Origin of the sequence: Kitasatospora sp. NPDC089913 (genome assembly GCF_044748625.1) — a bacterium.
Classification (GTDB): Bacteria; Actinomycetota; Actinomycetes; order Streptomycetales; family Streptomycetaceae; genus Kitasatospora.
This window is the reverse complement of record NZ_JBIVGI010000021.1, coordinates 113172-168859: the sequence shown is the minus strand read 5'-3', so window position 1 is coordinate 168859 and position 55688 is coordinate 113172. Positions and strand designations below refer to the sequence as shown.

41 protein-coding genes and 1 pseudogene (1 of these 42 only partly in view) are annotated in these 55688 nt (G+C 74.9%); 28 read left to right on the top strand and 14 right to left on the bottom strand.

From position 1 onward, the window contains the following. Positions 1 to 232: 232 nt before the first annotated feature. From ACIPYS_RS28035 to ACIPYS_RS28025, 3 genes are all read left to right on the top strand, one after another. A complete protein-coding gene (locus tag ACIPYS_RS28035) occupies positions 233 to 1690 on the top strand; it encodes a glyceraldehyde-3-phosphate dehydrogenase (protein ID WP_400751048.1) in 1458 nt (485 codons plus the stop codon). Between the two features lie 428 nt (positions 1691 to 2118). Next, positions 2119 to 3897 carry a glycosyltransferase family 2 protein gene (locus ACIPYS_RS28030; RefSeq protein ID WP_400751045.1) on the top strand — a complete coding sequence of 593 codons (1779 nt, stop codon included), beginning with the start codon at positions 2119 to 2121 and terminating at the stop codon, positions 3895 to 3897. Between the two features lie 16 nt (positions 3898 to 3913). Beyond that, positions 3914 to 7039, top strand: a complete 3126-nt coding sequence (locus ACIPYS_RS28025) for an acyltransferase family protein (protein ID WP_400751042.1) — start codon at positions 3914 to 3916, stop codon at positions 7037 to 7039. Positions 7040 to 7185: 146 nt separating this feature from the next. Here the strand turns inward: ACIPYS_RS28025 and ACIPYS_RS28020 are convergent, their stop codons facing one another. Then, positions 7186 to 8073 carry an SDR family NAD(P)-dependent oxidoreductase gene (locus ACIPYS_RS28020; protein WP_400751039.1) on the bottom strand — a complete coding sequence of 296 codons (888 nt, stop codon included), beginning with the start codon at positions 8071 to 8073 and terminating at the stop codon, positions 7186 to 7188. A 58-nt stretch (positions 8074 to 8131) separates the two neighbouring features. On the opposite strand from ACIPYS_RS28020, the gene ACIPYS_RS28015 reads away from it, so the two are divergent. The 9 genes and pseudogenes from ACIPYS_RS28015 to ACIPYS_RS27975 all read left to right on the top strand — a co-directional run bounded on the left by ACIPYS_RS28015 (position 8132) and on the right by ACIPYS_RS27975 (position 21200). After that, the gene (locus tag ACIPYS_RS28015) at positions 8132 to 8806 is read left to right on the top strand and encodes a TetR/AcrR family transcriptional regulator (protein WP_400751036.1); all 675 of its coding nucleotides are present in this window, start codon (positions 8132 to 8134) and stop codon (positions 8804 to 8806) included. A 220-nt stretch (positions 8807 to 9026) separates the two neighbouring features. Then, entirely contained in the window at positions 9027 to 9803 is a 777-nt protein-coding gene (locus ACIPYS_RS28010; RefSeq protein ID WP_400751033.1) for a DUF5995 family protein, read from the top strand. A gap of 153 nt (positions 9804 to 9956) precedes the next feature. Beyond that, positions 9957 to 10673, top strand: a complete 717-nt coding sequence (locus ACIPYS_RS28005) for a flavodoxin family protein (RefSeq protein WP_093859860.1) — start codon at positions 9957 to 9959, stop codon at positions 10671 to 10673. A 105-nt stretch (positions 10674 to 10778) separates the two neighbouring features. Further along, positions 10779 to 12359 (top strand): APC family permease, encoded by a 1581-nt coding sequence (locus ACIPYS_RS28000; protein ID WP_400751029.1) that lies wholly within the window; start codon positions 10779 to 10781, stop codon positions 12357 to 12359. Positions 12360 to 12666: 307 nt separating this feature from the next. Next, positions 12667 to 13851: pseudogene (locus ACIPYS_RS27995) on the top strand (family 2 encapsulin nanocompartment cargo protein terpene cyclase); the annotation flags it as partial. Positions 13852 to 13866: 15 nt separating this feature from the next. Further along, positions 13867 to 14748 (top strand): geranyl diphosphate 2-C-methyltransferase, encoded by an 882-nt coding sequence (locus tag ACIPYS_RS27990; RefSeq protein ID WP_093859859.1) that lies wholly within the window; start codon positions 13867 to 13869, stop codon positions 14746 to 14748. 409 nt (positions 14749 to 15157) lie between these two features. Beyond that, positions 15158 to 16072 (top strand): hypothetical protein, encoded by a 915-nt coding sequence (locus ACIPYS_RS27985; protein WP_400751026.1) that lies wholly within the window; start codon positions 15158 to 15160, stop codon positions 16070 to 16072. Positions 16073 to 16173: 101 nt separating this feature from the next. Then, a complete protein-coding gene (locus tag ACIPYS_RS27980) occupies positions 16174 to 18147 on the top strand; it encodes an HSP90 family protein (protein ID WP_400751063.1) in 1974 nt (657 codons plus the stop codon). Next, positions 18147 to 21200, top strand: coding sequence for a hypothetical protein (locus ACIPYS_RS27975; RefSeq protein WP_400751023.1), 3054 nt, complete (start codon positions 18147 to 18149; stop codon positions 21198 to 21200). Before ACIPYS_RS27980 ends, ACIPYS_RS27975 begins: the two co-directional genes overlap by 1 nt. Before the next feature lie 54 nt (positions 21201 to 21254). On the opposite strand, the gene ACIPYS_RS27970 is transcribed toward ACIPYS_RS27975, so the two are convergent. Both ACIPYS_RS27970 and ACIPYS_RS27965 read right to left on the bottom strand, forming a co-directional pair. After that, complete coding sequence (locus ACIPYS_RS27970; RefSeq protein WP_400751061.1) at positions 21255 to 22454, bottom strand: carbohydrate-binding protein; 1200 nt, start codon at positions 22452 to 22454, stop codon at positions 21255 to 21257. Between the two features lie 331 nt (positions 22455 to 22785). Then, positions 22786 to 23679 carry a LysR family transcriptional regulator gene (locus tag ACIPYS_RS27965; protein ID WP_093859854.1) on the bottom strand — a complete coding sequence of 298 codons (894 nt, stop codon included), beginning with the start codon at positions 23677 to 23679 and terminating at the stop codon, positions 22786 to 22788. A 216-nt stretch (positions 23680 to 23895) separates the two neighbouring features. Here ACIPYS_RS27965 and ACIPYS_RS27960 point away from each other — a divergent pair, with 216 nt between their 5' ends. The 3 genes from ACIPYS_RS27960 to ACIPYS_RS27950 are packed head-to-tail and all read left to right on the top strand — an operon-like array spanning position 23896 to position 27044. Further along, entirely contained in the window at positions 23896 to 24891 is a 996-nt protein-coding gene (locus tag ACIPYS_RS27960; protein ID WP_400751019.1) for a DMT family transporter, read from the top strand. Positions 24892 to 24900: 9 nt separating this feature from the next. Continuing rightward, positions 24901 to 26391, top strand: a complete 1491-nt coding sequence (locus tag ACIPYS_RS27955; RefSeq protein ID WP_400751016.1) for a sensor histidine kinase — start codon at positions 24901 to 24903, stop codon at positions 26389 to 26391. Beyond that, positions 26379 to 27044 carry a response regulator gene (locus ACIPYS_RS27950; protein WP_400751013.1) on the top strand — a complete coding sequence of 222 codons (666 nt, stop codon included), beginning with the start codon at positions 26379 to 26381 and terminating at the stop codon, positions 27042 to 27044. The genes ACIPYS_RS27955 and ACIPYS_RS27950 overlap by 13 nt, the downstream gene beginning before the upstream one ends. A gap of 129 nt (positions 27045 to 27173) precedes the next feature. Here the strand turns inward: ACIPYS_RS27950 and ACIPYS_RS27945 are convergent, their stop codons facing one another. The 3 genes from ACIPYS_RS27945 to ACIPYS_RS27935 all read right to left on the bottom strand — a co-directional run bounded on the left by ACIPYS_RS27945 (position 27174) and on the right by ACIPYS_RS27935 (position 30928). After that, on the bottom strand, positions 27174 to 28190 hold the full coding sequence (locus tag ACIPYS_RS27945; protein WP_400751010.1) for an ArsR/SmtB family transcription factor: 1017 nt from the start codon (positions 28188 to 28190) through the stop codon (positions 27174 to 27176). A gap of 270 nt (positions 28191 to 28460) precedes the next feature. Beyond that, positions 28461 to 29639 (bottom strand): glycosyltransferase family 4 protein, encoded by a 1179-nt coding sequence (locus ACIPYS_RS27940; RefSeq protein ID WP_400751007.1) that lies wholly within the window; start codon positions 29637 to 29639, stop codon positions 28461 to 28463. Further along, positions 29636 to 30928, bottom strand: coding sequence for a hypothetical protein (locus ACIPYS_RS27935; RefSeq protein WP_400751004.1), 1293 nt, complete (start codon positions 30926 to 30928; stop codon positions 29636 to 29638). The genes ACIPYS_RS27940 and ACIPYS_RS27935 overlap by 4 nt, the downstream gene beginning before the upstream one ends. 565 nt (positions 30929 to 31493) lie before the next feature. On the opposite strand from ACIPYS_RS27935, the gene ACIPYS_RS27930 reads away from it, so the two are divergent. The 8 genes from ACIPYS_RS27930 to ACIPYS_RS27895 all read left to right on the top strand — a co-directional run bounded on the left by ACIPYS_RS27930 (position 31494) and on the right by ACIPYS_RS27895 (position 42964). Further along, positions 31494 to 32609 carry a GNAT family N-acetyltransferase gene (locus ACIPYS_RS27930; RefSeq protein WP_400751001.1) on the top strand — a complete coding sequence of 372 codons (1116 nt, stop codon included), beginning with the start codon at positions 31494 to 31496 and terminating at the stop codon, positions 32607 to 32609. Between the two features lie 58 nt (positions 32610 to 32667). Next, on the top strand, positions 32668 to 33459 hold the full coding sequence (locus ACIPYS_RS27925; RefSeq protein ID WP_400750998.1) for an aminotransferase class IV: 792 nt from the start codon (positions 32668 to 32670) through the stop codon (positions 33457 to 33459). Positions 33460 to 33698: 239 nt separating this feature from the next. Next, positions 33699 to 34523, top strand: a complete 825-nt coding sequence (locus ACIPYS_RS27920; protein WP_093859846.1) for an ABC transporter ATP-binding protein — start codon at positions 33699 to 33701, stop codon at positions 34521 to 34523. Beyond that, positions 34520 to 37153 (top strand): FtsX-like permease family protein, encoded by a 2634-nt coding sequence (locus ACIPYS_RS27915; RefSeq protein WP_400750993.1) that lies wholly within the window; start codon positions 34520 to 34522, stop codon positions 37151 to 37153. Before ACIPYS_RS27920 ends, ACIPYS_RS27915 begins: the two co-directional genes overlap by 4 nt. Before the next feature lie 510 nt (positions 37154 to 37663). After that, on the top strand, positions 37664 to 38332 hold the full coding sequence (locus tag ACIPYS_RS27910; RefSeq protein ID WP_400750990.1) for a hypothetical protein: 669 nt from the start codon (positions 37664 to 37666) through the stop codon (positions 38330 to 38332). Continuing rightward, positions 38329 to 39960 carry a multicopper oxidase family protein gene (locus ACIPYS_RS27905; protein ID WP_400750987.1) on the top strand — a complete coding sequence of 544 codons (1632 nt, stop codon included), beginning with the start codon at positions 38329 to 38331 and terminating at the stop codon, positions 39958 to 39960. Before ACIPYS_RS27910 ends, ACIPYS_RS27905 begins: the two co-directional genes overlap by 4 nt. A 451-nt stretch (positions 39961 to 40411) precedes the next feature. Beyond that, entirely contained in the window at positions 40412 to 41773 is a 1362-nt protein-coding gene (locus ACIPYS_RS27900; RefSeq protein WP_400750984.1) for a DUF2252 domain-containing protein, read from the top strand. A gap of 411 nt (positions 41774 to 42184) precedes the next feature. Further along, positions 42185 to 42964 (top strand): helix-turn-helix domain-containing protein, encoded by a 780-nt coding sequence (locus ACIPYS_RS27895; protein WP_400750981.1) that lies wholly within the window; start codon positions 42185 to 42187, stop codon positions 42962 to 42964. On the opposite strand, the gene ACIPYS_RS27890 is transcribed toward ACIPYS_RS27895, so the two are convergent. Further along, positions 42943 to 43425 carry a hypothetical protein gene (locus ACIPYS_RS27890; RefSeq protein ID WP_400750978.1) on the bottom strand — a complete coding sequence of 161 codons (483 nt, stop codon included), beginning with the start codon at positions 43423 to 43425 and terminating at the stop codon, positions 42943 to 42945. The two genes, ACIPYS_RS27895 and ACIPYS_RS27890, sit on opposite strands and share 22 nt — an antisense overlap. 423 nt (positions 43426 to 43848) lie before the next feature. On the opposite strand from ACIPYS_RS27890, the gene ACIPYS_RS27885 reads away from it, so the two are divergent. After that, complete coding sequence (locus ACIPYS_RS27885; RefSeq protein ID WP_400750975.1) at positions 43849 to 45495, top strand: hypothetical protein; 1647 nt, start codon at positions 43849 to 43851, stop codon at positions 45493 to 45495. 229 nt (positions 45496 to 45724) lie between these two features. Further along, positions 45725 to 46054 carry a hypothetical protein gene (locus ACIPYS_RS27880; RefSeq protein WP_400750972.1) on the top strand — a complete coding sequence of 110 codons (330 nt, stop codon included), beginning with the start codon at positions 45725 to 45727 and terminating at the stop codon, positions 46052 to 46054. A gap of 47 nt (positions 46055 to 46101) precedes the next feature. Here the strand turns inward: ACIPYS_RS27880 and ACIPYS_RS27875 are convergent, their stop codons facing one another. From ACIPYS_RS27875 to ACIPYS_RS27850, 6 genes are all read right to left on the bottom strand, one after another. Next, positions 46102 to 46839: a hypothetical protein gene (locus ACIPYS_RS27875; protein ID WP_400750969.1), complete on the bottom strand. Its 738-nt coding sequence runs from the start codon at positions 46837 to 46839 to the stop codon at positions 46102 to 46104. A 71-nt stretch (positions 46840 to 46910) separates the two neighbouring features. Continuing rightward, positions 46911 to 48218 carry a Clp protease N-terminal domain-containing protein gene (locus ACIPYS_RS27870; RefSeq protein ID WP_400750966.1) on the bottom strand — a complete coding sequence of 436 codons (1308 nt, stop codon included), beginning with the start codon at positions 48216 to 48218 and terminating at the stop codon, positions 46911 to 46913. Then, positions 48211 to 49527: a tetratricopeptide repeat protein gene (locus ACIPYS_RS27865; RefSeq protein ID WP_400750963.1), complete on the bottom strand. Its 1317-nt coding sequence runs from the start codon at positions 49525 to 49527 to the stop codon at positions 48211 to 48213. The genes ACIPYS_RS27870 and ACIPYS_RS27865 overlap by 8 nt, the downstream gene beginning before the upstream one ends. A 1-nt stretch (position 49528) precedes the next feature. Beyond that, the gene (locus ACIPYS_RS27860) at positions 49529 to 49954 is read right to left on the bottom strand and encodes a hypothetical protein (protein WP_159424849.1); all 426 of its coding nucleotides are present in this window, start codon (positions 49952 to 49954) and stop codon (positions 49529 to 49531) included. A 100-nt stretch (positions 49955 to 50054) separates the two neighbouring features. Next, on the bottom strand, positions 50055 to 50984 hold the full coding sequence (locus ACIPYS_RS27855) for a diacylglycerol kinase (RefSeq protein WP_400750959.1): 930 nt from the start codon (positions 50982 to 50984) through the stop codon (positions 50055 to 50057). Beyond that, positions 50981 to 52549, bottom strand: coding sequence for an FAD-binding oxidoreductase (locus ACIPYS_RS27850; RefSeq protein ID WP_400751059.1), 1569 nt, complete (start codon positions 52547 to 52549; stop codon positions 50981 to 50983). Before ACIPYS_RS27850 ends, ACIPYS_RS27855 begins: the two co-directional genes overlap by 4 nt. A gap of 86 nt (positions 52550 to 52635) precedes the next feature. On the opposite strand from ACIPYS_RS27850, the gene ACIPYS_RS27845 reads away from it, so the two are divergent. Together ACIPYS_RS27845 and ACIPYS_RS27840 are read left to right on the top strand one after the other, a co-directional pair. After that, positions 52636 to 53244, top strand: coding sequence for a TetR/AcrR family transcriptional regulator (locus ACIPYS_RS27845; RefSeq protein WP_400750956.1), 609 nt, complete (start codon positions 52636 to 52638; stop codon positions 53242 to 53244). Between the two features lie 108 nt (positions 53245 to 53352). Further along, the gene (locus ACIPYS_RS27840) at positions 53353 to 54927 is read left to right on the top strand and encodes a glycerol-3-phosphate dehydrogenase/oxidase (protein WP_400750953.1); all 1575 of its coding nucleotides are present in this window, start codon (positions 53353 to 53355) and stop codon (positions 54925 to 54927) included. A gap of 48 nt (positions 54928 to 54975) precedes the next feature. Here the strand turns inward: ACIPYS_RS27840 and ACIPYS_RS27835 are convergent, their stop codons facing one another. Beyond that, the gene (locus ACIPYS_RS27835) at positions 54976 to 55269 is read right to left on the bottom strand and encodes a hypothetical protein (RefSeq protein WP_093859832.1); all 294 of its coding nucleotides are present in this window, start codon (positions 55267 to 55269) and stop codon (positions 54976 to 54978) included. Positions 55270 to 55457: 188 nt separating this feature from the next. On the opposite strand from ACIPYS_RS27835, the gene ACIPYS_RS27830 reads away from it, so the two are divergent. Next, on the top strand, positions 55458 to 55688 hold the beginning of the coding sequence (locus tag ACIPYS_RS27830; RefSeq protein WP_400750950.1) for a hypothetical protein. The gene runs 246 nt beyond the window's last position; 231 of the gene's 477 nt are visible here — the first part of the coding sequence; its start codon is at positions 55458 to 55460; the stop codon falls past the right edge of the window.

Here is a 55688-nt window from a genome sequence, read left to right as displayed (position 1 = left end):
AAGCCTCACAGCGCCGATGGTACTGCAGGGGGGACCCTGTGGGAGAGTAGGACGCCGCCGAACAATCATTGTGAAGAACCCCCGTCGGGAAACCGACGGGGGTTCTTTGCGTTCCGCCCCTTTTGTCACCCTGTGTGATTCTTGTCATGCGGGCCAGGGGGGGACCCGTTTCGGCTGGTGGGGTGGGTCGCAGTTAGCATGTGAACACCCTCCTAGCTCGAAAGATGGACTTGTGACTGTCAACGACGACGTGTTCACGGACTGGAAGAACCGCGAGGAGATCGCGGAGTCGATGATCCCGATCATCGGCCGACTGCACCGGGAGCGGGACGTCACTGTCCTGCTGTACAGCCGTTCCCTGGTGAACAAGTCGGTGGTCAGTATCCTGAAGACCCACCGGTTCGCCCGCCAGATCGCCGGCGAGGAGCTCTCGGTCACCGAGACGCTGCCCTTCCTGCAGGCACTGACCACCCTGGATCTCGGCCCTTCCCAGATCGACCTCGGCATGCTTGCCGCCACCTACCGCGCCGACAGCCGCGGTCTCTCGGTGGAGGAGTTCACGGCGGAGGCCGTCGCCGGCGCCACCGGTGCCAACAAGTTCGAGCGCCGCGAGTCGGGCCGTGACGTCGTGCTCTACGGCTTCGGCCGGATCGGCCGCCTGGTCGCCCGTCTGCTGATCGAGAAGGCCGGCTCCGGCAACGGCCTCCGGCTGCGGGCCATCGTCGTCCGCGGCGGTGGGGACCAGGACCTCGTGAAGCGCGCCTCGCTGCTTCGCCGTGACTCCATCCACGGGCAGTTCCAGGGCACGATCACGGTCGACGAGGCGAACAGCACGATCGTCGCCAACGGCACCGCGATCAAGGTCATCTACGCCAACGACCCGTCCGAGATCGACTACACGGTCCACGGCATCCGGGACGCCATCCTGATCGACAACACGGGCAAGTGGCGGGACCGCGAGGGCCTGTCGAACCACCTGCGCCCGGGCATCGAGAAGGTCGTCCTGACGGCCCCCGGCAAGGGCGACGTGCCCAACATCGTGCACGGCGTCAACCACGACACCATCAAGCCGGACGAGCAGATCCTCTCCTGCGCCTCCTGCACCACCAACGCGATCGTTCCGCCGCTGAAGGCGATGGACGACGAGTTCGGCGTGCTGCGCGGCCACGTGGAGACCGTCCACTCGTTCACCAACGACCAGAACCTCCTGGACAACTACCACAAGGCCGACCGTCGTGGCCGCTCGGCACCGCTGAACATGGTGATCACCGAGACCGGTGCCGCCTCGGCCGTCGCCAAGGCGCTGCCCGACCTCAAGGCCAAGATTACGGGCAGCTCGATCCGCGTCCCGGTGCCGGACGTCTCGATCGCCATCCTGAACCTCCAGCTGTCCCGCGAGACCGACCGCGACGAGGTGCTGGACTACCTCCGCAACGTCTCGCTGACCTCGTCGCTGAAGCGCCAGATCGACTTCACCACCGCCCCCGACGCGGTGTCGAACGACTTCATCGGCTCGCGCCACGCGTCGATCGTGGACGCGGGTGCCACCAAGGTCGAGGGCGACAACGCGATCCTCTACCTGTGGTACGACAACGAGTTCGGCTACTCCTGCCAGGTGATCCGGGTCGTCCAGCACGTCTCGGGCGTCGAGTACCCGACCTACCCCGTCCCGGCGGTCCCGTCGGTCTGACCGGGGTGGTCCGGAGGTCCGGACGGATCGGCGCCGGCGGCCCCTCGTAGGGGCGCGGGCATGAGGCGCGGACATGAACAGTGGGGGGGGGACCCCGGGTACGGTTTGCGCCCCCCCCGCGTTTCCGGGGGTGTGGGGGGGGGGGGGGGGGGGGGGGGGGGGGGGGGGGGGGGGCCGCCCCCGCCCCCCCCCCGGGGGCCCCCCCCCGGGGCCCCCCCCCCCCCCCCCCACTGGCGTTCCCGGGTGTCGGGAGGGTCGGGTGGAGCGGATGTTGGAGGAGTGTTAACGCCCGTGTGACCTGCTGCTTCTCGGGAGGGGGTGAGGTGGCCCCGAGGTGACGTCCGGCCGCCGGACGATGGAACCAATGGTCTATACCAATGCGGTACTGTGGCCATTGGAGCTGTCAGAAACACGGCTGTGGGGGCCATATGACTGTCCGACAAGTTACGTCCATTTCATCTATTTCATCCTCTTCCTCCTCTCCTCCGGCGCATCTGCCGCAACCGCCGGACGACCAGGAGCTCTACTGGTACTTCGGGCCGCAGCGGCGGTGGGTTCTGGTCGCCAGTTCGGCGGCGTTCGTCTTCACCGCCGGGACGATGTTCACGTTCGCGCTGCGGACGCCCGCGCTGTGGGTGTTCCTCGCCGTGCTGGGACTCAATGTCGTCGCGCTGGCGCTGTCCTCGGTCAACAGCCTTCGGCAGCGGCGGCTGACCCGGCAGTCCCACGAGGTGCTGGTGCACGCGTGGGCGCCGGAGGAACTGCCGACCGTCGACCTGTACCTGCCGACCTGCGGCGAGCCGCTGGACATCCTGGACAACGCCTACCGGGCGGTGTCGAAGGTCGACTGGCCCGGTGCGCTGACCGTCTGGGTGCTCGACGACGGCGACCGGACCGAGGTCGCCGACCTGGCGGCCGCGTACGGGTACCGGTACGTGGTGCGGCCCGACCGGGGGCACCTCAAGAAGGCCGGAAACCTCAACCACGCGCTCACGCTCAGCACCGGCGAGCTCATCGCCATCCTCGACGCGGACTTCGCGCCCCGGCCCGACTTCCTGCGCCACCTCGTCCCGTACTTCTCGGACCCGCGGATCGGCATCGTCCAGAGCCCGCAGTGCTTCGACACGGACGAGTCGATGAGCTGGATCGAGCGTGCCGCCGGTGCCGCGCAGGAGTGGTTCTTCCGCTGGATCCAGCCCTCCCGGGACGCCAGTGACGCCGCCATCTGCTGCGGCAGCAACGCCGTCTACCGGCGGGTCGCGGTCGACGCGGCCGGCGGTTTCGCCCGGCTCGACCACAGCGAGGACCTCTTCACCGGCCTCGGCCTGTACGCCAAGGGCTACCGGACGCTGTACGTCCCGGTGCTGGTGGCCAAGGGCACCTCGCCCGACAACCTCGCCTCGTACGTCAACCAGCAGTACCGCTGGGCGATGGGCAACCTGCACCTGCTCGGCTCGCCCGAGCTCAAGCGGATCGGTGCTCCCTGGCGGATGCGGCTCTGCTTCTACGAGGGCATCGTCGGCTACCTGGCCGCCGCCGTGAACATCTTCGTCGCGCCACTGCCGCCGCTGGTGATGATGTTCTGGTACCCGGAGCAGATCCGGCCCTGGCACGTGTTGCCGATGCTCGCGCCGCTCTGGCTCTGGCACGTGCTGCTGCCCAGGGTCAGCCGCACCCGCTGGCGGATCGAGGTGATCCGCTCCAACGTGCTGATGAGTGTCGCCGCCGGGGTCGCCTTCTGGCACACCCTGCGCGGGCGCAGCGCGGCCTGGGTGCCGACCGGCGCCGCCGGTGCGGCCGGTGCGGACACCGAGGGGTCCGGCGCGCCCGCGGCGCGGAGCAAGTCCCGCTCCGGCGGTATGGCGCGCAAGGTCGTGCTGGTCTCGCTGGCCTGGCTCTGCGGCTCGCTCGGAGCCGCCGCCGTCGGCCTCGGCCTGGCCGTCGCCCAGTACGGATGGGCCCCGAACTGGGGTCTCGGGCTCTACCTCGCGGTGCAGGCGCAGATCGGCCTGCCGCTGATCCGCGACCTCGTCGGCGAGGTGCGCGGCACCGCCCGCCGCGACGACGTCATCACCGGGTCGAAGGCGCCCCGGTCCGGCATGCTGCCCCGCCGCTGGCCGGAGGGGCTGGCCGCCACCGCCACGCTCGTGCTCACCGCGCTGCTCGCGTCCGGCTGGGTCCGTCCGATGCTGCCCTGGCTGGGTTGAAAGGTCGCCTTCGTCCATGTCGTCACCTCCCGAGTCCTCCTTGTCCGTACCGTCCTCCGCACCACCTTCTTCGTCACCACAGTCCGTGGTGACCGAGCTGGCGCCCGAGGCCTTCACCATCCCCGGCCCGCGGACCTCCGCCGGTCAGGCCGGTCGCGGCGGCCGCTTCGGCCGCGTCCTCTCCCGGGGTTCCGATGCCCCGGGCCGGGCGCGCCACTCGGCCGGGTTCCGTCCTGACATCGAGGGTCTGCGCGCACTCGCCGTGCTCGCCGTCCTCGCCTTCCACGCCGCCGTCCCCGGCCTGGCGGGGGGCTTCGTCGGCGTCGACGTGTTCCTCGTCGTCTCCGGCTACCTGATCACCGGCCTGCTGCTGCGCGAGGCCACCACCACCGGCCGGATCCGGCTCGGCGAGTTCTTCTCCCGCCGGGCCCGCCGGCTGCTGCCCTCGGCCGCGATCGTGCTCGGTACGATGGCGCTGTTCGGCGCCTGGCTGACGGTGCCGCTGCGCCGGGCCGACCTGGAGTACGACGTGCTCGCGGCCGCGTTCTCGGTCGGCAACTGGCGCTTCGTCGCCCAGCAGACCGACTACCTCGCCGCCGGGCGGGACGAGAGCCCGCTGCTGCACTTCTGGTCGCTCGCCGTGGAGGAGCAGTTCTACCTGGTGTGGGGCCCGCTGCTGGCCCTGACCGCCTACCTGGTGCTGCGGTTGGTGCGGCGCGGCCGGGCGGACGGGCGCGGGCGGGCACTGCGGCCGGTCGCGACGGCGCTCGCCGCCGTGCTGACCCTCGGCTCCTTCGCGCTCTCGCTGCACTGGACGCACGACAACGTCTCGCTCGCCTACCTCGGAACCCCCTCCAGGGTCTGGCAGTTCGGGGTCGGCGCGCTGCTGGCCCTGCTGCCCTGGCACCTGCTGCGCGGGCCGCGCCCGCTGCGGGCGGCAGTGGGCTGGGGCGGTGCGGCGGCCGTGGTCTGGTGCGTGCTGGCGTACGACAGCAGCACCCCGTACCCGGGCTGGGCGGCACTGGTGCCGACCCTGGGCACGGCGGCCGTCATCCTGGCCGGTACGCCGGGGCGGGAGGGGAGCGCGGCAGCCGGCTACGGTGTGGACCGCGTCCTCGGCCTGCGGGTCCCGCGCGCGATCGGGCGGCTCTCCTACAACCTCTACCTGTGGCACTGGCCGGTGCTGGTGCTCGTCGGCGCGAAGTTCGGCCCGCTGGACTGGCCGGTGAAGGTGGCGCTGACCGCCGCCGCGGCGCTGCCCGCCGCGGCCGTCATGCGGTGGGTCGAGCAGCCGCTGCGGCACAGCCGCACCGTCTCCGAACTCCCGCGCCGGGGGCTGTCCCTGGGGCTCGCCTCGGTGATCGTCCCGGTGGTGCTGGCGCTGGTCGTCGGCACCGGGACGCTCCGGCTGCTCGGCCCGGCGGCGCCGGTCGACCTCCAGGGGCTGCCGCCCGGTTCGCCGGACGGCACCTCGCTGCTGGTCCGCACCGCGGCCCCGGCCAAGGGCGGTCCGGCGGTGGTGCCGGACGCCGTCCAGGCGCGCAAGGACTTCCCGCCGGACGGCGAGTGCGAGGTCGACCCGGCGGCCACCACCAGCCCCGACTGCCGCTTCGGCGTGGTCGGCAGCCCGGACCGGATCGTGCTGCTCGGCGACTCGCACGCCGGTCAGTGGTTCTCCTCGCTGCTCGCCCTCGCGGCCGAACGGAGCTGGGAACTGGAGGAGTTGGTCAAGCAGGGCTGTCCGCTGCCGGAACTCTCGGTGGTGAACCCGCAGTTGGGCCGGACCTACCGGGAGTGCGACACCTGGCGGGCGAACGCCCTGACCCGGCTGGCCGAGGGGCCCAAGCCCCGGCTGATCGTGGTCTCCACCCTCAACCGGTACACCGACGACCGCGAGGCGGTGCTCCAGGGCTGGGCGAAGACGCTCACCCCGCTGCGGGAACTCGGCGTCCCGATCGTCTACTTGCGCGACACCCCGATTCCCGGCACGGACGTGCCGGCCTGCGTCTCCGGCCACACCGACGACCCGGCGGCCTGCGAGTTCCCGCGCGACAAGGCGCTCTGGGCCGACCCGCTCGCCGACGAGATCGCGGCCGGCCGGATGCCGGGTGTGCGCTCGGTGTCGGTCAACGACGTCATCTGCCCCGGCAACGGCCGGAGTTGCCCGGCCGTGCTGGAACGCATCCTGCTCTACCGCGACGACACGCACCTGACCAATGTCGCCGCCGTCGTTCTGACCCCGCGCCTGGAGCGGGTGCTGACGGACGCGGGCGCCCTGCCCCCGCGTGCCGGTGCCTCCGGTGTCGCTCCGGTGCCCGACGCGTCCGGCTGGACCCAGCTGCTGCGCGACGACTTCGACGGACCGGCCGGCAGCCGCCCGTCCGCCGCGAACTGGCAGTACGACCTCGGCACCTGCTACCCGGGCTGCCCGGCCGCGCAGTGGGGGACCGGCGAGATCGAGACCATGACCGACTCGACCGACAACGTCCGGCTCGACGGCCGGGGAGCGCTGGAGATCGTGCCCACCCGGGCCGCGGACGGCCGCTGGTCCTCCGGCCGGATCGAGTCCCGCCGCGCCGACCTGGCCCCGCCGCCCGGCGGTGTGCTGCGGATCGAGGCCGGGATCGCGCTGCCCGACGTCACCGGTCCGGCCGCCGCCGGCTACTGGCCCGCCTTCTGGACCCTGGGCGGCGAGCTGCGCAACGGGTACACCGGCTGGCCGGCCATCGGCGAGCTGGACATCATGGAGCAGGTCAACGGCCGGGACGCGGTCTTCGGCACGATGCACTGCGGCGTGCTGGACGGCGGCCCGTGCCAGGAGCCGCGCGGTCTCGGCTCCGGCGACCAGCCCTGCGGCGCCGAGTGCCGCACCGGCTTCCACCGCTACGCGGTCGAGGTCGACCTGAAGCCGGGCGCCGAGGAGGTCCGCTGGTACCTCGACGGCCGGGTGCACCACCGGGTCACGGCCGCGCAGATGGACCGCGCGACCTGGGACCGGGCCGTCGGCCGCGGTCTGTTCCTGATCCTCAACGTCGCCGTCGGCGGCAACCTCCCGGCGGCCTTCGGCGGCTCCGTCACCCCGGCCACCGAGCCGGGGCACCCGATGCGGGTGGACTACGTGTCGGTGGCCACGAAGCAGTAGCCGAGGCCGGGAACGAACAGGCCCCGGGCCGGGGAGCGCGCTGCTCCCCGGCCCGGGGCCTGCCGTCGTTCGCGCCCGTCGTTCGGGCCCGTCGGCCCCGGGTGCCGCCGACCGGCCGCTCCGGCCGCTCCGGCCGGTCGGGCCGGTCAGGCCGCAGCGGCGTCCGGCGGGAAGGCGACCGGGTAGGGCTCGGCGAAGTCGGCCGAGCGGGCGACCTCGCGCCACGCGGTGTCCTCGGCGAGGAGCCGGCGGTCCTGGGCGAGGGAGTACTCGACCGCGTTGACCCCGAGCGGCAGGTGGTCCGGGACGTCGTGGCGGTCGGCCATCCGGACCAGGATCCCGGCCGCGCGGACCGGGTCGCCCGCGGCGCCGTCGCCGCCCTGCCGCAGCCGGGCATTGACGGCGCCGACCGTCTCCTCGTAGGCGGCCGGGACGTCGTGGACGGTCATCGAGGAGCCGGCCCAGTCGGTGCGGAACCCGCTGGGTTCGACCACCAGGACCTTCACCCCGAACGGCGCGGTCTCGGCGCGCAGGACGCGGCTGAACCCGTCGATGGCGAACTTGGCGGCCTGGTAGGAGGCGATGCCGGGGGACCCGCCGACCCGTCCGCCGACGGAGGAGAACTGGATCACCAGCCCGCTCCGCTGCTCCCGGAGCAGCGGGACCGCGGCCTTGGTGACGTGGTAGACGCCCCAGAAGTTGGTCTCGAACTGGGCGCGGAAGTCGGCGTCCTCGGTGGTCTCGATCGGCGAGACGTTGGCGTAGCCGGCGTTGTTGACCAGCACGTCGATCCGGCCGAAGCGGGTGCGGGCCTCGGCGAGCGCCGCCCGGGCCGCCGCCGGGTCGGTGACGTCGAGGGCGATCGGGCGGACCCGGTCGTCGCCGAACTCCTCGACGAGGTCGGCGAGCTGTTCGGGGCGGCGGGCGGTGGCGGCCACCCGGTGGCCGGCCTCCAGGGCCGCGCGGGTGAGGGTGCGGCCGAAGCCGCGGGAGCTGCCGGTGATGAACCAGACCTTGCTGTCCTTGCTGTCCATGCCGTTAGTAAAACACCGTTGCGCTAATAGTGCAACGGCGTTGCGCTACGATGGGCGGGTGACTGCACCGGAGTTCCAGCGCGCCCGCTCTCCCGAGGCCAAGCGGCAGCGCGAGGCCGCGATCCTGGAGGCGGCCCGCGCCCTCGGTCGCGAGCGCGGCATCAGGGAGGTCTCGCTGACGGACATCGCCGCCGCGGTGGGGATGCACAAGTCCGCGCTGCTGCGCTACTTCGAGACGCGCGAGGAGATCTTCCTGCGCCTGACGGCGGAGGGCTGGGACGAGTGGTCCCGCGCGCTGTCCGCCCGCCTGCGCGACACCACCGACCCGGGCCCGGCCGCGGTGGCGCGGGCCTTCGCCGCCACCCTCGCCGCCCGCGGGCCGTTCTGCGACCTGCTCGCGCACGCCCCGCTCAACCTCGAGCGCAATGTCTCCCTCGACGCCGTCCGCGACTTCAAGCTCGCCACCCTCGCCGCCCGGGGGCCGATCACCGCGGCCGTCCGCGAGCTGCTGCCGGCCCTGGACGAGCAGGACGTCACCGACCTCGTCGCCACCGCCGTCTCGCTCGCCGGCGCGCTCTGGCAGATCGCCAACCCCGGCCCCGAGGTCGCCGCGCTCTACCGCGGCGACCCCCGTCTCGCCCACGCCGTCGTCGAGGTCGAACCCCGCCTGGCCCGCGTCCTGACCGCGACCGTCACGGGCCTGGTCGCGGCGGCGGACGAACCGGCAGGCTGACCGGGCGGCCGTTCCGGCGGCCAGGGCCGTGACGGCGCCCGGGGCCGGGGCGGGATCGGGTCCGGGCCGGGGGCGGCAGGACGACGGCAGGGTCCCGGCCCGGACGGTCGACTCACCGGAACGGGTGACGGTGCTGGGGCGTCCACCGGGGCGGCGGATCCGGGGCGGTGACGGTGTGTATAGGTGGCAGCCGGAGAACCGCGACGGAAGGACCGCCCCCATGGCTCAGTCACACGCCAGCCCCGCGCAGAGCGCCGACGAGGTCGTCGAGCGGATGCGGGCGATCGGGGCGCGGCTGGACCCGGCGGACGGGATCGCCTGCTTCAACCGGATGCACCTGAGGGTGGCGGCGCTGGTGGAGCGGCGGATCGCGGCCGGTGAGGTCCGGGACCCGGCGTTCGTCGAGCGGCTCGGGGTCCTGCTCGCCAACCAGTACTTCGACGTGCTGGACGCCGCGGAGGCGGAGCGGCCGGTCGGGGACGCCTGGCAGCCGCTGGTGGACGCCCGGCACGACCGGAGGGTGTGGCCGGTGCAGTTCGCGTTCGCCGGGACCAACGCCCACCTCTGCCACGACCTGCCGCTCGCCGTCGTCGAGACCTGCATCGAACGCCGCACCACCCCCGACACCCCGCCGGTGCAGGAGGACTACGCCGTGGTCGGCGAGCTGCTGGTGCGGGCCGAGGCGGAGGAGCGGGCCGGGTTCGAGCAGCGGATCGCCGGGGTCACCGCCGGGGCGGCCGAGCCGCTGCGCCACCTGGTGGGGGCGTTCTCGACCGCCCGGGCCAGGGAGGCCGCGTGGGCCGCCACCCTGTCGCTCTGGCACCAGCGCAACATCCGGCCGCTGTTCGACGCGACCCTCGCCGCCGTCACGGCGGGCACCGCGCTGGCCGGGCGGATGCTGGTCACCCCGGTCCCGGTGGCGGCACCGGAGCCGGTGCCGGGGCCGGCCGCGAGCCCGGTGGCGGACGCGGCCGAGGGTCCGGCCGGGCAGGGCTGACGGGAAGGGTCGAGGCCGGTCCGGCCGACGGGCCCGGTCGGCGGATCCCGGCGGGCGGTCGGTGCGGGCCCGGGGTGGAGTGGTGGGAGACCCGACCCCGGTGGGCGCCCCGGCCTGCCGAAGGACCCGCCGAAGGACCTGGAGAGGCCGCCGATGTCCCCCTCGCCCGCCCGGTACGACGACCTGACCGCCATGGTGATCAACTGCACGCTCAAGCGCTCGCCCGAGCGCAGCCACACCCAGGGGCTGATCGACGTCAGCACCGGGATCCTGGAGCGCCGTGGCGTGCGGGTGGACGTGGTCCGCGCGGTCGACCACGACCTCGCCACCGGGGTCTGGCCGGACATGACCGAGCACGGCTGGGAGACCGACGACTGGCCGGTGCTCTACAGCCGGGTGATGGCCGCCGACATCCTGGTGCTGGCCGGGCCGATCTGGCTCGGCGACAACTCCTCGGTGATGAAGCAGGTGATCGAGCGGCTGTACTCCTGCTCGTCGATCCTGAACGAGCACGGCCAGTACGCCTACTACGGCCGGGTCGGCGGCTGCCTGATCACCGGGAACGAGGACGGCGCCAAGCACTGCGCGATGAACGTGCTCTACAGCCTCCAGCACCTCGGGTACGTGATCCCGCCGCAGGCCGACGCGGGGTGGGTGGGCGAGGCCGGGCCGGGGCCGTCGTACCTGGACGCGGGGTCGGGCGGGCCGGAGAACGACTTCACCAACCGCAACGCCACCTTCATGACCTGGAACCTGCTCCACCTGGCCCGGATGATCAAGGACGCGGGCGGGATCCCGGCCCACGGCAACCAGCGTTCCGAGTGGGACGCGGGCTGCCGCTTCGACTTCGAGAACCCCGAGCACCGCTGACCGTGACCGGGCGGTCACCTGCCAGGAACGCAACGGCTCCCGGGCGTACGCTGATCTCATCGACCCCGTCAGTACCTCCGCGTGCAGGATCAGGGGGTGGGAACCGTGCCGGAACCCCACGGCGGACACACTCCGCCGCCGCCCGCCGCGCCCACTGTCGTCAGCTCCCGTGCCGGTGAGAAGGGCCTGAAGACCGGAGCCCTCGGCCTGGTCTCCTCGGTCGCCATCGGCATCGCCAGCACCGCCCCGGCCTACAGCCTGGCCGCGACGCTCGGCATCATCGTGGTCGGGGTCGGTCTGCAGGCGCCGATCATCACCGTCCTGGCCTTCATCCCGATGCTGCTGATCGCGTACGCCTACAAGGAGCTCAACGCCTCCGACCCGGACTGCGGCACCACCTTCACCTGGGGAGCGCGGGCCTTCGGGCCGCGCACGGGGTGGATGGGCGGCTGGGGCATCGTGATCGCGGACATCATCGTGATGGCGAACCTCGCCCAGATCGCTGGCGTCTACGGCTTCCGGCTGTTCGGCTTCGACGGGCTGGCCGAGAGCACCGCCTGGACCACGGTGGCCGGCGTGGTCTGGATCATCGTGATGACGGCGATCTGCTACGTGGGAATCGAGATCTCGGCCGCCCTGCAGCGCTGGTTGCTGTGCATCGAGGTCGTGATGCTGGTGCTGCTCTCGGTCACGGCCCTGGTCAAGGTGTACGGGGACCACCCGCCGGACACGGCGGTCCACATCAGCGGATCGTGGTTCAACCCGTTCGAGGTGTCCTCCACGACGGCCTTCACCGCGGGCATCCTGGCCGCCGTCTTCATCTACTGGGGCTGGGACACCGCCGTGTCCGTGAACGAGGAGACCGAGGACGCGGCGCGCACCCCGGGACGGGCCGCCGTCATCTCCACCGTCCTGCTGCTGCTCATCTACGCCCTGGTCTCCACCTCGGCGCAGGCCTTCGCGGGCATCGGGACGGAGGGCATCGGACTGGGCAACGAGAACAACGCCGGGGACGTGCTGTCCTCGCTCGGCGGCGCGGTGTTCGGCAGTGCGGGCCTCGGCTGGTTCCTGACCAAGCTCCTGATCTTCATGGTGCTCACCTCCTCCGCGGCCTCGACCCAGACCACCATCCTGCCGACCGCCAGGACCACCTTCTCGATGGCCGCGCACCGGGCCGTCCCGCGCCAGTTCGCCCGGGTGCACCCGCGCCACCGCACCCCGACCTGGTCCACGGTCGCGATGGGCCTGGCCTCGATCGCGTTCTACGTGCTGCTCACCGCGATCAGCGGGAACGTGCTCGCCGACTCGATCGCCTCGGTCGGCCTGGCCATCGCCTTCTACTACGGCCTGACCGGCTTCGCCTGCGTCTGGTACTACCGCAGGGTGCTCACCCGGAGTGTGCGGGACTTCGTCTTCAAGGGCCTGATGCCGCTGCTCGGCGGCCTGCTGCTGCTGTACTTCTTCTGCTACGGGGCCTTCGACGTCTACGCCGACCCGGACTACGGCTCCACCTCGATCGACCTGCCGCTGTTCGGGGAGACCGGCGGGGTGACCGTGATCGGCATCGGGGCGCTGCTGCTCGGCGTGGTGCTGATGCTGGTCCAGTGGGCGGTCGACGGCTCCTGGTTCCGGCACCCGGACGTGCCGGTGGAGGCGGCGGACCCGGCCGACGCCCCGCGGGGCTGAGGCCCCGGGCGCTCCCGGTCCCGGTCCGGGGGCACTCGGCGGGGCCGGTCCGAACCGATCATCGGATGCGCCGTTTCAAACGCAACACACGTGAACGTTCACCCTTTCGAGTGCACAGGATCATGCGAAGCGGCTCAGATCGTTCCGCCCCGCCTACGGTTGGCAACAAGCGAGACGGGGCCCACCGGATGTGGAGATCCCCTTCTTCGGACGAGGCGACGGCCCGTCATGACGTGTCCCCCTTCACAGAGGAAGGTTCTCCCATGCCCGTGGCCACGAGCAGCGAGACACCGCAGACGTCGCACCACCCGCACCCCGGCCGCAGGGCGGCGGTGCGGTCATGAGCGGTACGGCGCTGGAGCAGATCCTCCGCGGACCGAGCGGAATCGGTACTGCAGGGCTGAGGTTGACGCCACGTCAGCTTCCCCCCGAAGGGGCGGCCGAGGCCGGGGCGGCACCCGACGCGGCGGGCGCGGCCGACGAAACCGGCGCGGGACAGGCCGGTCCGAGGAGCGGGGACCCGATCCCGGGGCTGTACTTCCACCCGGTGGGCGAGCCGGACGCGGAGCGGGTCGCCGAGGTGAGCCGGCGGATCAAGCTGTGGGCCGAGGAGGAGGTCCAGCTCTACCCGCCGGACTACGCCGAGGAGTTCGACGGCTTCTCGGTCAGCCGCTACATGGTCGGCTGCCACCCCGACGCGCCCAGCGTCGACCACGTCATGATCGCCACCCGACTGATGGTCGCCGAGAACGCCGTCGACGACTACTACTGCGAGGACCACGGCGGTTCCCCGGTCGGCCTCGGCAGCCGGCTGCTGCTCGCCCACACCGCGCTCGACCCGCTGCACACCACCGCCGAGTACCAGGGCGCCTGGGCGGAGTCCCTGGCGGCCGACGCGCCCCGGCGCGCCTACCGCTCGGCGATGGACCACTTCGACCGCGGTGCCACCGCCGCCCAGTCGGACCGGTTCCGGCACGACATGGCGCGGCTGCACCTCGGCTACCTCGCCGAGGGCGCCTGGGCCCAGGAGGACCACGTGCCGGAGGTGTGGGAGTACCTGGCGATGCGCCAGTTCAACAACTTCCGCCCCTGCCCGACCATCACGGACACCGTCGGCGGTTACGAGCTGCCCGCCGACCTGCACGCCCGCCCCGCCATGCAACGGGTCATCGCGCTCGCCTCGAACGCCACCACCATCGTGAACGACCTGTACTCGTACACCAAGGAGCTGTCGAGTCCGGGCACCCACCTGAACCTGCCGGTGGTGATCTCCGAGCGCGAGGGGGTCAGCGACCGCGACGGCTACCTCAAGGCCGTCGAGGTGCACAACGAACTCATGCACGCCTTCGAGGCGGAGGCGGCCGCACTCGCCGCCACCTGCCCCGTCCCGGTGGTGGTGCGCTTCCTGCGCGGAGTCGCCGCGTGGGTCGACGGCAACCACAACTGGCATCAGACCAACACTTTCCGTTACAGCCTGCCCGACTTCTGGTAACCAAGGAGCTGAACCGTGTCCGTCACCGACACCACCCCCGTGAACCGCACCGCCGTCCCTGGTCCGGCCACCCCGTACCAGGGCGACATCGCCCGTTACTGGGACCACGAGGCCCGGCCGGTGAACCTCCGCCTCGGCGACGTCGACGGCCTCTACCACCACCACTACGGCATCGGCGCGGTCGACCACGCCGCGCTGGGCTCGCCGGACGACAGCGAGCGGGAGAAGAAGCTCGTCGCCGAGCTGCACCGGCTGGAGTCCGCCCAGACCGACGTACTGCTGGACAACCTCGGCGACATCCGCCCCGAGCACACCCTGGTCGACGCGGGCTGCGGCCGCGGCGGCTCGATGGTGATGGCCCACCAGCGCTTCGGCTGCAAGGTCGAGGGCGTCACGCTGTCCGCCAAGCAGGCCGAGTTCGGCAACCGGCGGGCCAAGGAGCTCGGCATCGACGGCTCGGTGCACGCCCAGGTCCGCAACATGCTGGACATGCCGTTCGCGTCCGGCAGCGTGCGGGCGTCCTGGAACAACGAGTCCAGCATGTACGTCGACCTGGAGGACCTGCTCGGCGAGCACTCCCGGATCCTGTCGGCCGGCGGCCGTTACGTCACCATCACCGGCTGCTGGAACCCGACCTACGGCCAGCCCTCGAAGTGGGTCTCCCAGATCAACGCCCACTTCGAGTGCAACATCCACTCCCGCCGCGAGTACTTCAAGGCGATGGCCGACAACCGCCTGGTGCCGAACGCGGTCATCGACCTCACCGCGGCCACCCTCCCGTACTGGGAGCTGCGCGCCACCGTGCCGTCGCTGGTGACCGGCATCGAGGAGGCGTTCATCAACTCCTACAAGGACGGCTCCTTCCAGTACCTGCTGATCGCCGCCGACCGGGTCTGACCCCGCGTCGCCGCACGGCGAGGACCCGGCCCGGCCGCACGGCGGCGGGCCGGGTCCCGTGCGTCCGGGGTCGTTCGGGGTCGTTCGGGCGAGCCCCGGGGAGCGACCGGGGTCGTTCGGCATCGTTCGGGGTCGTTCGGGGGAGTCCCTGAGAGCGCCCGGGGAACGTCCTGGCGCGTTCGGGAACAGGGCTGGTCGACGGGACGTCGGAGGCGCGTGATATGCAGTGCATCCGGGTGGCCACTGCGAGGCCATACGAACGAATCCGCCGACCGTCCCGGTCGACGAGGTCTCAGGGGGCCGCACCATGTCCTTTTTCCGACGCCGATCAGCCGATGACGCCCCGCCGGGGCCGGCCGGCCGTCGGAGCCGCGGCCTCGGGCGGAAGGCGCCGCGCGGCCTCACCCCGGTGCTCGACCTCTCGCACGGCGACGAGGAACTGCGCCGGCTGCGCGCCCTCGCCGACGCCGGCGACTGGAACGCGGTCGGCTCCGTTCTCACCGAGATCGAGGACGCAGCCGAACTGACCTGGCTGCTCCACCGGCTCTCCTCCGTCGAGGGCACCGAACGCTGGCTGGCCGCCGCCGTCGCCGAGCACCCCGAGGACACCCTGCTGCTGCTGTTCTCCGGCGCCCGGCACATCGCCTGGGGCTGGGAGGCCCGCACCGGTCAGCGCGCCCAGCAGGTCACCGAGGAGCAGTGGCGGCTCTTCCACGAGCGGCTCGGCACCGCCGAGGAACAGCTGCTCGAGGTGGCCGAGCGCGAACCGTCCTGGCTCGCCCCCTGGTTCTTCCTGCAGATCGGCGCCCGCGGTGCCTCGCTCGGCCGCGGCATCGCCACCGCGCGCTTCGACGCCGCGCTGCGCCGCGACCCGGAGCACCTCGCCTCCCACCAGCAGCGGTTGCAGCAGCTCTGCGCCAAGTGGGGCGGATCGCACGAGGAGATGCACGCCTTCGCCCGCCGGGCGATGCTCGACGCCCCCGAGGGCAGCCCGCTCGGCGAGATCGTCGCCCTCGCGCACCTGGAGCACTGGCTCGACCTTCCCGGGGGCGAGGACCACGCCTACCTGACCGATCCGGCCGTCCGGGCCGCGCTGCGCGAGGCGGCACTGCGCTCCGTGCTGCACCCCGCCTACCGGCGCCGACGCGACTGGCGGGCCACCCACAACGTCTTCGCGATGGTCCTCTCGCTCGCCGACGAGCGCGAACTCGCCCACGCGGTGTTCGCCACCCTCGACGACGTCGTCACCGACTGGCCCTGGTACTACCTGGGCGGCGACGAGGCCGAGAACTTCCGCACCCACCGCGACCGCTGCGCACCCTAGGGGTCCGGCCGGCCTCCGGTCCCGGCCTCCCGGTCCCGCGGCGCCCGGTCCCCGCGACCCGGCCGCGGCTGCCGCCGGGAGCCGTCGTGCCGCCCCTCCCCATGCCCGAACCGCCCTTGCGATCGAAAGAGCCACCGGTGTCCCCATCCGAGAACCCGACGAGCGCGCACACCTTCCAGGTCGACCTGCGCGGCCTGGTCGACCTGCTCTCCCACCACCTCTACTCCAGCCCCCGCGTCTATCTGCGCGAACTCCTGCAGAATGCGGTCGACGCCATCTCCGCCCGGCAGGCCCTCGACCCGTCGGCGCCCGCCGCGATCACCGTCCGCACCGACCACGGGCTGACCGTCACGGACACCGGCATCGGCCTGACCGAGCAGGACGTCCACACCTTCCTCGCCACCATCGGCCGCAGCTCCAAGCGCGACGCCGACGGCCGCCTCGACGGTGACGGACTCGCCCGCGCCCGGGGCGACTTCATCGGCCAGTTCGGCATCGGCCTGCTGGCCTGCTTCGTCGTCGCCGACGAGATCACCGTCGTCACCCGCTCCGCCGCCACCCCCGACGCCCCCGTCATCGAGTGGCGCGGCGGTTCGGACGGCCGCTACACCATCCGCACCCTGCCGGCCGAGGCCAAGCCCGAGCCGGGCACCACCGTCCGGCTCGCCCCGCGCGCCGACGCCGCCGAGTGGACCCGCACCGACCGGGTGGTCTCGCTGGCCCGCGACTTCGGCAGCCTGCTGCGCCACGAGGTCACCGTGGTCGACGGCCGGGGCGGGACCACCAGGATCAACCACACCCCGCCGTGGGCCGAGCGGCACGGCTCCCCGCTGGCCCGCCGCGAGGCGCTGGCCGCGTACTGCCGCTCGACCTTCGACTTCACCCCGCTCGACACCATCGAGCTGGACCTGCCGCTGGTCGGCCTGCGCGGTGTCGCCTATGTGCTGCCCGACGCCGTCCCGCCGTCCCGCCGGGCCGGCCACCGGGTCCACCTCAAGGGCATGCTGCTCTCCGACCACGCCGACGAACTCCTGCCCGACTGGGCGTTCTTCGTCCGGTGCGTGGTCGACACCGACGGCCTGCGGCCGACCGCCTCCCGCGAGGGCCTGTACGCCGACGAGATGCTCGCCGCCGTCCGCGACGCGCTCGGGGCCCGGATCCGCGACTGGCTCACCGGCCTGTCCGCCAGCGACCCGGCGCTGCTGCACCGCTTCATCTCGGTGCACCACCTGGCCGTCAAGGAACTCGCGCGCTACGACGACGAGTTGCTGCGGATGCTGCTGCCCTGGCTGCCGTTCGAGACCACCGACGGCAATGTCACCCTGGACGAGTTCGCCCGCACCCACCCGGTCGTCCTGGTCACCCGTACCGTCGAGGAGTTCCGCCAGGTCGCCCCGATCGCCGGCGCCGCCGGGCTCGGTGTCGTCAACGGCGGCTACACCTACGACCGCGACCTCGTCCACCGGCTGCCCGAGATCCGGCCCGGCACCTCCGTCGCCGACCTCGATCCCAGCACCGTCACCGCGCACCTGGACACCGTCGACCCGGCCGCCGAACTCGCCGCCTCGGCCTTCCTCGCCGTGGCCCGCGAGGTGGTCGGCCGGTTCGACTGCGACGTCGCCCTGCGCAGTTTCCACCCGACCAGCGCGCCCGCGCTGCTGCTCGACAACCGGGAGGCCAGGCACGAGCGAGGTCGCGCACAACTCGCCGAGGAGGCCGACGGGTTGTGGGCCGACATCCTCGGCTCGCTGCGCGCCGAGGTGCCCCGGGCGCAGCTGGTCCTCAACCACCTCAACCCGCTGGTGCGCCGGGCCGCCTCGATCGTGGACCGCGAACTCGCCGTCACCGCCGTCGAGACGCTCTACGGGCAGGCCGTGCTGCTCACCCGCCGACCGCTCACCTCCAGCGAGAGCGCCCTGCTCAACCGCTCGTTCATCAGCCTGCTGGACCACGCGATGCTCGGCCACGAGGCCGCCGCTCGGTCCGGCGGGAGCGGCGGGAGTGGTGGGAGCAGCGGGGGCGGCGGGGGTGCGCTGGGCCCGCAGGACCCGCACGGCCGGCAGGAGGAGGCGTGATGCTGGACACCATCGACGCGGTGATGGCCGCGCTGCGCGACAACGACGCTCGCCCCTACGGCCGGCAGCGGACCGTCACGGCCGAGGAACTCGTCGACGCCGCCTGCCAGTTCGACGACACCGCGGTGCGCGCCATGGCCCTGCTGGAACTCATGGAGGCCTACGAGTACGACGGCGAGCGGACCAAGGCCCCGGTCGTCTTCGCCCGCGTCCTCAAGCTCTGGGACACCGACCCGGACAGCTTCGGCGAGTGGGCGACGCAGCAGGTGTTCTGGCGCTTCAAGTGGGTCGCCACCTCGCTGCTCGGCACCCCCGACGTACCGCTCGCCTCGGTCCGTCGCTGGCACGGCGAGATGCGCGACCGCTACCGCGCCGCCGGCCACGGCCTCCAGCCCTACTACGCCCAGCGCTTCCACCTCGCCGCCCACATCGGCGAGGACGTCCAGGACGCCTACGAGCTGTGGGCGGCCCGGCCGCGCACCGAGCTGAGCGACTGCCACGCCTGCGAGGTCCGCGCCGCGGCCACCCACCTGGTGCGCCAGGGCGACGACGCGGCCGCGCTGGAGGCCTGGCGGCCGGTGCTCAGCGGTGAGAGCACCTGCGCGGAGGAGCCCCACGTCAGCCACGCCCAGGCGCTGCTTCCGCTGCTGCGCCAGGGCCGGCTGGACGAGGCCCGCTCCAGCCACCTGGTCGGCTACCGCTTCGCGCGCGGCAAGAGCGGTCTGGTCCGCTCGGTCGGCCAGCACATCGAGTTCTGCGCGTTGTCCGGCAACGAGCCGCGCGGGCTGGAGATCCTGGCCGAGAACCGCGACCTGTTCGGCGTCACCGGCGATCCGAGCGGCCGGCTGGACTTCCTCACCGGCGTCGAGGTGCTGATCGCCGGCCTGGAGCGGGCCGGGCACGGCGCGCTCACCGTCAGCGGTCCGCCCGGCCGGAGCTGGACGGTCGACACCCTGCTCGCCCATCTGCGCACCGAGGCCGACGCGCTGGCCGCCCGTTTCGACGCCCGCAACGGCACCGGGGCGGTGGGCTCCCGCCGCCGCGACCGGCTCGCCCGTCGGCCGCTGCTCGCCGAGCCGCTGGCGCTCGGCGTGCGGGCCCCGGCCGCGCCGGAACTGGCCGCCGTCCCGATGGTGCCGGCGGTGCCGGTCCGGGAGGTGGAGCCGGAGCCGGAGGACTTCGCCGCACTGGTGCTCCGCGCCCGGGAGCTGCAACTGCTCGGGCACCCCGACGCGGACCGGCTATGGCGGCGGATCGACGAGCGGTTCACCGCCGAGGGCGAGGCCGCGGTCACGGGCGCGGCCGACGCGGACCGCCTGGGTACGGTCGGCCGGCTGCGCGCCGAACTCGCCGAGCGGCGGGCGCACGCGGCGCTCGACCGGGAGGACTGGGAGGAGGGCGCCGCCGAACTGCGGGGCGCCGGTGACCTCTTCGACCGGGAGGGGCTGGCCGGGCGGGCCCTGGCGGCCCGGACCCGGGCCCTGGTCGCCGTCCTCGTCGGGGACGGTTCCGGGGACGGCTCCGGGAACGAGGCCGGGAACGAGGCCGGGGGTGACTCCGGCAACGAGGCCGGGGGTGACTCCGGCAACGAGGCCGAGGGTGCCGGCGCCTCGGGGCCCGCCCCGGCCGTGGACTGGGCGGCCCTGGACGCCGCACTGGCCCGGGCCGAGGAGCTGGCCGCCGCGCCCGGCGGCCCCGCCCTCAGCGACGACGACTACCTGGTCGTCCTCCAGTGCCGCGCCTACGCCGCGCACCACGAACTCGTCCTGGCGCTGCCCGAGCCGCCCGAGGAGCCGCCCGCCGAGCAGGCCGGGCGCTTCGCCCTCACCGTCACCGCCTACCGCGAGGCGGCCGCCACCCGGGGCTCCGTGCGCCGGCTGACGGTGGCCCGCCAGTACGCCGCCGACGTCGCCGCCCGGCAGGGCCGGATCGTCGAGGCGGCCGAGGAACTGCGCACCGTCATAGCCGAGTTGGAGCAGGCCGGGCAGCCCTGGCACACGCCCCGCGCGTACGGCCTGCTGGGGCAGGCGCTGCTGCAGAACGGCGAGCAGGCCGAGGCCGTCGAGGTGCTCCACCGGGCCCTGGCCGCGGCCGCCCGCTGGGCCGACGAGTCCTACCCGTTCGCCGCCACCTACCTGATGGTGGGACACGCCAGCGCCCATCTCGGGGACACCGGTGCCGCGATCCGGGCGCTCTCCGAGGCCGCCGGACGCTTCGACCGCAAGGGCCCGGCGGCCGCGGGTGACGCCGCCAGGACCAGGCTGCAGCTCGCCGACCTGCTGACCGCCGCCGACCGGACCGCCGACGCGGTGGCCGTCCTGGAGTCGGTGCTGGCCGACGCGGCCGCCGCCGGACCGGACGACCGGCTGTTCGCCCAGGCCAGGCTGGACCTGGCGCGCGGTCTGTACACGCTGGACGAGTACCGGGACTCCGCCGAGGAGTACCTGCGGCTGGCCGCTCTGCTGGAAGGCTGGACCGAGGACCTGCATCTGCGCACCATGGTCGCCGCGGAGGCGGCCGTCGCCCTCGCCCTCGCCGACCGCTGGGAGGCCGCGCACGCCGCGAGGTCCCGGGCGCTCGCCGCACAGGAGCAGTGGCCGCAGACCGGTCCCGTCTCCGCGATGCTGCGGCAGTTCGCCCGGCTCGTCGTGCAGCGGGAGGGGGCGGACGGGCTGGAGCAGGCACTGGCCCGGCTGGCCGAGGCGGACGCCGTGCGCGAGCGGGCCGAGCGGGCGGAGCCCGAGGCGGACGCCTGGTACCTGCGGGCGTCCGTCCACTACGAGCGGGCCCGCGCCCTGGCGGTGGCGGACCGCTACGAGGAGGCGCTGACCGAGGCGGACCGCGCGATCACCGCCTACGAGGCGGGCGGCGAGCGGGCCGAGACCCCGCGCGCCGAGGCGGTCCGGCTGGCCGCGCTGATCGAGGGCACCGACCTCGGTCGGCGCACGGCGGCCCGGGCGCGGCTCGCGGCCGCCGTCGAGCGCTGCCGCGGGTACGGGCTGGAGGACGCCGCCGAGATCCTGGCGAACCTGCGCGAGCGGCTGGCGGACTGACGGGCCGTCGGGCGAGTGGGGCGGGCCGTAGCGGCCCGCCCCACCGTCACCGGCTCAGCAGGGGCCGTCGTCCCCCCAGACGCCCCACTGGCCGCTCGCGGTCGGCACTTCGTTCAGCGTCCACCACTTGGCGTGGTACTTGTGGCCCTGGTACGAGACCTTGGCGCCGCCGGTGTACACGGTGGCGCTGTCCCAGGGCTGGTCGAGGCAGCTGCCCGGGCTCGTCGGCGGCGTGGTGGGCGGGGTCGTGGGCGGCGTCGTCGGCGGGGTGGTGGGCGGGGTCGCCCCGGCGAAGCGGACCGTGAACTTGGTGAAGTCCCAGTCGTTCTGCGCCACGCTGGAGCAGGAGCCGGACAGCCCCGGGTCGACCGGTCCCGGGCACTGCCGGTCCCGGTTGACCGACCAGTAGGTGTAGCGGGCCAGCTTGTGCGCGAGCGCGAAGTCCAGCACCGCCTGGAAGTCCGCCTGCCGGAAGTACTCGGCCGCGTCGGTGCGCCCGTTCATCAGCGAGACGCCCTCGTGCGCGTAGGCGTCCGCCTCCGACCAGCCGAAGGTGGTGCGCAGCAGCTGGTTGAACTTCACCAGCGCGTCGGTCTGCGCGGCCGCGCCGCTGAAGCCGCCGTCGAACGGCATGATCGAGTAGTTGTCCGGGGTGAAGCCCTGGGCCTTGGCCTCGTTCAGCATCTGCTGGCCGAACCAGCCGGTGCCCGCCGCCGTGGTGCCGGCCGTGGTGATCGAGATGTACAGCCCCGGGTTGTTGCGCTGCAGGATGCGGGCCGCGCCGATCTCGTTGCGGATCGCGGCGGCGTTCTCGTACTCGGGTTCCTCCAGGTCGAAGTCGATCGCCTTCAACTGGTACTTGTCGACGACCTTCTGGTACCCGGCGGCGGTCGCCTCCGGCGTCCCGCAGGTCTGGCCGAGCTTGGTGCCGCCGTAGCCGCCGATCGAGACGGAGACGTCGCCGCCCTTGGCCCGGACGGTCCGGATAACGGCGGGCATGGTGGTGTCGGTGTCGATCGGGGACGTTCCGCCCCAGGCCGGGACGCAGCCGCCCTTGTCCAGGATGAACGCGAGCTGGAAGGCCTTCTGGCCGGTGGCGTCCATCACCGTCGAGACGTCCGGCGGGCTGTTGTCCTCGGGCATCAGGTAGGGCGCGGAGGCGTACCAGTTGCTGCCGATGCCACCCGCGGCGACCGCGGGCCCGCTGTCGGCGGCGGCGACCAGGCCGCCGCCGACCAGCGCGCCGGCCACCAGGCCGAGCACCCCGGCGACGGCGAGGACGCCGCGGGGGGAACGCAGGCGGGGCCTGCGGCCGGACGGGTGCGGGGGCTGGGGCGGGTTCGGCTTTCGGTCCGGTTGTGGGGGAAGTGCACGTTCCATCGGGATCTGCCTCTCCAGGAAACGGCGGACTACGGCCCACCCGCGCCAACAGTGGGGGCGGCGCGCCGGGCCGACGGCGCCCCGCGTCGGGGCCGGGCCGCCGCGAGGCCCTCACTGGTATAGACCTGTCCTGAGGAGCCGTCAACCGCCCCGGCCGCTGCTCCGCGTGCGATCGGGCCCGGGGTCGCGCGCGCCGGCCGGGCGCTCAGCGCGGCCCGGCGGGCCCGGCGTGGCCGGGGTGCAGCGCCGCCAGCAGGCCCGTCACTGCCGGGGACCACGGCCGCCCGGCCGGGCCGGTGAGGGTCAGGGTGCGGTGCGCGGCCGGCCGGATCGGCACCAGGACGCAGTCCGGCGGCAGCATCGGCTGCGCCAGTGCCGGCATCACCGAGACGCCGAGCCCGGCGTGCACCATCCCGATCAGCGTGTTGAGGTCACGGATCCGGTGCCGGGGCGAGAAGCGGACGCCGGCCCGGCGGTAGGCGTCCCGGATGTGCCGTTCGCAACCGCCCTCCGAGAGCAGGAAGTCGTCGTCCTCCAGGTCCGCCACGTCGACGCCCGCCTCGGCCGCGAGCGGGTGGTCGCGGCGGAGCAGCGCGTGCATCGAGTCGGCTCCGAGCGGGACCGCCCCCGGCGGCGGCCGCTCGGCGTCCACCAGGACCGCCGCGTCGACCGTGCCGGCCTCCAGCCAGACGGCCAGTTCGTCGTCCTCGCCCTCGAAGACCCGTACCGTCAGCCGGGGGTGCTCGGACCGCCAGTCGCGCAGCAGCGCCGGCAGCAGCCCCTGGCAGACCGTGGTCGGCGCGGCCAGCCGGACGGTGCCGGTCAGCCCGCCGCTGTGCTGCTCGGCGATCGACCGGACCGCCGAGGCGGAGGCGACCGCCGTCCGGGCGTGCGGCAGGATCCGCGCGCCCAGTGGCGTGGGACGGGCGGGCGCGCCCCGGTGCAGTACGGGCGCGCCGAGGACCCGCTCCAGCGCGGCCACCGCGTGCGAGACCGCCGACTGGCTCACGCCGAGCTCGGCCGCCGCCGCCCCGAAGCCGCCCGCGTCCGCCACCGCGACCAGCGCCCTGAGCTGGGCGAGGTTCACTTCCCCGGTCATGAGAGTTCCTCATTCGTGCGGCACCGTCACTTGTTGGACTCATGGTCGGCCGACCCGGGACCCTCTGTCCATCGAGTACGGGCGGGCCGGCCGCGGCTTCGGGGCGGCGGCGGCCGAGCGCTGTCGGGCCGGAGCGGGCCGGGCCGGGCCCGAGCGGGTCGGGTCGGAGCGGGTGACGGAGCGGGTCGGGGCCGGGTGACGGCCGGAGAGAGGCGGGTGGTCGGAGTGCGAGGGCGCTGGTGGCCGGGGTTCGTGGCACTGTCGGCGATCTGGGGCGCGAGCTTCGCCCTGATCAAGGTGGCGGTGGAGGCGGGGGTGCCCCCGGTCTGGGTGGCGGCCTGGCGCTGCCTGCTCGGCGCGGGCGCGCTGTGGGTGATCCTCGCCGTCCGCGGCGAGAGCGTCCCGCGCGACCCCGCCGTCTGGGGCCACAGCGCCGTCGCCGCGGTGCTGCTGAACGCGGTGCCGTTCGTCCTCTTCTCCTACGGGGAGACCCTGGTCGGCTCGGTACCGGCCGGGGTGCTGAACGCCGCCACCCCGCTGTTCACCCTGCTCTTCGCACTCGCCGTGGTACCCGGGGAGCCCCGGCCCGGCCCACGGCGGCTCGCCGGACTCGCCCTCGGCTTCGCCGGGGTGCTCACCGTACTGGGCGTCTGGCACGGCTTCGGCGGCGCCTCGGCCGGTGGACCGGCCGGGGACGCCGGACCGCACGGGAGCGGCGCGGGCGCGGTGGCCGGCGGACTGGCCTGCCTGGCCGCGACCTGCTGCTACGGCGCCGGCTTCGCCTACCTCCGCCGGCACCTCGCGGACCGTCCGCACTCCGCGACCGCCCTCTCCACCGTCCAGATCACCTGCGGCGGTGCCCAGCTCGCCGTGGCCGCCCCGCTGGCCGCCGGCGCCCCGCACTGGCCCGGGGCCGGGGCCGCGTCCGCCCTGCTGGTGCTCGGCGCGCTCGGCACCGGTGTCGCCTACGTCCTCAACCTCGGCCTGGTCCGCACCGCGGGGACGGCCGTGGCCGCCGCCGTCACCTATGCGACCCCGCTCTGGTCGACGGCGCTCGGGGTGCTGATGCTCGCCGAACCGGTCGGCTGGAACACCCTGGCCGGCGGTCTCGCGGTGATCGCCGCCGTCGCGCTCACCCGGCCACCGGCGGCCGGGGGCGGTCGAGGACCGTCCTTGCTCCGGGGCCGAAGGGCGCGTCAGCCGGTCGGTTAGGGTGGGGCGATGGGCACGGGGCGGGCGACGGCCGAGGACACCGGGGCGGGCGCGACCGGGGCGGTCGGCGCCCCTTCCTCGTTCCTCTCCTCCGCCACCGCCGCCGTCGGGGCCGACGAGGCCGTCCGGGCCGACGCCGGGGCCGCAGGGGCCGCCGACCGGTCGACCGAGGTCGCCGTCCAGGCGGCCCTGCGCGCCCGACCGCTGCGCTTCCCGCTCACCCGCGACTCCCTGCGCTGCTGGGCCTACCTGGCCGCCGGCGCTCTGCTGGGACTGGTGACGGCGGTCCTGCTGCTCGCCCTGGCCGCACTCGGCCTCGGGCTCTCGGTGGTCGGCGTCGGCCTGCCGCTGCTCCTCGCCGTCGCCCTCTCCGGGCTGCCGGCCGGGGCCCTGCAACGCCGCCTGCTCCGGCTCGTCGAACCGGCTCCGGTGCCCGACCCGCACCGGGCCCTCCCCGGGGCCGGTCGCCCCGCCCGGCTGCGCACCCGGCTGCGCGAGCGCGCGACCTGGCGCGAACTCGCCCACACCCTGCTCGTCGCCCCGCCGCTCGCCGCCGCAGCGCTCGGCCTGACCGCCCTGCTGCTGTTCTCCGCGGCGCTGGTCGTCAGCCCGGTGGTGGTGCGGGTGCTCGCCCCCGAGACCGTGATGCTGATCCCCGGCCACGCGGTGCCCGGACCGCTGCACGCGCTCCCGTTCACCGCCGTCGGCCTGGCCGGGCTCTACCTCGGCGGCCACGCCGGAGCGCTGCTCGCCACCGCCCACGTCAGGCTGGCCCGGCTCCTGCTCGGTCCGCGGGAGGAGGATCCCGGTGGCCAGGTCCTCGAACTGACCAGGTCCCGGGCCCGGTTGGCCGACGCCTTCGAGGCCGAGCGCCGCCGCATCGAACGCGATCTGCACGACGGCGCCCAGCAGCAGCTGGTCGCCCTCACCATGACGCTCGGCCTGGCCGCGCACGAACTGCGCGAAGGCGCGGGGGCCGGCGGGGGCGGGGACGCCGGCCGTGGCGGCGCCGGGAGCGGGGACGCCCCGCCCGGCGCGCTCGCGCTGGTCGACCGGGCCCGGGGCGAGGCCCGGCAGGCGCTGGAGCAACTGCGCGGCCTGGTCCGGGGGATCCATCCGCAGGTGCTCACCGACCACGGCCTGGCCGCCGCCGTCGCCGAAGTCGCGCAACGCCACCCGGTCCCCGTCGAGGTCGACCTGGACCTGCCCGGCCGACTGCCGGGCCCCGTGGAGACCACCGCCTACTTCACCGTCACCGAGGCCCTCACCAATGCCGCCAAGCACAGCGGCGCCACCGCCGTCACCGTCCACGGCCGGGTCGCGGCCGGCCAGTTGGTGCTCCAGGTGACCGACGACGGCCGCGGCGGGGCCGACCCGGCCGCCGGAGCCGGACTGCAGGGACTGGCCGACCGGGTGGCGATCCTGAGAGGACGACTGATGGTGACGAGTCCGACCGGCGGGCCGACCAGGCTCCGGCTGGAGGTGCCGTGCTCCGGATAGCCATCGCCGAGGACGCCGTGCTGCTCCGGGCCGGCCTGGTCGAACTGCTCACCCGCGGCGGCCACCTGGTGACCGCCGCCGTCGGCGACGCGGACGCCCTGGCCGCCGCCGTGGACGCCGACCGGCCGGACGTCGTCGTCACCGACGTCAGGATGCCGCCCGGCTTCCGGGACGAGGGGCTGCGCGCCGCGCTCGACCTCCGCGCCCGCCACGCCGACCTGCCCGTCCTGGTCCTCTCCCAGTACGTGGCCACCCCCTACGCGACCCGGCTGCTCGGGGCGGCGGGCGCGCAGCGGGCCGGACTCGGCTACCTGCTCAAGGACCGGGTCGGCGAGGTGTCCGAATTCCTGGACGCGCTGCGGCGGGTGGCGGCGGGCGAGACCGTGATCGACCCGGACGTGGTGCGGGTGCTGCTGCGCCAGCAGTCCGCGGACCGCCCGATCGCCCGGCTGACCCCGCGCGAGCGCGAGGTGCTGGGGCTGATGGCGGAGGGCCTCAACAACCAGACCGTCGGCGCCCGGCTGAACATCACCGAGGCGTCGGTGGTCAAGCACTGCGGCAACATCTTCATGAAGCTCGACCTCGACCCGGTGGAGGGCAACCGCCGGGTGCTCGCCGTCCTGGCCCACCTCGCCGACCTCCAGGGCGAGTAGCAGCCGTTCGGGGTCCGGACCGGGTGGCCGGTGCCGGGAGCTCCGGCCACCCGGTCGATCCGTTCCCGAACCCTGGACGAGCTCCCGGCGCCGCCGGCGGTGGCGAGCGGGGCCGCCGCCGAACGACGCTCAGGCCGCCGGCCGGAGCGGCGGGTTGTCGAGGAGGAGGTCGTGGCCGACGTCGGTGAGGGTGTGGCGGACCTGCCTGCCCTCGCGGCGGGTGGCGATCAGGCCGGCCGTGCGCAGGGCGGCGGCATGGGCGGAGGCCGAGGGCGGGGTGACGCCGAGCCGCCGGGCGAGCTCGGTGGTGGAGCAGTCGCTGCCGGCGACGGCGCGCAGGACACGGGCCCGGGCCGGGCCGAGCACGGCGGCGAGGCCGTCGGCGGCCGGTGACCGGGTCGCGGGCCCGGCGGCCGGGGCGGCGACGGGGGCGGCGATCGGGTGCAGCAGCAGGCTCTGGCGGTCCGGTCCGGCCAGCAGGCTGATGCTCCGTTGGACGAAGTAGTTGGGCCGCAGCTCCAGGCCCCGGCCACCGAGTTCGAAGGAGCCCTCCAGGTCGCCGAGGGTGCACTCCAGCACCCCTTCGTCCCGCCAGACGGCATTCGGGTGGAGCGAGTCGAGCATCCCGCCGATCCCGGAGCGGGCGGCGGTGCGGGCCCGGGCGGCGATGTCGGCCTCCAGGGCGCGGCGGATGTCGGGCCAGTCCGGGGCGAGGCAGGCCCGGAACAGCGCCCAGGCGCCGTCGGCGACCTCGAGCAGGCCCCGGCTGCCGTCCTCGCGCAACCGGGCCAGGGCGGCCGGGAGGCCGGCGCCGTCGCCGTCGCCGAACATCGCGACCCCCTCCTCCACGGCCTGCTGCGGGACGGAGAGCAGCGCGTCGAGCTCGTCGGTCAGCTGCCGCCGGACGTCGTCGAGGTCGGCCACCAGGAAGTCGGGGACGCCGATCGGGCTCGCGTTGACCACCTCGAGGAAGCGCACGGCCCGGTGCGGCACGTGCCGGCGGACGTCCCGCCACCAGCGCTCGCCGCGCGACCCGCTGCCCTGGTGCACACCCGACCGGGCCGAACCGGCCATCAGATGGTCGAACGGTGATATGACGAACCGGGTCCTCGCGAGGTCCGCGACCCCGAACCTCAGTGCGATCACGAACCTTCCTCCGCCCCCGCAGTCGTTCTGACCTGCCCCGTTGTCGACTATTAGGCCCAGAGGCTAATGCATGGCCGTTCGGCCGCTCCGGTTGGCATGCTCTCTCTCGTCGGCGCGGCGGAGGCCAGCTCCGGCCCCCACCACGAGGGGAGTGGGGGCCGGGGCACGATCCTCGACCGGGCGTCCGTGGATCCGGACGCCCGGCGCCGCCCGGCGGACCGGGCCCGGTCTGACGCGGCCTCACCGGTGCTGAGCTGGCCTGACGTGGCCTCACCGGGCTTCGGTCGAGCGCGGGTCGAGCGGGTCCGGCGGGGTGGGTGGGTCGAGCGGGGTGGGTGGGGCGAGGAGGGCGGCCAGGCGGTCGGCGGTGGTGTCCCAGGACCAGTGGGTGCGGACCCACTGGCGGCCGGCGGCGCCCATCCGGTCGCGTTCGGCGGCGGGGGCGCGCAGGATGCCGGTGATCGCCGCCGCGACGGCGACCGGGTCGCGGCCGTCCACCACTGTGCCGTTGACGCCGTCCAGAACGGCGTCCGGCGCGCCGCCCGAGCGGCCCACCACCACGGGCAGTCCGGCGGCGGCCGCCTCCAGGAAGACGATGCCGAGGCCCTCGGCCTCCAGTCCGCCCCGGCGGGTGCGGCACGGCATCGCGAACACATCGGCCGAGGCGTAGTCGGCGGGCGTCAGCGCGTGCTCGTGGCCGCCGGCGAAGACGACCGCGCCGGGTTCGGCGTGCCGCCGGGCGAGTTCGCGCAGCCGGCGTTCGTCGGGGCCCCGGCCGACCAGGACCAGCACCGCCCCCGGCACACTGCGCCGGATCAGCGGGAGCGCCCGGACGAGGGTGTCCTGCCCCTTGCGCGGGACGAGCCGCGCCACACAGAGGATCACCGGTGGACGCGGGTCGGCGGCCTCCTCGCGCGTCCCCGGGCGGAACAGTTCGGTGTCGACGCCCGGGACCAGCCGCTCCAGCCGGGGCGCCGGGCCGAGCGCGGGGGCGATCCGCGCGCGGGTGTGGGCGCCGAGGTAGGTGACGACGTCGACGCTGTCGCCGATCCGCCGCAGCAGGCGCCGGGCGACGGGGGTGCGGGCCCACCAGATCTCGTGGCCGTGGGTGGTGGCGACGGTCCTCCGTATGCCGGGCGCCTGCCGCCGCAGCCCCGGGGTCATCGCGGCGAGCGGGGCGGCGGCGCCGAACCAGACCCGGTCGCACCCGTGCGCCCGGGCGATCTCGGCGGCCCGCCGGGTCACCCGGGGGGTGGGCAGCAGCATCCGGGACCGGTCGCGGACCACCGGGAACGGCAGCGCGGCGTCGTGCCGTTCGGCACCCGGTTCGGCCGAGGTGTAGACGACGACCTCCCCGGCCGGCAGCCGGGTGGCCATCGCGTGGACGAAGGTCTCGATGCCGCCCTGACGGGGCGGGAAGTCATTGGTGACGACGAGGGTGCCGGTCATGGCGCGGGAACCACCTGGGGTGCGTGCGGACGGGGTGCTTGCGGCTGGGGTGCTTGCGGACGGGGTGCTTGCGGCTGGGGTGTCTGCGGACGGGGGAGGAGTGTCGGTCGGGAGGCCCGGGAGATTCGGGCGAACCGGGTGGTGGCGGAGCCGGGGAAGCGGGGGAAGCGGGGGAGGGGGGTGAGCCGGGGGAGCAGCGCCAGGAGGGCGGGCAGCGCGAGGTAGCCGAACCGCCCGGCGGGGGCGAGCAGGAACGCCAGGGCGAGGCCGACGGCGAGCCGGTCGCAGGCGGCGCGGGTGTCCAGTGGCGGGTGGAGCAGCAGGGACCGGGCGACGGCGACCCCGGCGAGCAGCAGCAGGATCACGGCCGCGTACCAGCCGGCCGGGCCGAGGTCGGCGAGCAGTCGTCCGGGCAGCGGGCTGCCGGCCGGGGTGGGCAGGTCGCCGCGTCCGGTGGGGAAGGCGAACACCTGCTGCAGCAGCGGTCCCGGGGAGCGCAGCGCGGAGGGCAGCACCAGGGCGGCCGCGCCGGCGGTGGCGGTCACGGCGGCCCGCAGCGCCGCACGCCGTCCGGCGGTGGCCGCGAGCAGGGCGACGACCACCGCGACCGCCGGCCAGGCCGTCCACTTGAGCGCGCAGGCCAGGGCGAGCGCCCACCCGGCGGCGACCGGCCGGGCCCGGCCGGCCAGCGCGAGGGCGAGGACGCACAGGCCGGTCAGCGGCAGGTCGACCCCGCTGACGCACAGCGGCAGCGCGACCACCGGCGAGGCGACGAGCGCCGCGACCGGGAGCACGGCGAACGGAACGGCGGGCAGCGCACCCGTACGCACTGCCACGCTCCTTGCCGTGCGGCCGGGCCGTACGGGGCGGTGCCGGGTCGGCAGGGCGGCGGCCAGGCAGCCGAGGAACGCGGCGGCGCACCAGAGCCGGGCGTCCCCGGCCACCCTGGCCGGCCAGCCGTCCGCACCGAACAGGGCGCGGGGCAGCCCGAACAGTGCCGTCCCGGGGAGGTAGGGCGTGACCTCCGCGACCGTGCGCGGCTCGGCCAGGTACGGCGTACCGTGCCGGAGCAGCAACGCGCCGGAGCGCTCGATGACGGTGACCTCGCTCTGCCCCTGCCCGCCCACCACCAGGAGGAGCAGCGGCACGAGGACCGCGCCGAGGAGCGCGACCGCCACCGAGGCCGCGGGCGCCCGCCGTCGGGGCAGCACGAGCACGGCGACCGCCGCCGCCAGGTACCCCGCCGCCGCGCACAGCCCCCAACTCCGGTGCGGGCCCAGCCCGGACACGACCGGGAACGCCCCCGCCCACCCGGCGGCGAGTACCCACCCGCCGCACCACAGCGCCCGCCGCCCGCCGGGAGGACGGGGGACGCGGTGGGCCCGACCGGAGCCGTCGGCGCGAGGACCGTGTCGAGGACCGGGGCGGGGTCCGGGTCGGCGAGGACCCGTTCGGGGTCCGGGGCGGTGCTCGGGGCGGGGCCCGGTGCCGGGGCGGCGGGCGGAGTGGCGGGCAGGGTGAACGCCAGGGCGGACGTCGGGGTGAACGGCAGGGCCCGGAACGGGCGGACGCGGGGTACGGACGCGGTGAATCAGCACCACTTCATTGCAGCGGCGCAGGTCAGCGAGGTCATGGCGGTCAGGTCGAGTCCTACGGTCGGGTTTCCCCTACCACCGGGCGGGCGCACGGGGCGGCCCCCGGGCTCCGGGACGGGTGCGGGCGGTGCGGACGACGGGCACGGCGCTGGGTTCCTCCTCGGCAGCGGACTGTCCGGACAAGGGAATTCGTATCCGATCTGACGTTCGGTGTCCAACGAATTACACACGGTGCCGATGTCTCGCTATCGTGGGCGGCGTGGTGAAGTCCTGGGACATGGCGGTCGAGCGGGTGCAGGAACGATTGGCCGCGGCGCCCGCCCTGCGGGCGGTGACCGAGGGGGAGGGGCGCGAGTTCGCGCTCTGGGACCTCGCGGCCTGCGCCGAAGGGGAGTTGGGCGAGCTGGTCGACCCGGCGGAGATCGGCCCGGCCGAAGAGGCCCGGCTGCGCGCCAGGCTCGGCGAGTCCGGCCGCGAATGGCCGGGCGGCGAACTCTACCGGCGCCGCTACTGGCTGCTGGGCGACGGCGGCCCGCGCGCCCCGGGTGGCCCCGGCGGACCCGCTGGGCCGGTCGGGCCGGTCGGGCCGGTCGGGACCGTCGCGGTCGACAACTGGACCAGGGGAGCGGGCCAGTTGGCGGTCTCCTCGCTCTATCTGCGCCCCGACGCGCGCGGCCGGGGCCTGGCCGCCGCCGCCCTCGACCGGGTCTACCGCGCCGCCACCGCCGAGGGCCTGTCCGGCTACCGGCTGGAGGCGGACTGGGCCTGGCCCCGGGCCGTCCACTACTACCTGCGCCGGGGCCTCTGGGTGCGGTCCTGGAAGCACACCATCGGTCTCACCCGGATGCCCCAACTCCCGCCCTACCGGGTCCGGGAGGAGCAGGAACGACTGGTGCTGCTGGTCGCCGACCGGCCGTCGGGCGCCCCCGCCGGAGAGGTCTGGACGCCGCTGCTCGCCGCCGGCCGCGAGGGCCGCTGGCTGCGGCTGGACGAGACCGCCGCCTATCGGCAGGCGGACGGCTGGGTGCACGACTACGCCCGCTCGACGCTCGCGCTGCACCTGGCTCTCGCCGGCCGTCCGCTGGTCCGCGGCCCGCAGTGGTGGGCGGAGGCCTGGCGCTGGTCCGACGGCGGGGAGCCGGAGGGGCTGGCGCACTGGCTCGAGCGGTTCGAGCGACGGCGCGGTGCCGCCGGCCGGACGTCCGCTCCGTCCGGAGCGGTCCCGTCCGGAGCCGTTCTGCCCGGAGTCATGCCGTCCGGACCCATGCCGTCCGGACCCATGCCGTCCGGAGTCACTCCGCCCGGATCCACCCCGCCCGAGGTCGGTCTGCCCGCCCCCGCACCGGCCCCCCGCCCCGGCGCGGTGGCACCGTAGGGCCGAGGCCCGGCGCTGCCGCCCGGGGCCGGGCCCGGGCCCTGGGAGACTCGGCAGCATGGCAGAGATCGAGATCGACGGCGGCCCCGCCGACCCCGCCCGGCTGGCGGCCCTGGGCCTGCTCAACTACGGCCACTTCACCACCCTGCGCGCCGAGTCCGGCCGCGCCCGCGGCCTCACGCTCCACCTGGAGCGCCTGGTCCGCGACTGCCGCACGGTCTTCGGCGCCGAGCTGGACCCCGTCGAGGTCCGGGCCCGGATCCGCCGGGTGCTCCCCGCCGACGGCGCGCCGGTGATCGTCCGGGTGACCGTGTTCGACCCGGCGCTCGGCCTGGAACGCCCGGCCGCCCCCGCCGCGCCCCGTCTGCTGGTCACCACCCGCCCCGCGCCGGCCGCCGCACCCAGCCCGCTGCGGGTCCGCACCACCGCGTACCGGCGCGAGTTGCCGGAGGTGAAGCACGTGGGCCTGTTCGGCCTGCTCCACCAGCGCCGGCTCGCCCAACTCGACGGCTACGACGACGCCCTGCTGCTGGACGGTGCCGGCCGCCTCGCCGAGGGTGCCACCTGGAACCTCGCGCTGCACGACGGCCGCGCGCTGGTCTGGCCGGACACCGATGCCGCGCTGCCCGGAGTCACCGCCGCACTGCTCGCCCGCGCCCACCGGGGCCCGCAGCGGCACGAGGCGCTCGCCCCGGACGGCCTGGAGGGCTTCGTCGCCGCCGTCGCCGTCAACGCGGGCGCGGGCGTCCGCCCGATCGCGGCGATCGACGGCACCTCCTTCGACCCGGCCCACCCGGCCGTCGCGGAGCTGCGCGTCGCCTACGAGGGCGTGCCGGGGGAGGAGATCTGATCCGACGTCACGGAGTCGCGGGGTCGGTACCGAACGGCCCAGGTACTGCCGGTGGACCGGGGGTTCGGATCCGGGGGTTCGGATCCGGGGTTCGGATCCGGGGTTCGGATCCACCCCCGGGCGGCCGGGGGGATAACCCCACCCCACGTCCGCCGGTGGCCTCCATGGTCCGCCGCACCCCGCCTTCCTAGCCTGGAACACGTCGACCACCGGCGACGATCCACGAAGGAAGGCCCACCATGTCACCCCGCCGTTCCCGCCTCCGGCCCGAGCCCACCGGCCAGCCCGCCGCGTTCCACGGGAACGCCGCGCCCGCCGCGCCCGCCGCGATCGAACTGCGGGGCGTCCGGCGCAGCTACGGCCGGGGCGCCGAGGCGGTGCACGCCCTGCGCGGCATCGACCTGGCGCTCGGCCGGGGCACGTTCACCGCCGTGATGGGCCCCTCCGGCTCCGGCAAGAGCACCTTCCTGCAGTGCGCGGCCGGCCTGGACCGCCCGACCGCCGGCGAGGTCCACCTGGGCGGTGAGGAGATCACCCGGCTGAGCGAGGACCGGCTGACCAAGCTGCGCCGCGGCCGGATCGGTTTCGTCTTCCAGTCCTTCAACCTGCTGCCCTCGCTGACGGTGCTGCAGAACGTGCTGCTCCCGCTGCGTCTCGCCGGCGAGCGCCAGGACCGCTCCCGGGCCCGGGAGCTGCTGGCCCGGGTCGGCCTCGGGGAGCACGCCGGGCGTCGGCCGGGGCAGCTGTCCGGCGGCCAGCAGCAGCGGGTGGCGATCGCCCGGGCGCTGATCACCGATCCGGACGTGGTGTTCGCGGACGAGCCGACCGGCGCGCTGGACACCCGTACCGCGCACGAGGTGCTCGGCCTGCTGCGGACCGCGGTCGACACCATGGGAGCCACCGTCGTGATGGTGACCCACGACCCGGTGGCGGCCTCGTTCGCCGACCGGGTGGTGTTCCTGGCCGACGGGGCCCTCGCCGACGAGCTCTACCGGCCGGACCCGAAGACGGTGGCCGACCGGATGGTGTCGCTGACCGCGCGCCCGCTGGGGGCGGCGGCATGAGCAACGGACTCGCCCGCGCCTCGGTGCGCTTCCGTCCTGCCTCCTTCGTCGGGACCTTCGTCGCCCTGTTCTTCGCCGCCGCCGTGATCACGGCCTGCGGCACCCTGCTGCAGTCCGGCATCACGGCCTCGGTGCCGGCCGGCCGGTACGCGGACGCCCCCGTGGTGGTGGCCGCCGACCAGACCGTCGGCATCACCTTCCGGCAGGGCGACGACACCGACACCGAGGAGCAGCCCCTCCCCGACCGGGCCCGGGTGGACGCGGCACTGACGGCGCGGATCGCCGCGCTGCCGGGGGTGGCCGCGGCCCGCCCGGACAGCGCGTTCCCGGTGCAGGGCGGGCCGTCGCCGGTCACCGGTCAGGGGCAGGTCACCGGCCAGGGGCAGTCCACCGGTCAGAGGCAGTTCACCGGCCGGGGCTTCGCCGCGCTCGGCATCGCCGGCCCGCAGGACCGCCTGCTCGAGGGCCGCGCCCCCGGCGCCGGCGAGGTCGTGCTCGACGCCGACACCGCGCGCGCCGCGCAGCTGGCCCCCGGCGGCACCGTGGCGCTCACCGCGCCGGGCGGCGGCGGGAGCTACCGGATCTCCGGCCTCGCGGCCCCGCAGTCGGCCGGACCCACGGCCTGGTTCGCCGACCAGCAGGCCGACCGGCTCTCCGGCCACCCCGGCCGGGTGGACGCGATCGCCGTCCAGCCGCGCGGGGGGCTGGCCGCCGAGGACCTCGCCGCCCAGGTCGGGGCGGCCGTCGGTGGTGCCGCCGAGGTGCGGACCGGCCGGGACCGGGGCACCGTCGAGCAGCCGGAGCTCGCCGGCGCGCGCGAGGCGCTGGCCGGGATCGGCGGCTCGTTCGGCGGCGTCGCCACCATGACCGCCGTCTTCGTGGTGGTCTCCACCGTCGCGCTCGCCACCGGCCAGCGCGCCCGTGAGTTCGCGCTGCTGCGCGCCGTCGGCGCCACGCCCCGGCAGATCCGCCGCACCATCGCCACCGAGGCGATGCTGGTCGCGCCGCTCGCCGCCGCGAGCGGCATCCTGCCCGGCCTCGGTCTGGCCCGCTGGTGGTTCGACGGGATGGTGGAGCGCGGGGCCGTCCCCGCCGCCGTCGAACTGTCCGTCGGAGCGCTGCCGATGCTCGCGGCGGTGGTGCTGTGCACGCTCGCGGCGCTCGCGGCCGGCTTCTTCGCGGCCCGCCGCCCGGCCCGGATGCGGGCGAGCCAGGCGCTGGGCGCGGCCGCCGTCGAACCGTCGCGGCCGGGGTGGATCCGCACCGGCCTGGGCCTGCTCTTCGCCGTCGGCGGCACCGTGCTCGCCGGGGTCGCCGCCGGGCTGAACGGCACCGACGCCGCCAACACCGCGCTGGGCGTGGTGATGTGCTTCCTGACGGCGGTCGCCCTGCTCGGCCCCTGGGTGGCCCGGGTCGCGGCCGGACTGCTCGGGGTGCCGCTGCGGGCCGGCGGCGCGCCCGGTTCGCTGGCGGCCGACAACACCCGCGCCAACGCCCGCCGGCTGGCCTCGGCGATCACGCCGATCGCCATGGTCACGGCCTTCTGCGGCACCCTGCTGTTCATGCAGAGCACCGTCCGGCACGAGAGCGGCGAGCAGGTGCGGGCCGGTCTCACCGCCGACCACGTGCTCGGGTCCACCGGCCCCGGTCTTCCGGCGGCCGTGCCGGGTGCCGCCGCCGGTGCCGGTGCCGCCGCTGCCGCCGGGACCCCCGGGGTGGTCGAGCGGGCGGCCGCGGTGCCCGGGGTGGAGGCGGCCGTCGGCGTGCTGCGCACCGGCGTCGTCCACCGCAACGGCCACGAGCTGGACTCGGTCACCGCGCTGGGCGTCACCGGCGACCCGTCCCGGCTGCCCCGGGTGCTCGACCTCGACGTCCGCACCGGCGCGCTCGCCGACCTGGGCCGCGCCCCGGACACCGTGGCGCTGGACGCCGCCCTCGCCTCCGCCCTGGGCGCCGAGGTGGGCGAGCGGGTACCGCTCTGGCTCGGCGACGGGACGGAGACCCGTCCGCTGGTGGTCGCCACCTACGGGCGCGGGCTCGGCTTCGGCCAGGTGCTGCTGCCGAGGGCGGCGGTCGCGGAACACGTCACCTCGGCGTACGACCAGCAGGTGCTGGTCGCGGACGCGCCCGGCGCGGACCGGGCGGCGGTCGCCCGGGCGCTGGCGGGGCTCGGTGTCCCGGGGATGACCGTCACCGACCGGGCCGGATTCGCCGCGCAGGCGGACAAGGACCAGGAGATGGGTGCTTGGGCGAACGCCGTGATGGCCGGGGTGCTCGGCGGGTTCGCCGCGGTCACGGCGGCCAACACCCTGGTGATGACGGTGCTCGACCGGCGGCGCGAGGTGGCGCTGCTGCGGCTGGCCGGGACCACCCGGGGGCAGGTGCGCCACATGATGCGCTGGGAGGCGCTGCTGGTGGCCGCGACCGGTCTGGGGGTCGGTGCGGTGATCGCCTGGGTCACCCTGGTTCCGATCACCCGGGGCCTCACCGGCGCCACTCCGTACGTACCGCCGGGGACGGCGCTGCCGCTGGCGGCCGGGGCGGTGGCGCTCTGCCTGGCCGCGACGGCCCTGCCGGCCAGGGCGCTGCTGCGGTCCCGTCCGATCGCGATGGGCGGCGGCAAGCAGTAGCGGCTTCGAGCAGTAGCGGCCTCGAGCGGCAACGGCGCGAGGCGGGGAGCGGCGCGAGGCGGGGCGGGCTTCGGGTCCGGGCTCCGGTCCATCGAGGGCGACGGGGGTGTCGTCGGCGGACCGGGGTTCTTCGCGTGCGCGGGGCTGCGCACGCGAGCCCGCGCGTAACGCGAGCATGCACGCCCCCGCGCGTACGGCCCCGGACGCGCGGGGGCAGGCCGGGGTGCGACGGGGGATCGCGGTGGAGGAATGCGCGGGGCCGTCGTACCGGCCGTCCGGGTGACAAAGCCGCGGCGATGAGCCGCGCGAGAGTGACCGTAAGCCGCAAAGCGCTTGATCCGCGCAGATAGTGATGTGTGATCAGTTACGCTCACGGCCGCGTCCGTCCAGGTGGCGCGCGTCCGTAGTGCCACGTCACACCCACCCGTTCCCGCGCCGAGTGCGTCCGGCATGCCCGTCATCCCGGCCTGCCCGCTCCGCCGCGGTGCCCGGCAGAGAGAAGGCCGACCGTTGAGCAGTCCCCCCGTGGCCCGCACGCCCCGCCTGCCGTCGTTCCCCCTGGTGGGCCGGTCGGCCCCGGCCCCGGCCGTTCCGTCGGGGGGCCGCCTGCCGCGGCTGCTGCTGCGGGCCACCGCGACCGGGTCGGCCCTGCTGGGGCTGGCCCAGACGGTGCTGGCCGGAAGCTTCCTGAACGGCCACTACGAGGCGCTCCGGGCACACGAGCTGGCCGCGATGGCCCTGGGCGGTCTGCTGCTCGCCCAACTGCCGGTGGCCGCCCTGGTCCGCCGGGGCGGGGGAGCGGGCGGCGCGCGCGGGCCGTGGTGGCCGCTCGGCGCCACCCCGCTGCTGCTGGCCGCGTTCGGGGCGCAGATGGGGGCCGGCTACGAACGGGCGGTCGGTGTGCACGTCACCCTGGGCGTGCTGCTGGTCAGCGGGCTGCTGTTCGGCCTGGTCGGGGCCTGGCGGCCGGTCCCGGTGCCCCGGGCGACGGCGACGCCGGACGTCGGACGGGACGCCGAAGCGGAAGCCGCGGACGGAGGCGGACCGGGCGCCGGGCCGGGCGCGGGGCCGGGCGCGGGGCCGGAAGCGAGCCCGGCCGCCGGAGCCGGTGACGGCGGCTCCGGCCGGCTGCCCCGGCCCACCGGGGCGGGGGCCGACGCGGTGGAGGTGACGCCGTGAACCGCCGCCGGTTCCTCGGTGCGGGCGTGGCCGTGCTCGGCGCGGGCGCCGTCGGGGCCCTCGCCGGTCCGGCGACCGCCCGGCTCCTGGCCGAGGCGCGGCCGGGCCGGCTGCTGAGCAGCGCGGTCCCGCTGCCGGCGGCGTTCCAGGTGCCGCTGCCCGTTCCGGCGGTGCTCGCCCCCGTCCGCTCCGACGCCACCGCGGACCACTACGAGCTCACCCAGCAGATCGCCCGGCTGGAGATCCTGCCCGGCCTGCGGACCGAGGCCTGGACGTACGGCGGGACCTTCCCCGGCCCGACCGTGGTGGCCCGCTCCGGCCGGGAGATGGTGGTGCGGCACCGCAACGAGCTGGCAGTGCCCACGGTGGTCCACCTCCACGGCGGCCACACGCCGGCGGAGAGCGACGGCTACCCGGTGGACCTGCTGCTCCCGGTCGGCTCGTCCGCCGACCGCTCCACCTGGGCCGCCCACGCCGACCAGTCCGGCCACGCGATGGCGGGCATGGCGGGAATGGCGGGCATGGCGGGCATGGCGGGAACGGCGGGCGCCGCGGACCGCTCCCGGACCGTCACCGGCGAGCGCACGTACGGCTACCCCTGCCGGCAGCGCGCCGCCACCCTCTGGTACCACGACCACCGGATGGGCTTCACCGGCCCCGGCGTGTGGCGTGGCCTGGCCGGCTTCCACCTGGTCCGCGACGAGGAGGAGGACGCCCTGCCGCTGCCGCGCGGCGAACGCGAGCTCCCCCTGATGCTCGCCGACCGGTCCTTCGCCGCCGACGGCTCCTTCGCCTACCCCGCCGCCGACGCGACCCTCGCCGTCCCCGGCGTCACCGAGGACTACATGAACGGTGTCCTCGGCGACGTCGTCCTGGTCAACGGCGCCCCCTGGCCGCGCGCCGAGGTCGACCGGGCGCGCTACCGGCTGCGCGTGCTCAACGCCTCCAACACGCGCCTCTACCGGCTCGAACTCGACCCGCAGCCGTCCGGCGGCGGCGCCCTGGTCCAGATCGGCGGCGACGGCGGCCTGCTGGAGCAGCCGATCGCGCACGACGCGGTCGAGATCGCGCCCGCCGAGCGCTTCGACCTGGTGGTCGACTTCTCCCGCTACCCGGCCGGCACCCAGGTCCGGCTGATGAACCGGTTCGGCAGCGGCCGGACGGAGGAGGTCATGCTCTTCGACGTCTCCTCGCGGCCGGTGCGCGACGACTCGACGGTCCCCGAACGGCTCTGCACCCTGGAGCGGCTCGACCCGGCCGCGGCCGTCACCACCCGGGTCTTCGGCTTCCGGCGCAGCCGCAACGCGGGCTGGACGATCAACAACCAGCCCTACGAGCCGGGCCGCGCGCTCGCCCGGCCTGCGCTCGGTACCACCGAGATCTGGCGGTTCTTCTCGGACGTCCACCACCCCGTCCACGTGCACCTGAACGCCTTCCAGGTGCTGTCCCGCAACGGCAAGGACCCGGGGCCGTACGACGCGGGCTGGAAGGACACCGTGGACCTGCGGCCGGCCGAGGCGGTGGAGGTGCTGGTGCGGTTCACCGACTACGCGGGGACGTACATGCTGCACTGCCACAACCTGGAGCACGAGGACATGGCGATGATGGCGGACTTCGTCGTCGAGTGACCGGCGCTGCCGTGCCGGGCGGTGGTTCCGGGCGGTGTTCTGTCGGGTGCTGCCGTGCCGGGCGCTGCGGTGCCGGGTGCTGCGGTGCCGGGTGCTGCCCTGTCCGGTGATGTCCTGTCCGGTGCTGCTCTGCCCGGTGCTGCTGTGCCCGGGCGGCGTGGTCGGGCACGGCCCGTTCGGCGGAGCGCGGGCGGGTGACCGGACGCCCGGCCCGCCGGGCCGCCCCGTCCGGGTGCTCCACCCTTCCGGCCCGCCCCGGCCCCGGTGCGGGCCGGCCGCTCCCGGTGCGGACCGTCCGCTTCCGGTGCGGACCGTCCGCTTCCGGTGCGGGACGTCCGGTCCCGACATGCCGCGTCGCCGGACGTGATCTAGCGTCGCGGGGAGGACCGCGGGAGCATCCGGGTCCTACCGGACGGGGGAACCGCTGGACGGACGCACCGAGGAGCCGCGCATGACCAGTCCGACCGAACGCCGGCGGCGCGGCCGGGCCGCCCGCGAACGCGTACCGCGTTCCGCCCACGGCCCCTGGATCCCCGCAGCCGACCGGCCCGACCCGCTGGCCGTCCTGGCCCGGCAGGCCGAGGACCGGCTCGCCGATCTCGGCCCGATCCGCTACGGCCGGATGGCCGAGTCGCCGTTCGCCTTCCTGCGCGGCTCCGCCGCCGTCATGGCCGCCGACCTGGCGGCCGTCCCGGACACCGGGATCACGGTGCAACTCTGCGGCGACGCACATCTGTTGAACTTCGGCGTGTACGCCTCGCCGGAGCGTGCGCTGCTCTTCGACGTCAACGACTTCGACGAGACCTACCCCGGCCCGTTCGAGTGGGACGTCAAGCGTCTCGCCGCCAGCGTCGCGGTCGCCGCCCGCGACAACGGCCACAGCGAGGAGCAGGTCCGCCGGGCCGCGTTCACCGCCGCGCAGGGCTACGCCGTCGCCGTGCGCCGCCTCGCCGGGATGGGTGAACTCGACGTCTGGTACGCCCGGATCGACGCCGAGGACATCCTGCCGCTGGTCCACAAGGCCAGTCGCCGCAAGCGCGTCGAGGCCAACCTGGACAAGGCCCGCCGCCGCACCAGCCTCCAGGCCTTCAGCAAGCTCACCGAGAAGGGCGAGGACGGCCGGCGCCGGATCGTCGACGACCCGCCGCTGATCGAGCGGCTGCCGGAGGACGAGCTGCGGAAGCTCGGCAAGATCTACGGCGACTACCGGGCCACCCTCGCCGAGGACCGCCGCGTCCTGCTCGACCGGTTCCAACTGGTGGACGTCGCCCGCAAGGTGGTCGGGGTCGGCAGCGTCGGCACCCGGTGCTTCATCCTGCTGCTGTCCGGGCGGGACGAGCGCGATCCGCTGTTCCTGCAGATCAAGGAGGCCGGGCGGTCCGTGCTGGAGGACCACCTGCCCGTCTCGCGGCCGTCCGCCGAGGCCCCGGTGGTCCACGGCGGCCGCCGGGTCGTCACCGGGCAGCACCTCATGCAGGCGGCCAGCGACATCTTCCTCGGCTGGACCACCGGCCCGGCCGGGCGGCACTTCTACGGCCGCCAGCTGCGCGACATGAAGGGCTCGGCGGACGTCGCCCGGATGACGCCCGCCGATTTGCGGCAGTACGCCGACCTCTGCGGCCGCACCCTCGCCCGCGCGCACGCCCGCTCCGGTGACCGGTTCGCGGTCGCCGGCTACCTGGGCCGCTCGGACGCCTTCGCCGAGGCCATCGCCGACTTCTCGGTCCGGTACGCCCACCGGACCGCCGCCGACCACGCCGAACTGCTGGCGGCGGTCGACGCCGGCACGGTGACGGCGCACCGGGGCGTCTGAGGAGTTGGGCGTTCGACCAACGGGGCGGGGTCGCACAGTTGGGAGCCTGGCCAATAGTGGGCTTCGGGTGGGCTGGGGGCCCGAAGTATCGGAACGCCATATTGGGCAAATGACCAATATGGCGCCCGGGTGATTGGGTGTCCGACCAACGGCCAATGTGGTGACCTGGGTCGGGGTGCCGATCGGCAGGGTGTCCAACAGTTGGCCGTCCGGTCAAAGGGGGGCGTGGGGTTGGTCGTCCGACCAATAGCACGTTCGCGAAATTGGTCGCCCGGACAACAGGGTCAACGGGCAATTGGGCACTCGACCAACTAGGCGTCCGGCCGGGATGAGCCCCCGTCCCGAGAGTTCACCGGGCCATTCCCGCCGGGGAATGGCCCGGCGGCCCCGATCCGGCTACAACTGGCTGTCGTGGACTTCCCCAGTACGCTCCGAGAGCGCCGCACCGGACGCCGTCTCAGCCAGCTCGAGCTTGCCGGCCGGGCGGGTACTACCCAGCGCCACCTCAGCTTCATGGAGTCGGGGCGGTCGGCGCCCGGGCGCGGCATGGTCGTCCGGCTCGCCGAGTCGCTCGACCTGTCGCTGCGCGAACGCAACGAGCTCCTGCTGTCGGCCGGTTATGCCCCCGTGTACGCGGAGTGCCCGCTCGACGGGCCCGAGCTGGCGCCCGTCCGGTCCGCCCTCGGTCACATCCTGGAGGGTCATCTCCCCTATCCCGCCGTGGTGGTGGACGGCCGCGGCGACATCGTCGCCGCCAACGCCGCGCTCGGACTGCTGACCGAGGGGATCGCACCGGAGCTGCTCGGCCGGGGCGCGAACGCCTACCGGCTCGCCCTGCACCCGGCCGGGCTCGCCCCGAGGATCGTCAACTTCGCGGCATGGTCCCGGCACGTCCTGGCGGCCACCTCCCGCCTGACCGAGCTGCACGACGAACTGGCGGGTTATGTGCCGCCGTTGGACGAGTCCCCGGCCGCCCGGGATCCGTTGGGGTTCGCCGTTCCGCTCCGTCTGCGCAGCCCGTACGGCGAGTTGCACCTGATGACCACGGTGACCACGTTCGCCACCGCCGTCGACGTCACGCTCGCCGAACTGCGACTGGAGGCGTTCCTGCCGGTCGACGAGCCGACGGCCGCCGCCCTGCGCGCCTATGCGGAACAGGAGCCGGGGGATCAGAGCCCGGGGAACTGGTAGTCGGTCGCGATCCGGCCGTCCTCGTCCAGTACCAGCACCTCCACCCCGCCGCCGAGCACCTCCGCCTCGCCCGGACGCACCATCACCCAGGTGAGCTTGACGGCGTCGCCGACCCGGATCGCCTCGCCCTGCCCGCGGAAGGCGTAGCCGCCGTCGGCCACGAACTCCTGGTGCGCCCGCGCCACCCGTCGCTCCAGTGCGTCATGGCCGCGCGCCTCCAGCACGGTGTCCGCGAAGCCGAGTTCGGCCGCTCGCTCGCGCATGTCCTCGGGCGGCTGGAGCAGGTGGACGCAGTCCGCCGCCCACAGCTCCTCGATCGCCCGCCGCCGCCGGTCCGGGTCGGGCTCGTTCCAGAGCGCGACGTAGCGATCGGCGATCCGCTTGCCGGTGCCGGTGCCGGTGCCGGTGCCGGCGCCTGCGTCTGCGTCGGTGCCTGCGGCGGTGTCGGTCTTCGTGCTCATGGTGCCTTCCTCGTTCCCCTGGTGGCTCTCGCGGCTCTCCTGTGCCGCCCATCCTGGGCGGTCGACGGAGGCCCGACAATTCCCGGCGGGGAATGCCGACGGCCTCTCCGGGCCCCGTCCACCGGCGGGGGAGAGGCCCCGCCGAGTGGTGGATTGCGAACCGCGCGGCCCCCGCCGAACGGCGGTGTTCGGACACCGAGCGTGCACCAACCACCCTTGGTGGAACAGTCCTTGAGGCACGATCGGGGCACCATTCACCAATCGGACATGTCTTCGACAACCTGATTTCTCGTCAGTAACATGACGATCCGCGCGGCCGTGCGGGCCGCGCTCCCCTTTGCCACCACCCACCCTCGTTCCCGGGCGGGCGGGCACCGTCCGTGCGCCGCCGCCCGTGTGGAACACGCCGCTGAAAGAGCCCCGGTGAAGAGTCCTCTCGTCCCGGCCGTCCGGCCTGCCCTCGCCTCCCTGCTCCTGCTCGGCGTCGCCGCCTGCGGGCCCGCGTCCGGTGACGGACGGGCCGCTTCTGTCACCCTCGACGTGCCTTCCGCCGTCCCGGTCGCCGCCGCCGGCGCGGCTGACCCGGCGGCCCCCGCGTCCGGTGGATCCCCGGCCGCGCACGCCTCGGCGGCCGCCACCGCCCGTCCCGCCGGCAAGGCGACCGCTCCGGCCCCCGGCGGATCCTCCACCGCCGCGCCCCCGGCCCCCTCCGCCCCGGCCGCCGCTGCCGTGGCGTCGCCGACGGGCCCCGCCCCGCTGCCGGTCACGGCCGCGCAGCCCGGTGCGCAGACGGTAGCCGTCGGCACCCCGTCGACCGACGGCTCGGCCGCCGCCCCGGCAGCGGCCACCGACCTACGGCTCACCGCCTACGACCCGGCCGCCGGCACCGCCGTCCTGTCCCCGTCAGCCGCATCAGCCGCGTCCGCCGCACCCGCCGCGTCCTCGGCTCCCGCCTCGGCTGCCGCCTCCGCTCCCGCTCCCGGCCCCGCCACGTCCTCCACCGTCCCCGCCCTCACCCAGGCCGTCCAGCCCGGGCGCCTGCTCGCCAGCCCGCCCAGCGACGCCGCCCCTCAGGGCGCGCTCCTCGCCGTCACCGCCGTGCACCCCGGCGCCGGCAACACCCTGAGCCTCGCCACCCGCCCCGCCACCCTGCCCGAACTGCTGGGCGCCGCCGAGGCCGACGGCACGGTCCCCGTCGACCCCAGGGCGATCAAGGTCACCCCGCTGGTCAAGGACGTCACGGCCACCGTCGGCCGGGAGAACGGCACCACCAAGGCGGAGGCGTCCGGGACCCTGGAGGTCAACGCCAGGGCCCCGATCCCGCTGCCCGGCGGCGCCACCGCCGAGGCCGGCGGCGAACTCGTCCTCCACCCGACAGTGCGCTTCGCCTACCACGGCGCCGGCGTCGGCACCCCGCGCACCGCCTCCATCGGCTTCGACCTCGGCGCCCGCGCCCACTGGAAGGTCACCGGCGACTTCGCCCGCGCCACCGCCGCGCCGGTCCGCGTCCCCTTCGCCAAGCTCCAGGCCAGCCCGGTGCTGACCGTCGCCGGGCTGCCGGTCGTCGTCAACCTGGCCCTCACCTGCTACCTGGAGGTCGGCGCCGACGGCCAGGTCCACGTCGAGGCCGAGCAGGAGGCGACCGGTACCTGGGCGGTCCGCGCGGACTGGACCGGCGGCGGCCGGGGCTGGACCTCCTCCGCCGATGCCCCCGACACCAAGGTGTCCCCGGTCCACGTCCGTCTCGACGGCAAGGCCTCCGTCCGCGCCACCCTCGGCACCGAGGTCAGCGTCGGCCTCTACGACGCGGTCGGCGTCGAGGCCACCGTCGCCCCCTACCTCCAGGCCAAGGCCGACGGTTCCCTCGCCGTGGACGTCCCCGGCGGCGCGCCCCGGATCCAGGGCAGCTGGGGTCTGGTCGGCGGCATCGACCTCAACGGCGCCCTCCTCGCCCACCTCAAGATCTTCGGCACCCCGCTGATCGAGGGCAGGCTCCCCCTCCCGCCCTTCCACCGCGAGTGGCCCCTCCTCACCGGCGCCCTGCCCACCCCGGCGGCCCCGAAGGGCTGACCCGGATCCCCGCCGACCGAACGCCCCTCCGCCGCAGGCTCCCTGCGGCGGAGGGGCGTTCCGGGCTCGGGGATCCACGGATCCGCCGCACAGGAAGTCGGTGGCACCGACTTCCTGTGCGGGGCGGCTCGACTCGTCCCCGCACCTCCGGGGTGGGGGTGGCGGCGCCGTCCCTGGTGGCTCCCCGCCTCCGGAGGCGTTGTCAGTGGCGCGTGCCAGGATCCGGTTCATGCTGGAGATCACGGTGCGGACGGAAGACGACCGGGACCACTCCCGGCCGGACGTCGAGGCGTTGGCCGGGCTGGTGCGGCGGATCGGGGGCAGGCGGGACCGCTTTCTGGTGGTCGAGCGGATACCCGGCGAGCCCGACGTCTATGTGCAGGTGTGGCACGAGAGCGGGGGCGAGTACTCCTTCGAGTACCGGGACGGCGGCGCCGACCGGCACTTCCAGGTGAAGCTCGACGCTCCCGAGCCCGTGATCGCCGCCATGGCCGCCTGGGCCCGCCACGAGCCGGGCTGGGGCGAGGGCTTCGCCTGGGAGGCGCTGGAGCTGGAGTAGGACCGCTCCTCCACGGCGCCGTCGTCGTCGCGGCACAGGCCGCGCGATCAGCCGCCGTCCGGAGCGTCGGCCCGCGTCGCCGGATCGGCGGCGACCTGACGGAGCAGCACCGTCGGCGACGGCATGACGGCGTACCAGGTGTTCGCACTGTCGTCGGCGGCCGGGGCCCAGGCGGCCACCACCGGGAGCTCACAGTGCTCACCGGCCGCCAGTGGGGGCAGCGTCCAGGACATGCCGGGGGAGGGTCCGTAGTCCACGCCCCACGCGCCGGACGAAGACCGGTGCGGCTCGTCGATCAGTGCGGCCCACTGCTGGGGCACCTCTCGCGCCTCGGCGGCCCAGCAGATCGCCTCCTCGTCGTTGCCCCCGACGGTGAGCCGGGTCTCGTCGTCCTCCGCCGTGATCGCCGCCAGTGCCTGCCCTCCGTCGTACCCCCAGTCGGCACCCTCCGGGAGCGGCACCGGCAGCTCGGCCGAGAACCGCACCCGCCCGAGCGGCGCGAGGGCGTCGATCCGCCAGACCGCCGCGCGGCAGTCGGTCAGCGGTCCCCAGGTCGCGGGGTCGAGCTCGGGGTCGTGCGGGGTGAGGAGCAGCTCGACGCGAGCCTCGGGAGTGGCCCAGCGGGCGAGCAGGCGGTGACCCGGCAGTTGGAACAGCTCGTCGGGCTCCGGCGGAAGGTTCCTGGTCCCGACGGTCGTGGCGAAGGTCAGCCGGCCGAACGGCGTGTCGACGGCCGGTCGGTCGGCAACGGGCAGACGGGTGCGCGGGACGGCGGGGAGCAGCATCGCCCGAGCGTACTTGCGGTGCGGCCGGCCACGATCCGCGGTAGGGCGACCTGGACGGGCCTGGCGGCGGTTCAGCTCATGGCCCAGACGGTCGGGTCGTGCGGGACGGGTGGGGAGAGCACCGGCGGGCGGGGAGCGACCGGGAGGGCGGCCGACGTGCCGGCGGTCCGGGTCACCGCGTCCTCGGTGACGCTCGGCGTGGTGCCGGGAGCCACCGGCCCGGAGCGGACGTGCGCGCTCGCCTCGTCCAGCAGGTCGATCGCGGCGCCGGGCAGGGCGTGTCCGGGGAGGTATCCGTGCGCGAGCCGGGCGGCCGCCGCCAACGCCTCGTCGGTGATCACGACCTCGTGGTGGTCGACGAGCCGCTGCCGGGCGTCGCGCAGGATCTGCAGGACGTCCTCGGGCGTCGGTTCGGCCACCGGTACCGGCTGGATCCTCCGGTCGAGCCCCGAGTCCCGCTCCCACCGCCGGTGGTCGGCGGATCCGGCGGCCGCGACCACGGAGATGCCGGGCACGTCGAACACCGGCCGGAAGAAGGCCAGCGCCTCGGCCTGCCCCTCCCGGGTGCGGACGACGGAGAGGGCGTTGTCGAGGAAGAGGACGAGGTCCGAGGACCGGAGGACGTCGCCCACCAGTTCGGCCATCACCTCGGTGAAGCGCCCGTGGTGCCGGGGGTCGGTGAACAGCGCGGTGACGTCGAGGCGGAGCACGGTCCGGCCCCGGAACCGCTCGGGCACCTCGCCCCGGGCGACGGCCTGGGCGAGCCCGACCGCGACGCTGGTCTTCCCCACCCCGGGATCACCCACCAGCAGTGCGACGTTGCGGGCCCGTCGGCTGAGTACTTGGAGGACGAGATCGATGTCCGGTCGACGGCCGACGATTTCTGCCGTCCCGTCGTCGAGGTTGCGGGCGAGCGTCATGAGGGTGGTCGTTGCGGTCGGCGGGGGCGTGGCCGGGGTCAGCAGCGCCTCGCGGCGCACCTGACCGATCTCCAGACCCTTGGAGAGGAGAACTTGGGCAGCTACGTTCTGGACCTCCTTCATGATGCCCACGAGGATGTGTTCGGTGCCGATGTGGGCGTGGCCGAGGTCCAGCGACTCCTGGAGCGCGATTTCGAGGGCTTTCCTGGTGCCGGTTGCCAAGGGGTACTGGTCCAGGCCGGTGTGAGGTCCGGTGCCGATGCGTGCCCGGACCGCGCTACTGATGTCGACGAGGGGGATCCCGAGCCTCTCCAGTGCTTTGGCGCCCGCCCCCTGACCTTCGGTGGTGATGGCGAGAAGGAAGTGCTCGGGGCCGATCTCGGCGTGACCCAGCTCGCGGGCCGTGTCCCTGGCGATGACGGTGACCCGCCGTGCACGGTCGGTGAACCGCTCAAACACTCCGTTGCCCCCGCTCCAGCACCGCCAGCTCCTTCCGCGCCCGCACCGTGTGCGGGTGCTGCGTGCCCAGCACCCGGTCGCGTTCCGCGACGAGCTGCCGCAGCAGCGCCGTCGCCTCCTCCTCGGCCCCCGTCAGCGCCAGGTTGCGGGCCAGCATGTGCCGGGTGCGCAGGGTGTCCTCGTGTTCGCTGCCGAGGAGGCGGCTGCGGTCGGCCAGGAGGACCCGGAGCACGGCGATCGCCTCCGTCCGGTGGCCGGCCTCGCCGAGGTTGACGGCGAGGAACTGGCGGGTGTGCAGCGTCTCGGGGTGGTCCTTGCCGAGCAGGCGGGCGTGGACGGCGGGGAGGGGGCGCAGCAGCCGTGCGGCTTCGGCCGGGTCGCCGGCGCCGCCGACGCAGTGGGCGTGGGCGCGGCGGCAGCGCAGGGTGTCCTCGTGTTCGGCGCCGAGGAGGCGGGTCTGCTCCTCCAGTACCCCTTGGAGGGAGGCGGCGGCGCCGGCCCAGTCGCCCTCCAGGGCCTGCTGTTCGGCGGCCACCTGCCGCTCGCGCAGTGCGGGGGCGACGTTGTCTGCGTAGATCCGGTTGTGGCCGAGGGCGATCAGGTTGGCGTTCTCGGTGGTGCTGTTGAGGGGGACGGGCAGGCCCTCGGCGACCATCAGGCTGACGAGGCGCTGGTAGAGGTCGTCGATGGTGAGGTACTCCGGGCCGCCGGCCATGCCCTCGCGCAGCAGCCGGATGAGCCGTCCGGAGAAGGCGGTGTGGTCCTCGCCGGGCGGGGAGAGGGAGACCTGGTCGCGCTGGGCGGAGGTCAGCACGTAGGTGCCGGAGACTTCCAGTCGGTTGATGGTGCTGGGGCCGGCGGCCATGGTGCCGGTGACGGCGCGGCCGGAGAAGCAGCAGTCCAGCACGATGATCTTGGTGGTGGCGCGGCTGTTGAGCACGGTGCCGCGCAGCTTGTCGTACTCGATCGAGGTGAAGTCCGGATCGCCGTACTCGCTGTCGGGCAGCGCGAGGTAGAGGTCGTGCCGGCGGCCGCCGACCAGTCCGTGGCCGGTGAAGTAGACCAGCAGCAGGTCCTCGGCGGCCCGGGCGGCCTCGCGCAGCTTCCGGCCGACCCGGCCGAGGTCGGCGTCGTCGAGGAGGACGGTGCAGTGGTCCTCCGGGACGACCCCGTGGTCCGGGTCGGTGAACACGGCCGCCAGGTCGGCCACGGTGGCCCGGACCGCCGGGAGGTCCGGCAGGTCCGGGTCCGTGTACGTGCTCGCGCCGACCAGCACGATCCGGGACCGCAAGGGGTCCGGCAGGCGCACCTCAGCCCTGCTCGGGACCGGACGGCTCCGGGGCCTCGGGCGAAGACGCCTCCGATGCGGAGCCCTCCAGCGCAGAGCGCAGGAGGTCCTCCAGGTCCCCGGCGCGCACCCGCTTGGCGTCGAGCTCCAGCGTCCCGCCGTCGGTCCGACGGATCTTCAGACGCACGTCGCTGCGCCTGGGCTGGGCGAACCAGACCCGTAGCGAGGAGGCGAGCACCGAGAGCGCGCCGCCGGCGCCCAGGGCGACGGTGACGGCGTCCAGGACCGAGCCCATCTCCCCGGGTGCGGGTGCACGCCCGGTCAGGGTGACCCGCGTCAGGCCCGGTTCCCCCCGGAGCCAGTCCGTGAGCGACTCGGCCTCCGCGGCGGTGCCCGAACCGTTCGCCCGACCGGTCTCGCCACCGATCACGGAAATGTGCACGTCCACAGGTGCCCCCCACAAGGCTGGTTCTGGACGGAGTCGAGAGCGGTCAGTCTACTGATCCGGCCGACGGTTGAGGGGGGTTCGGATCAATGATCCGTTCGGATCAACGATCCGGACCGGGTTCCGGCACGAGCAGCCGCAGCGCCGCCGGCACGACGGTGACCTCGACCGGGAGCGGTGCCATGAACTCGCCGTCCGCGTAGGCGGTGATGCCGGGGGAGTCGATCCGCAGCGAGGCGGTGCGGTGGGTGGTGACCTCGGGGCGGGTGACGTGGGTGCCCTTGAAGAGGGTGGGGAAGAAGCGGGCGATCCGGTGCCGCGGCATGGCGTCGACGAGGGTGACGTCGAGCAGGCCGTCGGCGGGGTCGGCGTCGGGGCAGATGAGCATGCCACCGCCGTAGCTGCTGGTGTTGCCGACGGCGGCGAGGGTGAGGTCACGGCGGATCTCGGTGCCGTCGGCGAGGGTGATCCGGAACGGCAGCGGGCGGAGGTTGGCGAACTCCACGGCGATGGCGAGGTTGTAGCGCATCCGGCCGCGCGGCCAGCGCAGCCGGTTGGTGCGGTCGCTGACCAGGGAGTCGAAGCCGCTGGCGAGGACGGAGCCGAACCAGCGGGTGGTGCCGTCGGCGGCGGTGACCCGGCCGAGGTCCACGGTGCGGAGGTGGCCGCCGGCGACGGTGTCGGCGGCGGCCTCGGGGGTGTCCCGGGGCAGGCCGTGGGCGCGGGCGTGGTCGTTGCCGGTGCCGGCGGGTATCACGCCGAGCGGGGTGTCGGTGCCGGCCACGGCCTGGAGGGCGAGGTTGATCATGCCGTCGCCGCCGACGACGACCAGGGCGTCGCAGGACGGCGAGGCGACCGCCTCCCGGGCGAGCACGAGCGACTCCGCGGCGGAGCCGCCCGCCCGCGGGTCCACGGTGATGCCGTGGGCGCGCAGGCGGGCGGTGGCGCGGTGGGCCGCCGGTTCGGCGTGGCCGGCCGCGGCGGCCGGGTTGGTGAGGAGAACGACGCGGGCGATGGTTCTCCGGTCGGTCACGGGATCAGCTTGCCCGGGTTGAGGATGCCGGCGGGGTCGATCTCGGCCTTGACGGCGCGCAGGATGCGCACGCCGAGGTCGCCGATCTCGTCGGCCATCCAGGGGCGGTGGTCGGTGCCGACGGCGTGGTGGTGGGTGATGGTGCCGCCGGACCGGACGATGGCGTCGCCGGCGGCCCGCTTGGCGGCGCCCCACTGCTCGAGCGGCTCCTCGCCGAGGGCGGCGACCACGGTGAAGTAGAGCGAGGCGCCGGTCGGGTAGACGTGCGAGATGTGGCACAGCACCAGCGAGCCGGGCAGGGCCTCGGTCAGCGCGGTGGTGACGGCGAACCGCAGGGCGTGCAGGTCGCGCCAGCCGGCGGCGGTCTCCAGGGTCTCGCACAGCGCGCCCGCGTCGAGCAGCGAGTCGCGCAGGTACGGGGCGTTGAACCGGCCGTGCTCCCAGGCCCGGGCGGGGGCCTCGCCGAGCGAGGTGCCGCCGGCGGCGAGCAGCGCGGCGCGGGTGAGCTGGTGGCGGGCGGCGACCTGCTCGGCGGTGCCCTCGAAGACAGTGACCGCGAGGCAGCCGCTGACGGCGGCCTCGCCGCCGATCTTCTCGGTCATGGCCAGGTTGATCATCGTCTCGGCCTCGTCGGAGAGCCGGATGACGGTCGGGCCGGTGCCCTGCTGCTCGACGGCGCGCAGCGCGGCGGCGCCGGTGGTGAAGTCGGGGAACGACCAGGCCTCGTAGGCCTTGACGGCGGGCACGGGGTGGACCCGCACCCGGACGGCGGTGATCACGCCGAGGGCGCCCTCGGAGCCGAGGAACAGCTCGCGCAGGTTGGGGCCGGCGGCGGAGGCCGGGGCGCGGCCGAGGTCGAGCACGCCGGTCGGGGTGACCACCCGCAGGCCGCGCACCATGTCGTCGAACCGTCCGTGGCCGGCCGAGTTCTGCCCGGAGGAGCGGGTGGCCGCGAAGCCGCCGATGGTGGCGAAGCGGAAGCTCTGCGGGTAGTGGCCGAGTTCGAAGCCGCGCTCGGCGAGCAGGGCCTCGGCGGCCGGGCCGGTGAGGCCGGCGCCGAGCAGGGCCTCGCCGGAGGTCTCGTCGAGGTCGAGGAGCTGGTCGAGCCGGCGCAGGTCGAGCGAGACGACGGCGGCGAACGACCCGCGTTCCGGGGCCAGTCCGCCGACGACGCTGGTGCCGCCGCCGAACGGCACGACGGCGATCCGGCGCTCGGTGCAGACGGCGAGCAGCGCGGTGATCTCGTCCTCGCCGCCGGGCAGCACGACGGCGTCGGGCGCGTCCTGCGGGTCGCGCGAGCGGCGGCGCAGCAGGTCGGGGGTGGACTTGCCGCCGGCCCGGGGGAGGCGGTCGGCGTCGGCGGTGCTGAGGTGGGCCGCGCCGACGACGGCGGCGAGGGCCGCGAGGTCGTCGGGGGTGAGGGCGGACGGCCGCAGGACGACCTCCGAGGCGTCGGGCCCGGGGGCGGCGTCGCCGGTGACACCGAGGGCGGCGGCGAGCAGGCCCTTGATGTCGGCGGACAGCTCCTTGGCGAGGGCCGGGTCGCCCCAGGCGTCCCACTTCATCGGGGGGAGCGGCAGGGTGGCCGTACCGGTGAGGGTCGCCGGTGCCGCTTGCTTCTCGGAGGTCATGCGTTACAGTTTTACACATCATGTCAAGTAGTAACGAGCCTCACGAGCCGAGTGCCGAGCGTGCCGCCGAGCGCGGCACCGATGACGCGATCCTCGACGCCGCCGCCGAGCTGATCGTCCAACTCGGCGTGGGCCGGGCCCAGTTGGCCGAGATCGCGCGCCGCGCCGGGGTGAGCCGGCCGACCGTCTACCGGCGCTGGCCGGACGTCCGCGCCGTGATCGGCGCACTGCTCACCCGGGAGATCGCCGCCACCCGGGACACCGTCCGCCTCACCGGCACCGACCGGGGCGCGTTCGTCGACGGTGTGGTCGAGGTGGCCGTCCGGCTGCGCGACCATCCGGTGCTGGGCGCGCTGCTGCGCTCCGGCGACTCCGACACGCTCTTCGAGTACGTGGTCGACCGGATGGGCGCCAGCCAGCGCGGACTGCTGGAGGCGCTGCGGTCGGGGATCGAGCAGGGGCAGCTGCACGGCTCGATCCGGGCCGGGGAACCGCTCGAACTGGCCGCGATGGTGCTGCTGATCGCCCAGTCCACCGTGCAGTCGCACCGCATGGTGGCCCCGGTGCTGTCCGAGGAGGCCTGGCGGCGGGAGCTCGCCCGGGCCCTCGACGGATACCTCGCGCCGTAACTCCCGCGCGCCCGCACCCGCGTACCCGCACCCGCACCCGCACCCGCCCGCTCCCGTGGACCCGCTCCCGCGAACCGACCGCAGACCGACCGCCTCCGGAGGCCGCAGATGACCACCACCGCCGGGCCCTTCGCCGGGACCGCCCGACTCACCGCCCGCCGCCGCGAGTTGGAGCTCTCCGCGCTCGCCGACCGCCCGTCGGTCGACCTGCTGGTGATCGGCGGCGGTGCCACCGGCGCGGGGGTCGCCCTGGACGCGGCCGCGCGTGGACTGTGCGTGGCGCTGGTGGAGTCCCGCGATCTCGCCTTCGGGACCAGCCGGTGGAGCTCCAAGCTCGTCCACGGCGGTCTGCGCTACCTCGCCTCGGGCCGGATCGGGGTGGCCCGGGAGAGTGCCGTCGAGCGCGGTGTGCTGATGACCCGCACCGCCCCGCACCTGGTCCGGCCGCTGCCGCAACTCGTGCCGCTGCTGGACGGGTTGTTCCGCCCCGGCCAGGCCGCACTGGTCCGGGTCGGCTTCCACGCGGGCGACGCGCTGCGGCTGAGCGCCGGTACCCCGGGCGGTCTGCTGCCCCGGGTCCGCCGGGTCGGCGCCGACCGCGCCCGGGCCCTGGTGCCGGGTCTGCGCGGTTCGGGCCTGTCCGGTGCGCTGGTCGCCCATGACGGCCAACTCGTCGACGACGCCCGGCTGGTGGTGGCTCTGGCCCGCACCGCGGCGCAGTACGGGGCGACCGTGCTCACCCGGGTGCGCGCCGAGGAGGTCACCGGGACGGGCGCCCGGCTCGTCGACTCCCTCACCGGGGCGTCGTTCCAGCTGAACGCCCGCGCCGTCGTGAACGCCACCGGTGTGTGGGCGGGCGAGGTGGACCCGTCGATCCGGCTGCGGCCCAGCCGGGGCACCCACCTGGTGGTGGACGCGGCCGCGCTCGGCCGGCCGCTCGCCGCGCTGACCGTCCCGGTGCCCGGCTCCACCAGCCGTTTCGTCTTCGCGCTGCCGCAGCAGCTCGGCCGGGTGGCGATCGGCCTCACCGACGAGGACGCGCCCGGCCCGGTCCCCGACGAGCCGCAGCCCTCCGAGGCCGAGATCGACTTCCTCCTCGACACCGTGAACGGCGCCCTGGAGACGGCGCTGACCAGGGCCGATGTGCGCGGCGCGTACGCGGGGCTGCGTCCGCTGATCGACACCGGCGACGGCGCCACCGCCGACCTCTCCCGGCAGCACGCCGTCCTGGAGTCGCCGAACGGCGTGATCACCGTGGTCGGCGGCAAGCTCACCACCTACCGCCGGATGGCCGAGGACGCCGTGGACAGCGCCGTCCGGCTGCGCGGGCTGCCCGCCCGCGCCTGCTGGACGGCCCGGCTGCCGCTGGTCGGCGCGCCCAACCACCGGGACAGCCGCCCGGTGCCGGAGGGCGAGGTGGCGGCCTCGCTGCTCGCCCGGCACGGCGGCGCGGCGCAGGAGGTGCTGGCGGTGGGTGAGGAACTCCTCGGCGCCGGGTACGGGGCGCCGGTCGCCGAGGGGATCGACGTCAGCCGCGCCGAGATCGCGTACGCGCTCACGCACGAGGGCGCGCTGGACGTGGCGGACGTGCTGCACCGGCGCACCCGGATCGGCCTCGTCGCGGCGGACGCCGAGCGCGCCCGGGCGGCCGTCGAGGGGATCGCGGCGAAGGCTTCGGTCTGACCGCGCCCGCGTCCGGTCCAGGTCCAGGTCCAGGGCCGGGGCTCCGGCTCAGTGTCCGGTCCGCTCCGCCATCGGCTGCACGTCCGCACCGAGCTCCAGGGTGCAGCTGAGCGGGCGCTCCGGCGCGCCCGTCCGCTCCAGCCGGACGGCCAGCGGCTGCGGCGGCTCCTCGGCCAGCTGCGCGGCGAGCACCAGGGGGTACACCCCGTGCCCGTGGACCCGGTGGAAGGCCACTTCCTTGCCGTCCACCAGCACCTCGGTCTCGGTGATCCACCCGGACCGCACGTTCACCGTGACGGAATGCCCGCCCCGGTCGAGGTGGAAGCTGTGCCGCTGGCGCATGAGGACCTCCCGGCGACTGCCGTCGGTGCGCCCGGCCGTCCGGCGTTGAGCCCGGTCGGCCGGCGTCGAGCAGGGCCGCCCGGCGGTGCGGACGGCACGCGCCACGCTAGCCGATGACCGCCCGGACGGCCTCCGGGGAGGGAGGCGGGGGAGAATCGGGGCTCGTTCCCGGAGTCGGAGAGTGGCAGATGCACCAGTACCGCGTGGTGAAGTACTCCCCGGAGGAGCGGGAGGGGACGGCGCCCGCCTGGACGGGCATGTCGGACATCGGTGAGTCCTTCGGCGGCGTCGTGCTGACCGAGGCCGTCTACCTGGAGACGGAGGAGCGCCACCTCGCGGCCGTCCGCCGGTTCGCGGCGGCCCAGGGCGTGACGGAGCTGTGCGTCGACGACCTGGAGGTCTGCCCGGAGAGCTCGTGG

Coding starts and splice junctions, on each gene's coding strand:
- ACIPYS_RS28030 (WP_400751045.1), top strand. CDS start 2,119: ATGACTGTCCGACAAGTTACGTCCATTTCATCTATTTCATCCTCTTCC.
- ACIPYS_RS28025 (WP_400751042.1), top strand. CDS start 3,914: ATGTCGTCACCTCCCGAGTCCTCCTTGTCCGTACCGTCCTCCGCACCA.
- ACIPYS_RS28020 (WP_400751039.1), bottom strand. CDS start 8,073: ATGGACAGCAAGGACAGCAAGGTCTGGTTCATCACCGGCAGCTCCCGC.
- ACIPYS_RS28010 (WP_400751033.1), top strand. CDS start 9,027: ATGGCTCAGTCACACGCCAGCCCCGCGCAGAGCGCCGACGAGGTCGTC.
- ACIPYS_RS28005 (WP_093859860.1), top strand. CDS start 9,957: ATGTCCCCCTCGCCCGCCCGGTACGACGACCTGACCGCCATGGTGATC.
- ACIPYS_RS27980 (WP_400751063.1), top strand. CDS start 16,174: ATGCCCGAACCGCCCTTGCGATCGAAAGAGCCACCGGTGTCCCCATCC.
- ACIPYS_RS27975 (WP_400751023.1), top strand. CDS start 18,147: ATGCTGGACACCATCGACGCGGTGATGGCCGCGCTGCGCGACAACGAC.
- ACIPYS_RS27965 (WP_093859854.1), bottom strand. CDS start 23,679: ATGACCGGGGAAGTGAACCTCGCCCAGCTCAGGGCGCTGGTCGCGGTG.
- ACIPYS_RS27955 (WP_400751016.1), top strand. CDS start 24,901: ATGGGCACGGGGCGGGCGACGGCCGAGGACACCGGGGCGGGCGCGACC.
- ACIPYS_RS27940 (WP_400751007.1), bottom strand. CDS start 29,639: ATGACCGGCACCCTCGTCGTCACCAATGACTTCCCGCCCCGTCAGGGC.
- ACIPYS_RS27925 (WP_400750998.1), top strand. CDS start 32,668: ATGGCAGAGATCGAGATCGACGGCGGCCCCGCCGACCCCGCCCGGCTG.
- ACIPYS_RS27920 (WP_093859846.1), top strand. CDS start 33,699: ATGTCACCCCGCCGTTCCCGCCTCCGGCCCGAGCCCACCGGCCAGCCC.
- ACIPYS_RS27915 (WP_400750993.1), top strand. CDS start 34,520: ATGAGCAACGGACTCGCCCGCGCCTCGGTGCGCTTCCGTCCTGCCTCC.
- ACIPYS_RS27900 (WP_400750984.1), top strand. CDS start 40,412: ATGACCAGTCCGACCGAACGCCGGCGGCGCGGCCGGGCCGCCCGCGAA.
- ACIPYS_RS27890 (WP_400750978.1), bottom strand. CDS start 43,425: ATGAGCACGAAGACCGACACCGCCGCAGGCACCGACGCAGACGCAGGC.
- ACIPYS_RS27880 (WP_400750972.1), top strand. CDS start 45,725: ATGCTGGAGATCACGGTGCGGACGGAAGACGACCGGGACCACTCCCGG.
- ACIPYS_RS27875 (WP_400750969.1), bottom strand. CDS start 46,839: ATGCTGCTCCCCGCCGTCCCGCGCACCCGTCTGCCCGTTGCCGACCGA.
- ACIPYS_RS27850 (WP_400751059.1), bottom strand. CDS start 52,549: ATGAAGTGGGACGCCTGGGGCGACCCGGCCCTCGCCAAGGAGCTGTCC.
- ACIPYS_RS27845 (WP_400750956.1), top strand. CDS start 52,636: ATGTCAAGTAGTAACGAGCCTCACGAGCCGAGTGCCGAGCGTGCCGCC.
- ACIPYS_RS27840 (WP_400750953.1), top strand. CDS start 53,353: ATGACCACCACCGCCGGGCCCTTCGCCGGGACCGCCCGACTCACCGCC.
- ACIPYS_RS27835 (WP_093859832.1), bottom strand. CDS start 55,269: ATGCGCCAGCGGCACAGCTTCCACCTCGACCGGGGCGGGCATTCCGTC.